The organism is Sphingomonas sp. HF-S4, from assembly GCF_032911445.1.
In the GTDB taxonomy this organism is placed as follows: Bacteria; Pseudomonadota; Alphaproteobacteria; order Sphingomonadales; family Sphingomonadaceae; genus Sphingomonas; species Sphingomonas agrestis.
Genome location: NZ_JAWJEJ010000002.1, coordinates 896,245 through 953,915, shown reverse-complemented (window position 1 = coordinate 953,915; position 57,671 = coordinate 896,245). Strand labels below are relative to the sequence as shown.

Here is a 57,671-nt window from a genome sequence, read left to right as displayed (position 1 = left end):
CCAGAAGGTCGACAGCGCGCTCGCCGACATCGCCGGCGACGTCGGCGAGGTCCACGGCCTGCTCGGCCAGATGGCGGCCGACAACCAGGCGCAGTCGACGGCTATCACCGAAATCTCGGTGGCGATCGGCACGATGGACCAGTCGACCCAGCAGAACGCCGCGATGGTCGAGCAGACTTCGGCTGCCGCGCGCAACCTGAGCGGCGAAGTCGCCGCGCTGAGCGAGCAGGCGTCGAAGTTCAACGTCGGCAATGCCGCCCGCCCGGCCGCGCGGACCAGCGCCCCGGCTGCCAAGGCGGCGGCTCCGGCCAAGTCGAACGGCTATGTCTCGCCGGTCAAGGCACTGCCGGTGACGGCGATGGCGAGCAGCGGCGGCGACGATTGGGCTTCGTTCTAAGCCCTGTCGCCGGAAAGAAAGAGGGGCGTCGCGGCAAATCCGCGGCGCCCCTTTTCTATTCCAAGGACGGCACCCCACCCCGTGGGAGGTTGAGCCCTCCCCCGCTGCCGACGGAGAAATTCACTTCATCTTGATCGTCTCGATCACCCCGTCCGCCCGATACTGGATCGGCTGGATCGCGACGCGGCGGCTGCCGTTGTACGGCCCGTTGCCGGCCTGCCCTTCCCAGCGGTGATAGGCGATGTACCACTTCCCGTCCTTGGGATCCTCGAAGAACGAATGGTGCCCCGGCCCCTTGTAGCGCGTGTCGCCGACGAGCAGCGGCCCGCCATAGCGCCACGGCCCGGTGGGCGAGAGCGCGACGGCATAATGGACCTGGTAGTTCGACATGTTCCACTGCCCCGCCGAATAGGACAGGTAATAGATGCCTTTCCGGTAGTGCATGAACGCACCCTCGGTGAAGTTGGTCGGCGTCTCGACCTTCACTTCCTCCGCGATGCTGACCATGTCGGGCTTGAGCTTCCAGACGCGCAAGGTCGCGCCGGCGCTGCCGCCGGCGTAGAGATACGGCACCTTGGTCTTGGGATCGACGAACACCATCGGGTCGATCGCCTCGAAGCCCTTGCCGCCGGTGACCAGCGGCTTGCCGCTGTCGGTGCAGGGACCGGCCGGTCCCTCGCATGTCGCGACGCCGATGCGGCTGGGGGTCGGGTTCTGCGGCCCGATCGAATAATAGAAGTACCAGCCGCCATTCGCCTGGACCATGTCGGGCGCCCAGAGGAAATGGACCGGCGCGCGATCGTCATCGACCCAGCCGATGTCCTTGAGGCGGAGCAGGGTCTCGCCTTTGGTCCATTTCGCCATGTCGGGCGAGGACCAGACCGACAGCCCGTCGCCGCCGGTCGGGTAGATCCAATACCGGCCCTGAGCGGCTTCGATATCGGGGTCGGCGCCATTCAGCACCGACTTCACTTCGTGCGCGGACGCTGCCGACGGGAAACCCGCCAGCAGCGCCGCAATCAGAACCGCCTTCACTTGCCCGAAGCTGGGACCACGCCCTTGGGCGCCGCTGCCAGCCGCTTGATCAGATCGACCTCCGCCTGGCGATAGGGCTTGCCGTCGAAGTGCAGGATGTCGTGGAACCAGATCGTCGGCTCCTCATAGGTGTAGGGCTTCTTCCAGCTGTCCCACGGGAAGCGCGTCTGCATCTTGCCGTCGACGAAGCCCCAATTGTACATCGCGATGTTGAGCTTCTTCGCGATCGGCAGCGTGTTGTCGAACGTCGAGCCGTTGCCGCGCGCCATATATTCGGTGCACCACACCGGGCGGCCATAGCTCAGCATCTGCTTGGCGCGGACCTCGAACTTCTCGGCCCAGCTATAGTCGTGGAAGCTCAGGATATCGGACTCGCGGATCTGGATCTTCTCGACCGCATCGAGCTTGGTCTGATCGTCCCAATGTTCGCCGATCCACACGCCCGAGGTGAGCGGCTGGACCGGATCGGCGGCGCGCGCCGCGGCGAAGAAGCGCGGCAGTAGCAGCGCGACATATTTGTTCTTGTCCTTGGTCGGCGTGTAGTGGCCGCCGCCGCCATTGTTCGGCTCGTTCCAGATGTCCCAGCCGATGACGCGGTCGTCCTTGGCGAAGGTGGTAACCAGATCCTTCACATAGGCTTCGAGCTTGCCGTATTGCGACGCGTCCTTGAGGCGATCGGCACCCGGCGACTGCACAGAGCCCGAATTGTGAACACCCGGAATCGGCGGATGCTGCGGGCCGGCAACGGGGTTCGGATCCCAGCAGCTGTCGAAGAAGATCCACAGCGTCTTGATCTTGTGCTTGGCCGCGATCGTCATGAACTCGTCCATGCGGCGCTTGAGCCCGGCTGCGTCGGTTTCCCATAGCAGGTGGTGCAGGTTCACCCGCATCACGTTCATCCCCATCGCCGCGGCCCAGCCGAGCTCGAGATCGATGCGCTGGGGATCCCAGGTCTCGGCCTGGAACATCTCGAGCTGGTTGATCGCAGTGGCAGGCGTGTAGTTCGCGCCGACCTGCCAGGGCTGCTTGGCGTGCCAGCTATTGGCCTGCGCCTTGGTCCACTGGTCGCGCGCTCGCGCCGGCGACACGGCGGCAGTCATCGCCAGCGCCGCGCCGGCGAGGAGGAAGGTTCTGCGGATCATGCTTTTACTCCAGTTTTTATGCGTATTCAGCGCTTCTTGGGGGCCGCGGTCCCGCTGCTGCTCAGCTTGTACGTCATCACGTTGTGATAGGTCTGGCCGGGCTCCAGCCGGGCCTCGGGGAAGCCCTTTTGGTTGATCGCATCCGGGAAGATCTGCGGTTCCATGACGATCGCGTCGCCCTGGCGATAGAAGCGCTTGGACTTGCCGGCGAACTTGCCGTCCATGAAATTGCCCGAATAGAATTGCAGCCCGGGCTGGTTCGACCAGATTTCGAAGCTGCGGCCGGACTTGGGATCGCTCACGCGCGCCATCAGCTGCGTGCCGTCGATGACCTTGCGGCCGATCACCCAATTATGATCATAGCCGCGACCGTAGACGATCTGCTGGTCGCGGGTGTCGCGCACGCGATCGCCGATCGCGCGCGGCGTGCGGAAGTCGAACACGGTACCGGCGACCGGGCGGAACTGGCCGGTCGGGATCAGCGTCTCGTTGACCGGCGTGATCGACTGCGCCGGGATCGTCACGATATGATCCATCGCGCTGCCCGAGCCTTCGCCGCCCAGGTTCCAATAGGCATGGTTGGAAATGTTGACGATCGTCGTCTTGTCGGTGGTCGCCCTATAGTCGATCGTCAGATTGTTGGCCTCGTCGAGCGAATAGGTCGCGTCGACGGTAAGCGTGCCCGGATAGCCCTGGTCGCCATCGGGGCTGACATAGCGCAGCGTGACCGAAGCGGTCGGACCGTTCTTCACCGAGACGACGTCCCACAGCACCTTGTCGAAGCCCATCGTGCCGCCATGCAGCGAGTTGGTACCGTCATTGAGGGGGGTCTGGTATTCGCGGCCGTTCAGCGTGAAGCGCCCGCCGTCGATGCGGTTGGCGAAGCGGCCGACCGTGGAGCCGATGAAATTGGGGTATTTGAGGTAGCCTTCCATGTCGTCATGGCCGAGTGCAATGTCGGCCTTCTTGCCGGTGCGATCGGGCATCACCAGCGACTGGATCGACGCGCCATAGGCGATGATGTTCGCCGATACGCCGCGATTGTTGGTCAGCAGGACCGCCTCGACGCTGCGGCCGTCGGGAAGCTTGCCGAAGCTGCCCCGCTTGGCGGTGGCGGCGTCGGCGGCGGGCGCGGCGATCGCCATCGCGGCGATCGCACCCAGAGCTGTCATCGTCTTCATCGTCTCTCTCCCTCCAAGGCGTGTTCCGGTCGATGCCGGATTAATGACTGTCGCGCGGAATGCCCTTGGTCTGCGCGATACGCTGATACTTTACGGCATTTTCGAGCACTGCGCCGGTATCGAATTGGCCGACCAGGCTGCGATGGATTTCCTGCCAGGGCGTCTGGCTCTCGGGCACGTAATCGACCGCGAGCGCCGCGCGGCGCTCGGCAAGCTCGGCCTCGTCGACCAGCAGGTCGACTTTGCGGGTGCCCAGATCGATGCGGACGCGGTCGCCGGTCCTGACCAGCGCCAGCGTGCCGCCGACCGCCGCCTCGGGCGCGGCGTTGAGGATCGAAGGCGACCCCGACGTGCCCGACTGGCGCCCATCGCCCAGGCACGGCAGCGCGTGGATACCGGCCTGGATCAGCGCCGCGGGCGGACGCATGTTGACCACTTCTGCGCCGCCCGGATAGCCGACCGGCCCGGCGCCGCGCATGATCAGGATCGAACGCTCGTCGATGCCGAGCGACGGATCGTCGATGCGATGGTGATAATCCTCAGGGCCATCGAACACGACAACCTTGCCGGTGAACGCCTCGGGGTCCGCAGGATCGGAAAGGTAACGCTCGCGGAACTCGTCCGAGATCACGCTCAACTTCATCACGGCGTTGTCGAACAGATTGCCCGAAAGCACGCTGAGGCCGGCATGCGCCTTCATCGGCGCGTCGAGCGGCCAGATCACCTTGGGATCCTCGACCTCGACGGTGCCGACATTCTCCTCGACGGTCTTGCCGTTGACGGTGAGCGCGCTGCCGTCGATCAGCCCGGCGCGGAACAGCTGGCCCATCACCGCGGGGACGCCGCCGGCGCGGTAATAGTCCTCGCCTAGATATTCGCCCGCGGGCTGGAGGTTGACGATCAGCGGGATCTCGGCGCCGTGGTCTTCCCAGTCGGACAGGTTGAGCTCGACGCCCATGTGGCGCGCGATCGCGTTCAAGTGGATCGGCGCGTTCGTCGAACCGCCGATCGCCGAATTGACCCGGATCGCGTTCATGAAGGCGGTGCGGGTCAGCACGTCGCTGGGCTTGCGGTCGGCATGGACCATCTCGACGATGGCGAGGCCGGTGCGGTAGGCATTCTCCTGGCGGTCACGATACGGCGCGGGGATCGCAGCCGAGCCCGGCAGCGACATGCCGAGCGCCTCGCACAGCGAGTTCATCGTCGTCGCCGTGCCCATCGTGTTGCACCAGCCGGTCGATGGCGCCGAGCTGGCGACCAGCTCCATGAAGCCCTTATAGTCGATCTCGCCGGCAGCGAGCATCTCGCGCGCCTTCCACACGATCGTGCCGGAGCCCGTGCGCTCGCCCTTGAACCAGCCGTTGAGCATCGGGCCGACCGACAGCGCGATCGACGGGATGTTGACCGTCGCGGCGGCCATCAGCGCGGCGGGCGTGGTCTTGTCGCAGCCGATCGTGAACACGACGCCGTCCATCGGATAGCCGTAGACCGATTCGACCAGGCTCAGATATTGCAGGTTGCGGTCGAGCCCCGCGGTTGGGCGCTTGCCGGTCTCCTGGATCGGGTGCGTGCCGAATTCGAGCGCGATGCCGCCCGCGTCGCGGATCCCCTCGCGCACGCGCTTGGCGAGCTCGAGATGGTGGCGGTTGCAGGGGGAAAGGTCGCTGCCGGTCTGCGCGATGCCGATGATCGGCCGGCCCGACTGGATTTCCTCCAGGCTGATGCCGAAGTTCAGATAGCGCTCGACATAGAGCGCCGTCATGTCCGGATTGGCGGGGTTGTCGAACCAGGCGCGCGACCTCAGGGGCGGGCGTCCGCCGTTCGTACCGTTCTCCGCGTCGCTCATTCACCTCTCCGGTGGGGTAATTTGCCTTTACAACGGCACCGCTTTTTGTTGGCCCCAGCACTGCCGTGCAGGCTTGATACCGGCACTGCGCGGCAATAGGAAGAGCATATATATCTTATAAAAGGAAATCGTGAGGATGACGGAAAACGGCACGCAGCGAATCCGGCTGGGGCTGGTGGGGATCGGCAAGATCGCGCGCGACCAGCACCTCCCCGCGCTGGCAGCCGATGGCCGCTTCGATCTGGTCGCGACCGCGAGCCGCAACGCGAGCGTGGACGGCGTCCCCGGCCACCCGGACATCGCCGCGCTGATCGCGGGCGACCACAAGCTTGACGCCGTTTCGCTGTGCACCCCGCCCGAGGGCCGCTACGAACAGGCCGTCGCGGCGATCGACGCCGGGCTCCACGTCATGCTCGAAAAGCCGCCCGCCGCGACGATCAGCGAGATCGCCGCGCTGGCCGATCGCGCCGAGGCCAAGGGCGTCGTCCTGTTCACCACTTGGCATTCGCGCGAGGCTGCGGGCGTCGAGCCGGCCAAGGCGTGGCTCCAGGGCAAGCAGATCCTTGCGGTCCGGATCACCTGGAAGGAAGACATCCGCCGCTGGCATCCCGGGCAGGAATGGATCCTGGCGGCCGGCGGCTTCGGCGTGTTCGATCCCGGCATCAACGCGCTGTCGATCGCGACCAAGATACTCCCCGATCCGATGCTGCTGCAAAAGGCGTGGATGGAGGTCCCGGAGGGTCGCGCCTCCCCCCTTGCCGCCGAGCTCGAGATGCGCAGCGGCACCGCACCGGTGACCGTGTCGCTCGACTTCCTCCAGACCGGTCCGCAGACCTGGGACATCGAGATCGACACCGATGCCGGCACGCTCCGCCTTGGCCTGGGCGGCAGTGTCCTTCAACTCCCCGGTGAGGACGAGCAGAAGGCGCCCGACCAGGAATATGCCCGGCTCTACGCCCGCTTTGCCGAACTGGTCGCGGCAGGAACGAGCGACGTCGACATCCGCCCGCTCCAAATCGTCGCCGACGCCTTCATGATGGCCGAGCGCCGGGTGACCGCGCCGTTCGCATTCTAAAGATAATGCGGGGCCGATCCCATTTGACTGGATCGGCCCCGCACGGGCGCGAACATCCGGGACGATCGAAAACGAACTCCCACCATGTGTCCGAAGTGTGTCTTCTTGGTCACGGTTCCCTAAATTCGATACTCGCCGTCTTATTGATATGATTAATCACTTGGCAGCAACATAAGCGCGACCCCATAGGCGCGAATACAGAGAGGCTCAGCAAAGAGTCCTCGCATTCGCCAAGGGGAGGTTTCGCGATGCGCCTGAAATCGGTAATTCTAGCTTCGACTTCGTTTCTCATTCTCGCGGGGGCTGCTCCCGCTTTTGCCCAGACCGATGCCGATACGGCCAGTCAGGACGCTGCGGTCGCCGCTGCCGATGCGGGCACCCAGCAGGAAGACGCGATCGTCGTCACCGGGTTGCGCCGCAGCCTCGAGACCTCGCAGCGGATCAAGCGCGAATCCGAAGGCATCGTCGACGCGATCGTCGCCGAGGATATCGGCAAGCTGCCAGACACCTTCGCCTCCTCCGCGCTCCAGCGCGTCCCCGGCGTCAACGTCACCCGCGGCGGCGGCGAGTCGGCGGGCGTCACCGTCCGCGGCCTGCCCAACCTCACTACCACCTACAACAACCGTGAGATCTTCACCGCCGAGGGTCGATTCGTCGCGATCCAGGACTTCCCCGCCGGCACCGTCGCCGCGCTCGAAGTCTACAAGTCGGGCCTCGCCAACCAAGTCGAAGGCGGCATCGCCGGCGCGGTCAACGTCCGCGGCCGCAAGCCCTTCGACTTCGACGGCTTCGAATTGTCGGGCTCGCTCAACTATGTCCATTCCGAGCAGGCGCAGCGCGAAGCCCCGAATGGCAATCTGCTGATCAGCGACCGCTGGGACACCGGCATCGGCGAGATGGGCCTGCTGGTGAACGCCTCCTATGTCGGCATCGAGTTCCTCGATTCGACTCGCGAGCAGTCGCTGGTGATCGGCACGACCGATGCCACCAACGCGCCAGGCAATGCCGGGCTGCGCTTCCCCGACGCGCAGGGCAATTTTCTCGGCTACGGCAAGCGCTGGCGCCCCTCGGCCAACGCCGCCTTCCAGTGGAAGCCTACCCCCGAGCTCGAGATCTATCTCGATGGCCTCTACCAGGGCTTCCGTTCGCAGGATTACAACCGCTGGATGTTCATCCCGATCTTCGGTCAGGGCATGACGCTGTCGAACATCCAGAAAATTCCGGGCACCAACCAGATCTCGTCGATGACCGTCAGCGGCGCCGCTCGCCCCGACGGCTATGCCGGATCGTTCAACGGCCACACCGACACCTATCAGGGCGGCGGCGGCCTGATCTGGACCAGGGATCGGCTGCGGCTCTCGGCCGATGTCGCCTATACCGACAGCCAGTACACGACGAGCGTGATGAACGTCGATTATGCGATGGCGAGTTCGCCGGTGCGCAACGTCGTGTTCAATGCCCCGCAAGACGATGGCCCCACCCAGACCTTCGTCAATTTCAACATCAACGATCCCGCCAACTACATCAGCCGCGGCCTCTGGCAGGAGCGGCTGGTCGTCAACGGCAAGGACTGGCAGGCGCGCACCGACCTGTCCTACGATATCGGCGAAGGCTTCCTGAAGCGGATCGATGTCGGCTTGCGCTACACCAATCGCAAAGCGGGTCGCGATCTGGGCAATCTCTACATCAACAACGAAGGCGCGCGCGTGCCGCTGACCTCGCTGCCGGGTCTGGACGTCCGCTCCACCCAGCCGGGCTTCCAGTACAACAACGTCCAGCCCAACGTCTTCTTCGCGACGCCCACCCGCGACAGCATCCGCGACAACATCACGCAGCTGCGCACGTTCTTCGGGGTGCCCGCCGGCATGCCGCCCTATAATCCGGCCGAGAATTTCCGCGCCAACGAGAAGTCCTACGCCGCCTATGCGCAGCTGAAGTACGGCTTCGACCTGGGCGGGACCGTCATCGACGGCGTCGTCGGGCTGCGCGCGGTCAAGACCAAGCTCAACATCGACGGCTTCTCCCGCGTCGAAGCGACCGGCGGCGCCGTCACGTTCCCGGCCGCCAGCGCCGAAAGCGAATATACCGACTATCTGCCGAACGTCAGCGCGCGCATCGCCCTCACCGACAAGCTCCAGGCGCGCCTCGCATTCACCGAGACGCGTACCCGGCCGAACTTCTTCGATCTTCGTCCGAATACGTCGCTGGGCCAGCCGGTGATCCTTGCGCCGGGCGATCCGTGCCTTGTCACGCCGACCACGCCCGAGTGCGTCGAGCGCCTCCGCCGCGGCGGTTCGGCCGGCAATCCGGATCTGCGTCCGCTCACCTCCAACAATTACGATGTGAGCCTCGAATATTATTTCTCGCGCACTGGATCGATCACCGCGGCGGTCTTCCGGCACGACGCCGACGGGTTCCTGGCAACGCTGGACGATCGTAACACCCCCGGCCTCCGCCTCGCGCGGCCGGTCAACCTCGGCCAGACCCGGCTCCAGGGTGCGGAAGTCACCTTCACCAGCTTCCTCGATATCGAGGGGCTGCCCGAATGGACGAAGGGCTTCGGGCTTCAGGCCAACGGCACCTATATCGATGCGAAGGGCGATCTGATCCCGAACCTGGCCGCATCGCTCAACAACGAGCAGCAGCCGTTCCCGGGCGTGTCGAAATGGTCGTACAATCTCGTCGCGCTGTACGAAAAGCCGCAATTCTCGGCGCGTCTTGCCTATAACTACCGCTCTTCGTTCGTGAACTATTACAGCCTCGAACCGCTCGATCCGACCACGCACGCAGTGAAGGAACGGGGCCGCGGTCAGCTCGACTTCTCGACCTCGATTACGCCGATACCGAACATCACGCTGGCGTTCGACATCGCGAACCTGCTGGGCAATCCGCTGCAACGCGATCGCCAGTACAACACCGCCGGCGACAGCTATGCACGGCAGATCCTGTATCTCGAGCGCAGCTACTCGCTCGGCATTCGCTTCCGCTTCTGACGGTAGCAGCCGCACGGCGTGAACGGAGGCCGGGGGACGCAAGTCCGCCGGCCTTCTTCTTTTCCGGCGCGGCTTTGCTATGACCCTTCCCAAATAACGGAGAGGGTCCCCATATGTCGCTACGCACCGCCTTGCTTGTGCTGGCTGCGATGCCCGGCGCGGCGTTTGCCCAGGCCCCCGACGCCAGCCCGCGCGCGGCGATCGACACCGCCACCAAGCTCGCGCGCTGGCAGCTTCAGCGGATGACCGACACCAGCCACATCGCCCGCGCCGGCGGTGAGACCGGCAATCCGCGCGCTTGGGAGCAGGCGGCGTTCTGGGTCGGCATGACCGCGCTCGCCGATCACGGCGCGCCTCCGGACATCGGCAAGGCGATCCTCGACATGGGCGCCGCCAACCAGTGGCGGCCCGGCCGCCTGCCCTTCTTCGCCGACGATCACGCGATCACCCAGAGCTATCTCTGGGCGGCCAGGCACGGGGCCGGCACCGCACCGGTGCAATCGGTGCGCCGCGTGTTCGACAATGTCGTCGCCAACGCGCCGCGCGTGACGCTCGCCTTCGTGGTCCCCGAAAAGGGCGGGTACGGCGCCACCGAATGCCTGGCGCGGTGGTGCTGGTGCGACGCGCTGTTCATGGCGCCGCCGGCGATGCTCGAACTCGCCGATCAGACCGGCGACCGACGGTATAGGGACTACGCGCTGCGCGAGATCTGGGCGACGGTGAACTTCCTCTACGACCCCGCCGAGCGGCTTTTCTATCGCGACAGCCGCTTCTTCGATCGCCGCGACGCCAAGGGGCGGAAGATGTTCTGGAGCCGCGGCAATGGCTGGGTGGTCGCCGGCCTAGCGCTGATGATTCCCAAGCTGCCCAAGGGCCCGGAGCGCAGCAAGCTCGAGGCCCTGTTCGTCGAGATGGCGGGCAAGGTGAAGGCGCTCCAGAAGCCCGACGGCTATTGGGCGCCCTCGCTGCTTGCCCCCGAGGAATCGCCCCCCGAATCGAGCGGCACCGGCTTCTTCACCTATGGCCTCGCCTGGGGGATCAAGGCCGGACTCCTCCCCCGCGCCGAATACGAGCCCGTGGTGCGCAAAGGCTGGGCGGCGCTCAACCGCGCGCTCCAGCCCGACGGCCGGCTCGGCTATGTCCAGCAGGTCAGCGACCGCCCCGAGCAGGTGCTCGCCAGCGACACCCAATATTACGGCACCGGCGCCTTCCTGCTCGCGGCGAGCGCGGTCGCCGATCTCAAGCTCGACTGATGCTGAAGCTGCTGGCGCCGCTCGCGCTCGCCTGCGCGGTGCCGGCCGCGGCGCAGACCGCCGAGCCGATCGATCGTGTCTGGGCCGGGCACGACGCCGCCTTCGCGCTCGTCGTCACCGATGCGCGGATCTATGTCGGCTATTACGATGCCGAGCGCCGGCTCACCATCGCCAGCCGCCCGCGCAAATCGTCGCGCTGGCGCTACGCCCGGCTGCCGACCCGGGTCGGCTGGGACGCACACAACCGCATCGCGATGGCGCTCGACGCGCAGGGCCGGCTCCATGTCGCGGCGAACATGCACAATGATCCGCTGGTCTATTTCCGCACGCGCACGCCAAACGACCTGGGCAGCTTCACGCGCGTGGCGGTGATGGTCGATCGCGCCGCCGAACGCAGCATGACCTATCCCGAATTCCTGAAAGGTGCCGATGGCCGGCTGATCTTCAAGTATCGCGACGGCGGCAGCGGGCGCGGACGCGAGATCTACAATGTGCTGGACGGGTCCGAATGGAAGCGCCTGCTCGACGCGCCGCTCGCCGATGGCGAGGGCAAGCGCAGCGCCTATTTCGTCGGCCCGGTGGTCGGGCCCGACGGCTGGTTCCATTTGACCTGGGTGTGGCGCGACACCCCCGACGCCGCCACCAACCACGACCTTTCCTACGCCCGCAGCCGCGACCTGGTGCACTGGCAGCGCTCGGACGGCACGCCGCTCGCGCTGCCGATCCGGCTCGGCGATGCAGAGATCGTCGATCCGGTGGCGGTGGGCGACGGGATGATCAACAATAACACCGTCCCCGGCTTCGACGCCGCCGGCCGCGTGGTGATCGCCTTCCACAAGTTCGACGGCGCGGGAAACACCCAGGTCTTCCTCGCCCGCCGCGAAGTCACCGGCTGGCGCATCGTGCCGGCGAGCGACTGGAAGCACTTCCGCTGGGAGTTCGGGGGCAATGGCTCGCTCGATTTCCGCCTGCGCCTGGGCACCCCGAAGGTGGAGGGCGATCTGCTAGTCCTGCCCGTGGTCCGCGACGGCAAGCCGATCGACCTGCTGCTCGACGCCGCCACGCTGGCACGCAAAGGCGAGCGCCCCGGCAGGCGGCTTGGCGAGATAGCGGTGCCGCCGGGGATGCAGCGCAACACCGTCGAGGACGCCTCCGGCATCGCCCTCGCCTGGCCGAGCCTCCCGCCCAACCGCGACGTGCCGCGCGATCAAGTGCCCGAGCCGCAGGTACTTCGGCTGATAGTGCCGGACTAACCCCACTACGCTCGTGCTGAACGGGATTGGGTGGGCTTCCAATGTTGGAAATTCCATGCGAGCCTCTGAAACGGCTCTTTGAACTGTCGAAATACGCAGATTCCGACCGCGCAACAATCCTGCTCAGCCGCGCAACTTATAAAAAGATTAAATGCGCAAAGTGCGAAGTTAAGCCGCGCATTTCCTACAAGTCAGCACTCCAGTTTCCGCTCGGTCGGCGTATGCGGCTGGACGCACGGGTGAGTCGGATAGGCTTCGAGATCGAGTTCGGTCGCCTCGCGCACCACCTCCACCCGATCGCCGCTGTCCCTCATTTCGTAGAGCTTGCCCAGCGCCAGCGTGAACGGCCGGTGGAGCACCATCATCAGCCGGCCGTCGAACGCCCGGAATAGCATCCCATGGCCGCTGTCGCGCCGCACCAGCGGGTCGAGCTGCTCCCACGGCCCGTCGAGGCTGCCGGACTTCGAGCGCGCGATCGACTGGACATAGCCGCGCTCGCCATAGCTCGACCACAGCATCACCAGCGTGCCCGTGGAGGTGCGGTGGAACTCCGGCCCGTCGGTGACGAAGACGGTATCGCCATCGGCCTGGCGCTGCCCCCTGGCCCAGGGCGCCTCGTCGGCGCGGAACAGCACCCGCGGCTTGCCTGCGGCCGACAGGTCGTCGTTCAGCGGGATCGCCTCGATCGTGCCCACCGTGGTCTGCAGCCACTCGTGCGCATAGACCAGCCACGGCTTGCCCTTGGCATCGACGTGCAGCGTGCCGTCGAGCGTCATCAGCGCCTTGTCGACGATCGGCTCGCCGCCCCGCACCACCCGATACGGTCCGTCGACCTTGTCGGCGACCGCGAGGATCGTGCCGCGGCGATAGAGCTTGCGGGTGCCTGGGGAGGGTAGCGCCGCAGCCTCGTTATGGAAGGTGGTGAACAGATACCATTTGCCCTTCCACGGGTGCACCTCGGGTGCCCACGCTCCGTTCTTCGCCCAGGTCCCCTCGGGCAGCGCAAAGACGACGCGCGGGCGGGTCCAGTGCTTCAGGTCCTTGCTGGTATAGACCATCGTCCCGAGCCGACGGTCGCCGGTCATCGCGGTCTCGTTGCGGGTGAACAGATAATAGGTCTTCGTGGCCTTGTCGGCGACGATGAAGGGATCGTGGAGCTGCATCTGCGGGAGCAGCAGCGGCGCCGGATCGGCCTTGGGCTGCGCCGCAGCGGGTATAGCGAGCGATACGGCGAGCGCCGCGATCAGTGCCTTCAGCATGTCACCCGCGCTCCGCCGCGATCGCCTCGAGCGACTTGCCTTCGTTGCGCGGCGCCCAGATCAGCCCGATCGCGCCCGAGGCGACCAGGAAGCCGGTGAGAATCCACGCCAGCGTGGTGTAGTTGGTCGCGGCGAGCCACGGCACGAAAAAGCTCCAGATGCCTAGGCCCACGCGTACGATCGCGAAGGTAAGGCCCTGTGCGGTCGATCGGATCGCGGTCGGGAACAGCTCTGCCGACCAGAGCTGGAAGAAGCTCTGCGCGCCGAAGCCGCCGGCCACCCCCATGATCACGACATGGGCGATATACACTTCCAGCGTGAAGCCGAAGATCGCCAGGATCGCCATGCCCACGACGTGCAAGCCAGCGGAGATGCCGAACAGCAGCCGCTGGTTGACCTTGTCCGACAGCGTCATGAAAATCGTCAGGATCGAGATCATCCCGATGAGGAAATAGCTCGCCGGCATGATCGTCTCGACCCAGGCGGGGAGGTTGTGCGCCTTGACGAGATAGGGCGTGAAGAAGCCGTTGAAGCCCGCCCACAGGTTCCAGAAGCCATACATCGCGGCGAGGAACAGGATCGCGCCGAAATAGCGCGGGCTGAACAGCTCGCGCCATTGCGTCACCTGCCCCGACGCCTTGCTCTCCTCCCACCGCTCGGACTCGCGCATCCGCGAGCGCAGGAAGGTCAGCGCGATCGCCAGCACCGCGAGATGCGCGAAGATCCAGCGCACGCCGGTGATGCCCCAGGGCTGGAGGAAATAGGCTGCGACCAGCACCGCGACGGGCCCGAGATACCAGAGCAACTGCGCGACCCCGGAATGGGCACCGCGCTTGTCGTCGGGCGCCTGCTCGGCGATCAGCGACCACGAAGCGGGGATGTCCGCCCCCACCGCGAGCCCGACCAGCACGAAGCCCAGCACGATCATCCACGGCGCCGAGGCGAAGACGAGGAAGCACATGCCGAACGCGTAGAACAGCATGTCGTACTGGTAGATCTTCTTCCGCCCGAACTTGTCGCACAGGATCCCGCCGATCAGCGCGCCGACGCCCGCGGATATGGCATTCGCGCTGAACGCCCCGATCAGCCCGATAAAGCTGTCAGACAGCCCGTAAATCTCGCGCCACAGCGCCAGCGCCACCGATCCGGCGACGATCGACCCCGCGTCGATGTAATTGGCGAGGCCGGCAAGGATCGTGTTGCGCCAGCCATGATTCTGGGTATCGCTCATGGTGTTCCTCAGATGCCCAGCCCGAGCCGGTAGATGCGATCGGCGTTGCGGCCCCACAGGCCACGGCGCTCGTCCTCGCTGAAGTCGCTGGTGATGGTGTCGTACGCGTCGAGATGCTGCGCGAAGCTGCCGAACAATTTGTCGGTTGGAAAGTCGCTCGCGAACATCGCGCGATCGGTGCCGAACATCTCGATCGCCTCGAGGATATAGGGACGCGCCTGATCCAGCGTCCACGGCCGATGCGTGAATCCCATCCCCGACAGCTTGGTCGCAACATTGGGGAGTTCGGCAAGTGCGGCCATGCCGACACGCCACTGGTCCCATTCGCCAGGGACCGCCATGCCGGTATGGTTGATGATGACCTGCGTCTCGGGATGCTTCGCGATCAGCTTGGCGAGCGCGGAAAACTGGCCGGGATAGGCCTGGAGATCGAAGCTCAGCCCGTATTTGCCGAGCAGCGCGAAGCCGCGCGCCCAGGCTTCCTCTTGGGTGACGTCGCGCGGGCCATAGGTGCGGCGGGGATCGGAATGCCAGTTGACGATATGGCGGATGCCGCGGACGGCGTGGTGCGCGGCGTGTTGGTCGAGCAGCGCCTCGACATCGGGATCGTCGAGCGCGGCGAAGGCAACGATCGCATTGGGCAGGCCGCGCGCGTCGTGCAGCCCCTGGAGCCATTCGGTCTCGGCAAGCGCCGCCGAGGCGTCGGCGCCGGCATCGACATGGACGATGCCGCGGACGTCCCAGCCCTGCGCATCCGCCAAGTAATCGTCGAGCAGATAGGTCCGGGCAATCGGCTCGACGCTGCCGTTGGGGCCGTCATCGGCGAAGGGCGGCGTCAGCCAGGGATAGGCGATGCGGGCGAGGTCCCAGAGATGCACATGGACATCGATGAACGGCAGATCGCGCGCCAATTTTGCTGTCCCTCCTATCAAGCCCCTCCCCTTCAGGGGAGGGGTTGGGGGTGGGGCTTGTCAACAAGCGATGGTCTCGGTGAGACGGACATGCCCCACCCCAACCCCTCCCCTAAAGGGGAGGGGCTAAGTTTCGTCAGTACGTCGTACGCCCGCCCGAAGTGTCGAAGGTCGAGGCGGTGGTGAAGCTGCACTCCTCGCTCGCCATGAACAGGATCATCGCGGCGCTTTCCTCGGCTTCGCCCAGCCGGCCCATCGGGATCTTCGAGCGCATATAGTCGACTTGGCTCGGCGGAAGCTGCTCGAGGATCGGGCTTTCGAAAGTCGCCGGGGTAAGCGCGTTTGCGATGATGCCCTTGCCCGCCAGCTCCTTGCCGAGCGACTTGGTCAGGCCGATCACCCCCGCCTTCGACGCCGAATAGGCGCTGGCGTTAGGATTGCCTTCCTTGCCCGCCACCGACGAGACGTTGACGATGCGGCCATAACCGTTCGCCAGCATGTGCGGCACCACCGAACGGCAGCAATAGAACAGCCCGTTCAAGTTGATGTCGATCACGCGCTGCCAGCTGTCGATCGGGAATTCATGCACCGGGACGGTCGCCCCGGTGATCCCGGCCGAATTGACCAGCACGTCGATCCGGCCGAGTGCGGCAGCGCTGTCATCGGCGGCGCGCGCCACTGCCGCCGGATCGGCGACGTCGAGCGCCACGACATGCTTCGCCCCGATTTCCCCGGCGACCTTGGCCAGCGCCTCGGCGTTCAGATCCCAAAGTGCGACCTGGCCGCCCTCGGCGATGAAGCGCTTGGCCACAGCGAGGCCGAGCCCCCCGGTACCGCCGGTGATGACCGCGGTGCGGCCTTCGAAACGACCCGCGTACGCGCTCACTTTGCCGCCCATGCAACGAAGTCCTGGCGCTGCTGGCCGAGCTTCTCGATGCCGAGTTCGACGACGTCGCCGGCCTTGAGATACCAGGGCTCGGGCTTCTGGCCGAGGCCGACGCCGGGAGGCGTGCCGGTAGTGATCACGTCACCGGGCAGCAGCGTCATGATCTGCGAGAGGTACGCTACGATCTGCTGGACGTTGAAGATCATCGTCTTGGTATTGCCGTCCTGGACGCGTCTGCCGTTGACCGACAGCCACATCGACAGGTCCTGGACGTCGCCTACTTCATCCTTGGTAACCATCCACGGGCCGATGGGACCGAAGGTCGGGAAGCCCTTGCCCTTGTCCCAGGTCATGCCGCGCTCGGTCTGCCAGTGGCGCTCGGACACGTCGTTGATCACGCAATAGCCGGCGACATGGTTGAGCGCGTCGGCTTCCGACAGGTTGTTCGCCGCAGTGCCGATGACGATGCCGAGCTCGACTTCCCAATCGGTCTTCTTCGAATCCTTGGGGATCGTCACCGGATCATTCGGCCCCTGGATGCAGCTCACCCACTTCTGGAACACCACCGGCTCCTCGGGGATCGGCAGGTTCGATTCATGCGCGTGATCGACGAAGTTCAGGCCGATCGCAACGAACTGGCGCGTGCCGGTGACGCAGGCGCCATAGCGCGGATTGCCTTCGACCTTGGGGAGCGAAGCCGGATCGATCGCGGCGAGCTTGGCGAGGCTCTCCGCCGAAAGCTCGGCGGGGCCCACATCGGAGATCACGCCGGACAAGTCGCGGATCGCGCCGTCGGCATCGATCAGGCCGGGCTTCTCGCTACCGGCAGGTCCAAATCGGCAGAGTTTCATCTGGGGTCTCTCGCTCTCAATGCGTGTAGGGGCGGTGCATCGGCAGGTCGCGATTGAGCTCGACCCCGAAGCCGGGCTTGTCGAGCGCGCTCACGTGCAGGCGCCCGTTCTGGGGCACCGGCTCGCCAATCAATTGCGGGTGGAACATCGGCACGACCTCGGTCGGCCCGGGATGCATCATCAGGAACTCGGCGAAGGGCGAGTTATGCCGGGTGATGACGAAGTGGTAGCTGTACACGCTCGAGCCGTGCGGGATCATCAGCACGCCCTTGCTGTCGGCATAATTGGCGATCTTGATCAGTTCGGTGACGCCGCCGCACCAGCCCACATCGGGCTGGATGATGTCGCAGCAGTCCATGTCCATCAGCATGCGGAAGCCCCAACGCGTCGCCTCATGCTCGCCGGTGGTGACCAGCAGCCCCTTGGGCGCATTCTTCTTGAGCGCGGCGTAGGCCCAGTAATCGTCGGGGCTCAGCGCCTCCTCGATCCACTTGAGCCCGCACTCCTCGTACGCGCGGTGCGCCAGGCGGGTGGCATAGTCGAGGTCGAGGCTCATCCAGCAATCGAGCATCAGCCAGAAATCGTCGCCGACTTTGGAACGCATGTCGGCCAATTCGGCGATGTTCTTATGCAGCCCTTCCAGACCTTCGGCCGGGCCATGATGCAGCGGCAGCTTGCCGCCGATAAAGCCGAGCTCCTTGGCAACGTCGGGTCGTGCGCCGGTGGCGTAGAATTGCAGCTCGTCGCGCACTGCGCCGCCCAGCATCTGGTACACCGGCTCGCCGCGCAGCTTGCCCAGCAGGTCCCACAACGCCAGGTCGACGCCCGAGATGGCGTTCACGACCAGGCCCTTGCGGCCATAATATTGCGTCGAGAAATACATCTGGTCCCAGATCTTCTCGACCTCGCGCGGGTCACGCCCTTCGAGGAAGCGCGCGAGATGCTTCTCGACGATGAAGGCGGCCGGCTCGCCGCCGGTGGTCACCGCGAAGCCGATCGTGCCGTCCTCGGCCTCGATCTCGACGATTAGCGTGCCGAGCACGTTGATCCCGAAGCTCTGCCGCGACTGGCGATATTCGGGATAGCGCGCCATCGGCGTGGCGATGTGATTGTCGATCCAATGACCTTCGCCCTGGTCGTGATAATCGGCACCGCCGCCGCGGACGGTGAAGGCTCGGACATGCTTGATCTTCGAAAGGCCGGCTGCCGCCACGTCTTCTGGTCCCTTCTATGGCAACTGTGCCACATCTGGGCACGGCGCCTGAGAATGTGAAAAATCACGCGCAACGCATACCATCATGTGATACGCCGCCACGCGATGCCTGACTGAATGGGTGTGGCGGGTGCCGAAATGCCCCGCCGCCTTGCACCCCTCCTGATGCTTTACTTTCTCACTTTATGGGATAGGATGTTACGTGATGAGACGCGACACGTCAAACGCTGAATCGGAACCGGCCGAGAAGAAGGCGGGGCCCAAGGTGCAGGGCAGCCAGACGCTGATCCGCGGGCTCGACATGCTCGACAAGGTGATCGACGGCCCGATCAAGCTCGCCGAACTCTCGGCGCGGATGAGCCTCACCCGCTCGACTACGCACCGCCTCGCCAATGCGTTGATCGATCGCGGCTTTCTCACCTATCTGCCCCGCGACGGCTATCAGCTCGGCCCCAAGCTAATCCAGCTGGGTTTCTTGGCGCAAAGCCAGGCCGACATCGTCCAGATCGCGCGCCCGCGCATGGAAGAACTCGCCGCCGCCTCGGAGGACACGGTGCATCTCGGCCGGATGGACGGCGACCTCGCGCTCTATCTCGACAAGATCCCCGGCCGCCGCCGCGTCGAGATTTCGAGCCGAATCGGCGATCGCCAGCCGCTCACGTCGACCGGCCTGGGCAAGGCGCTGCTTGTCGATGGCAGCGAAGCCGAATGGACCCGACTGTTCGACGCCGACCAGGCACATGGCGCGCCCCGTGCCGATCGCGAAATCTGGTTCGATCGGATGCGTGGCTATGCCGAGGCGGGCCATGCCTATGACCTGGAAGAGAATGAGGACCAGATCCGCTGCGTCGCCGCCCCGGTGCGCGACGTCTCCGGCAAGATCGTCGCGGCGATCAGCGTCTCGAGCGCCGCGCAATATATGGACGACGAGCGGATGGAGACGCTGAGCGCCGAAGTCCGCGAGACCGCGCAGCGGATCAGCACCGATCTGGGCTGGAGCCCCGACGTGCGACCACCGCGGCGCGCGCGCAGATAGACCAGGAGAGACAAGTGAAGTTGTTGGCAGGCAAGACCGTGCTCGTCACGGGCGCATCGACGGGCATCGGACGCGCGGCGGCAGTGGGCGTCGCCCAGGCCGGCGCCGACGTGGTGATCAACTATCACAGCCGCGACGACGACGCCGCGGCGTGCGTCGCCGAGATCGAGGCGGCCGGCCAGCGTGGGCTCGCAGTGAAAGGCGACGTCGCCGCGCCCGAGACCGCGACCGAGTTCGTCACCAAGGCGGTCGAGGCGTTCGGCAAGGTCGACGTGATGGTCTCGAACGCCGGGATCTGTCCATTCCATTCGTTCCTCGACATGCCGGTCGAGACCGTCCAGCGCACGATGCAGGTCAATCTGCTCGGCGGCTATTTCATGTGCCAGGCGGCCGCCAACCAGATGGTAAAGCAGGGGCATGGCGGCGCGCTGATCGCGGTCTCGTCGATCTCGGCGCTCGTCGGCGGCGAATACCAGACGCACTACACGCCGACCAAGGCCGGGCTCCACTCGTTGATGCAGTCGACTGCGATCGCGCTCGGCAAGCACAAGATCCGCTGCAATTCGGTTCTTCCGGGCACGATCCTCACCGAGATCAACAAGGAAGACCTCGCCGACGTCGAGAAGCGCAAATACATGGAGGCCCGCATCCCGCTCGGCCGCCTCGGCCAGGCCGAGGATCTTGCTGGCCCGATCGTCTTCCTCGCCTCGGACATGGCGGCCTATGTTACCGGCGCGGCGCTGCTCGTCGATGGCGGCGCGTTCGTGAACCTGCAATGAGGGCACTGCTCGCCGCCGGCGTCGTGCTGCTCGCCACCGCGTTGCCGGCCAACGCGCAGCAGCGCATCCTGATCGCCAGCGACTCGACCGCGGCCAACTATGGCATCGACAAATATCCCCAGCTCGGCTGGGGGATGATGCTCAAATGCGGACTTCAGCCGGGCGTCGAGGTGGTCAACCGCGCGGTCGGCGGACGCAGCACCCGCACCTTCATTTCCGAAGGCAGATGGGACGCATTGATCGCCGAGTCGAAGCCGGGCGACACTGTACTCATCCAGTTCGCGCATAACGACGCCAGCGTCTCGCGCCCCGAGCGGTATGCTCCCGCCGCGACGCTGTATCGCGACAGCCTCATCCGGATGATCTGGGAAGCCCGTGGCCGAGGGCTGGTGCCCGTCTTGGTCACGCCCCCTGCCCGCCGCTCGTTCGACGGCGCCCGCGCCAAGGCCGATTTCGCCGCCTATTCAGGCGTGATGCGCGAGTTGGTGGTCACGACCAACACCCCGCTGATCGACCTCGAGGCGCGGTCGCTCGATCTGGTCAGCCAGGCCGGCGAGGCGGGATCGAAGAAGTACTTCCTCCACTATACCCCCGCCGACAAGATCGCCGCCTATCCGAACGGCATCGCCGACGATACCCATTTCAGCGAGCTCGGCGCCCGGGCGATGGCCAATCTGGTCGCACAGGAACTCAAGGGGCTCAAGATCCCGGTGGCCGAGCAAGTGCTTGCCGATCGCCCCGACCTGATCCGCACCAAACCGCTAGGCAGCGCCGCCTGCCACTGACACCGGAGGGCAAGAACAATCTTGTCGAATTAAATTGACACCGGTATCATAGGGGCAACGCAATCAGACGCCTTGTGTCTGGGGTGTGACCGAAACTCCACATCGCCCCGCAAACCCGAAATGGGGGGATTGGCGGAACGTTTCAGTTACGTCATAGATATTGGGAAATAAGAACAAGAAATGAGACTCGTCAGCGCACAACGCGCGGCGGGAGGTCGATCAGAGGAGGGGAATAGCATGAAGGCTTTCACGTATCCGCGTGCCCGCAACGCCGGCATCTCGACCGGCGCGCTCGCTTTGGCGCTGGCGTGGACACCGGTGGCAATGGCGCAGGACGCCCCCGCCGATCCTGCCGCGCAGGCGCCCGGTGAAGAAACCGAAATCGTCGTCCAGGGCTTCCGCGCCTCGCTCGCCACCGCGCTCAACCAGAAGCGCGAGGAGACCGCTGCGGTCGATGCGATCGTCGCCGAGGACATCGGCAAGTTCCCCGACTCGAACCTGGCCGAATCGATGCAGCGCGTCCCCGGCGTGGCATTGTCGCGCGGCGACGGCGGCGAAGGCCGCAACATCTCGGTGCGCGGCCTCGGCGCGGGCTTCACCCGCGTCCGCATCAACGGCATGGAAGGTACGTCGCAGACCGGATCGTCGGACATCTATGGTGCCGGCAATTCGGGCCGCAGCTTCGACTTCAATGCCTTCCCCACCGAGATCTTCTCGTCGCTGGCGGTGCGCAAGACGCCCTCGGCCGATGTCGAGGAAGGCTCGCTCGGCGCCACCGTCGATCTCAAGGCGCCGCACCCGCTCGATTACGACAAGGACTTCGTGCTGAGCGCGACCGCCCGGGGTGTCTACAACCAGGTCAGCAAGAAGCTCGATCCGCGCGCCTCGGCGATAATCTCGAAGCAGTTCGCCGACGGCACGTTCGGCGTGCTGCTCTCGGGCGCCTATCAGAAACGTCACCTGCGGGAGGCGGGCTATTCGGCGGTGGACATCCTGTCCTCGACGCTGGGCGGCAACCAGTTGGGCACCGGCGCCGCCGCGCAGCCTTTCTGCACGCCGATCGGCTACACCCCGATAAGCCCGTCGCCTGTGACCTATGCCGGCCGTGGTGCCTCTGCGACCATGTGCAGCACGGGCAACCCGCGCACCGGCACGATCGCAGCGTACAACACGATCATGGCGCTGCGCAGCAACTTCAGCGCCGCCGCGGCCGCCACGCCGGGCAGCGGCGCGTTCTTCCCCCGCATCCCGCGCTATGTGAACTCGGAGCAGGATACCGAACGCCTGGGCGGCACCGCCACGATCCAGTGGAAGCCGACCGAGAATACCGACATCTCGATCGACGGCCTCTATTCGCGCCTCAACGTCGAGCGCCGCGACAATTACATCGCGCTGCTCTCGTTCGCGCGCAACATCAACAATAACGGCCAGCCAATGGTATCGGTGCGCGACATCGAGTTCGATCAGAACGGCTCGCTGGTCTATGGCCTGTTCGACGGCGTCGACATCCGCTCGGAGGGCCTGGTCGATACCTTCGTGTCGACCTTCAAGCAGGCCAATTTCAACTTCCGCCACCGTTTCTCCGACAGCTTCGAAGTCACCGCGCTGGCCGGCATTTCGAACTCGCTATGGGACGGCAAGGAACGCCTGCAGACGTTCATCGACGCGATCGACGCGGACGGCGTGACGATCGATTTCCGGGGTGGCGGCTATAATCCCGTGATCGGCTTCGGCATCGACGTGGCGAACCCCGCCAACTTCGCTTATGCGCCCAGCCCCGATGGCGGCGTGACGTTCCTCGGCGGGTTCAGCACCCAGGGCAAGCCTTCGCGCAACGAGACCAAGAACAAGACCTTCGAGCTCAACACCAGGTGGGACGTCACGCCAGGCTTCACGGTCAAGGTGGGCGGCCAGTTCCGCGAGAGCGACTATAGCGCGCGCGGCGCCACCCAATATACCGGCCAGAACGTCACGCGCGCGCTGCCCGCCGGCACCAGCCTTTCCAGCATCACGCGCCAGATCACCGGCGTCGATGACATCTTCGGCACGGGGGCGCCGGCGAGCTGGGTCGCAGTCGATCCAGTCAAGTGGCGCGCGGCGTTCAACTTCCCTAACGGGTTCGACTTCTGCATCGACGCCTCGTGCGGCGTCGGCACGTCGCGGATCCGCGAGCGGATCAAGAGCGGCTATCTGATGGTCAATTTCGACACCTCCGAGACGTTGCCCTTCACGCTGCGTGGCGATGCAGGCGTGCGCTATGTCAAGACAGACATGCGCGCGGTCGGCTTCCTGAGCCGTTCGCTGGCCACCAGCCCGACCGGCGTCACCGCCACGGCCAACGTCGTCGATCGCGACTATGAGGACTTCCTGCCATCGGTGAACGTGGTCGGTGAGATCACTCCCGACCTGCTGGTCCGCGCCTCGATGGCACGCGTCATCTCGCGACCCGAGCTGGGCGTGATGATACCGGGGTCGCCGACGATCACCGCAACGACCCGCAATGCGAGCACGAACAACCCGTTCCTGAACCCCATCCGCGCCAACACGCTCGATCTGGCGCTGGAATGGTATTTCAAGCCCGGGTCGCTGCTCTCGGTGGCGTATTTCTACAAGGACATCGAAACCTATATCCAGAACGCCACGGCAAATATCCCGTTCAACCAGTTGGGGCTTCCCGATGCGTTGCTCGCCGGCACCAACACCATTCCGACCGATATTTTCACGGTCCGGCGTCCGCTGAATACCCCCGGCGGCCCGCTGAAGGGATTCGAGGTCAATGCCCAGATCCAGTTCGATTTCCTGCCGGGGTTCCTTTCACACTTCGGTGCGCTGGGCAGCTACACCCGGGTTACCTCCAAGATCGACTACATCACCGGCACCAATACGATCTTCACCTCGGATCTGATCGACCTTTCGAAAAACTCGGCAAGCGGCACGCTCTATTACGAGGATGATCGCTTCAGCATCCGTGGAACAGCCACCTATCGCGACCGCTACACCCGTGCGATCATCGCGGCGAACGGCAGTGATATCCGTGCAAACCAGCCGAACACGTTCGTGGACGCCTCGGCATCGTACAAGCTAACCGACAATTTCAAGCTGATCCTCGAGGCGCAGAACCTCACCGATGCGCGCAACACGCTGTATATCGACAGCGTCCGCCAGGACACGCTGTTCCAGACCCGCATCGGCCGCACCTTCACCTTCGGCATCAACGCGCAGTTCTGAAGCATCCGGATAAAGGGGAAACGGGTTGCGGTCGCGAGACCGCGGCCCGTTTTCCGTTTGCGCCGAGCGGTAATGCTCCCGAAATGTAAATCACCGTGCCAATTGCTGGGACGATATTGACTTCGCCGCCTACCCGGCGCAGCGTCGGGCAAAAGCAATCGGGGAGAGATTCATGCTCGCGGCACTCATCATCGCGTCGGCGATCCCGGCGCAGGCGGTCCCTATCGTGACGGGGCGCCAGGTCGAGCGGCTCGATCGCGCGCTGGTCGCGGTGCCCGCGGTCGGCGGCGGCAACCATGTCTCGTGGCGGCTGCTCGGCACCGACCGCAAGGGTGCACGCTTCACCCTCTACCGCGACGGCAAGCCGATCGCGAAGATCGCCGGCAACCAGGCGACCAGCTTCCTCGACAAGAGCGGCACCGCGACTTCGCGTTACGCTCTGTCCGCGCGCGGCGCCGGCGTCGCTGCCTGGGCCAACGGCTACCTCCCCATCCCGCTCGACAAGCCCGCCGGTGGCCGCACCCCGGATGGCGAGGAATACAGCTATACAGCCAACGATGCCTCGGTCGGCGACCTCGACGGCGACGGGCGCTATGAACTCATCGTCAAATGGTATCCGACGATCGCCAAGGATAATGCGTTCTCTGGCTATACCGGCGAGACCTTGCTCGACGCCTACACGCTCGAAGGCAAGAAGCTGTGGCGGATCAACCTGGGGCCTAACATCCGCTCGGGTGCGCACTACACCCAGTTCATGGTTTACGACCTCGACGGCGACGGCCACGCCGAGATCGCGATGAAGACCGCCGACGGCACGATCGACGGCACGAACCGCGTGCTCGGCGATCCGAACGCCCGCTGGACCAGCAGCGAGGGCGAAGTCGATATCGACGACCGTACCGGCGCGAAGATACTGCCCGACGGCAAGAAGGTGTCCGAGCTCAAGGGCCGAATCCTAAAGGGCCCCGAATACCTGACCGTGTTCGACGGCCGGACCGGCCGCGCGCTCGCCTCCGCCCCCTATGCCCCGTCGCGCGACCCGAGCGGCGACAACCCGACCTACGAACAGATGAAGGCGACCTGGGGCGACGGATACGGCAATCGCTCCGAGCGCTATCTCGCCGGCGTCGCCTATCTCGACGGCCGCAAGCCGAGCCTGGTGTTCGGTCGCGGCTATTATGCGCGCTCGACCGTCGCGGCATGGGATTATCGGAACGGCAAGCTGACCCGGCGCTGGCTGTTCGACAGCGCCACCCCAGGCAACGAGACGTTCGGCGGCCAGGGCAACCACCAGCTCTCGGTCGCCGATGTCGATGGCGATGGCCGCGACGAAGTATTCTACGGATCGATGGTGATCGACGACAACGGCAAGGGGCTGTGGTCCTCCGGGCTCGGCCATGGCGATGCGATGCACCTCTCCGACCTCGATCCGACCCGGCCGGGGCTCGAAAAGTTCGGCGTGCACGAGAATATGCGGATGAGCGGCAATCGCGGCGCGGCGATGCTCGACGCCAAAACCGGCGCGATCCTGTGGTCGACACCCGCCGACAAGGACACCGGTCGCGGCATCGCAATCGACATCGATCCGCGCCACCCCGGCGCCGAGGCCTGGGCGAGCAACTCGCCCGACCTCTATGATGCCAAGGGCAATGTCATTCCCGGCGGGCACCCGCGCGCGGCGAACTTCGCGATCTGGTGGGACGGCGATCGCCTGCGCGAACTGCTCGACGGCAAGAAGATCGGCAAGTGGAATTGGACCACCGGCACCGAGACGGTGCTGCTCGATCCCGCCGGCGTGGTCTCGAACAACGGGACCAAGGCAAACCCGTCGCTCTCGGCGGACATTCTCGGCGACTGGCGCGAGGAACTGGTGGTGCCGAATGCCGACAGCACCGAGTTGCGCATCTACGCCACGCCCTTCCCTACCGAGGAGCGTATCGTGACCCTGATGCACGATCCGGTCTATCGCCTCGGCGTGGCGTGGCAGAATACGGCGTACAACCAGCCGCCGCACACATCGTATTTCCTGGGAGCGAAGTGAAACGATGCTGCTCGCGGCGATGCTGATGGCGACGACCGGCCCCATATTGCGCTTCGATCTCGAGCCGCCCAAGCGCGCCACCGGCCGAGTCGTGGTAGCTGCGGACAAGCCGTACGAGGCGGGTGGCTACGGCTATGAGCCCGATCGCCGGGGCAAGGAATTCCTGTTCTCGGCGGCGGTGCCCGAGGGCAATTACAAGGTCACCATCCGCGTGAGCGGCCGCGTCACGGTCAAGGCCGAGCAGCGCCGCCTGATGCTGCGCGACATCGCGACCAAGCCCGGCCAATACGTCACCGCGAGCTTCGTCGTGAATGTGCACGGCCCCGCGCTGGCCCCGCCCGAGAAGAATGCCCCCGGCGGCAATGCGGTCCGACTGTTCGACCGCGAGATCGCCACGCAGAATTGGGACGACAAGCTCACGCTCGAATTCCTCGGGGATCCGCGCGTCGCCTCGATCGACATCGAACCAGTCGACGTCCCGACCGCCTACCTCACCGGCGATTCGACCGTCACCGACAACCGCGCCGAGCCCGGCGCAAGCTGGGGCCAGATGTTCACCGCGATGTTCGATGGCGGCATCGCGGTGGCGAACCACGCCGAATCGGGCGAGACGCTCAAGTCCTTCCTCACCGGGCTGCGCTTCGACAAGGTGCTGCAGGGAATGAAGCAGGGCGACTTCCTGTTCATCCAGTTCGGCCATAACGACCAGAAGAAGCAGTGGCCGCAGACCTATGTCGATGCGGACCTGACCTATCCCGCCTATCTGCGCGCCTATATCGCCGAGGCGAAGCGGCGCGGCGCCACCCCGGTGCTGGTCACTTCGCCCGAGCGGCGCAATTTCGAGAATGGCCGCATCCGCCCCAGTCTGCTCGATTATGCCGAGGCGATGCGGAAGGTGGCGCGCGAGGACAATATCGCGCTGGTCGACCTCCAGCCGCAGACGATCGCGCTCTACGAGGCGCTCGGCCCGGACAAGGCGCCGAGCCTGTTCGGCGCCGACGGCAAGGACGCCACGCACCACAACAATGCCGGTGCCTGGCTGCTCGCCCGTGCGGTGGCGAGCGGGGTTGCCACGCAGGTGCCTGCGCTCGCGGCGCACCTCAAGCCGGGAATGCGCAGCTTCGATGCCGCGCGTCCGAACCTTGCCGAAACGGCGATCGCGCCGAGCCTCCAGCGCAGCAATGCGCGGCCGGCGGGGAATTGATGCGCGCTCCTTCCGTCATCCTGGCGAACGCCGGATCGCGTGGCCCAGGCCGTGCACTCGACCGCCTGAAATACCGGCGTTCGCCGGGATGACGGTTTAGCATGCGTACCGGTCACGTCTTCGACGTCCGCGACCACGGCGCGCGCGGCGACGGCGTCGCACTCGACAGCCCCGCGATCAACGCTGCGATCCTCGCCGCCGAGAAGGCCGGCGGCGGTCTCGTCCTCCTGCCGCCGGGCAGCTATCTCAGCTTCTCGCTCCGCCTGAAGAGCCGCGTCACGCTGGTGATCGAAGACGGCGCCACCCTCATCGCTGCCGAAAGGGGACCACTCGGCGCCTATGACCTTCCCGAGGAGCGTGGACCGCAGCTCTACCAGGATTTCGGCCACAGCCACTGGCACAACAGCCTGATCTGGGCCGAGCATGCCGAGGACGTCGCGGTCATCGGCAAGGGCCGGATCGACGGGCGCGGGCTCACCCGCAACGGCCCCGGCACGCCTTGGAGCAAGCAAGCCGGCGAACGGCCGCTGTCGATGGCGGCGATGCCGGCGGCGGATATCGGCAAGCTCGAGCGGTCGACCGAAGCGATGCGGGGCATGGGCAACAAGGCGATCGCGCTGGCACATTGCAAGCGAGTGAAGCTCGACGGCTTCACGATCTTCAAGGGCGGCCATTTCGCACTGCTTGCCAGCGAAGTCGACGGGCTCGATATCAGCGATCTCGCCATAGACACCAATCGCGACGGGCTCGACCTCGATTGCGTTCGCAACGCCCGCGTCGAGCGCTGCCGGGTCAACACCCCCAATGACGACGCAATCGTGCTCAAGACGTCGCTCGGCCTCGGCAAACGGTCCAACTGCGAAGACATCGCGATCCGCGACTGCACCGTCAGCGGCTTCGACCTCGGTACGATGCTCGACGGCACCCACCAGCGTACCCAGGAACTCTCGCCCGACCGCGACCGCGTCACCGGGCGAATCAAGATCGGCACCGAGAGCAATGGCGACTTCCGCCGCATCCGCATCGCCAATTGCCGCTTCGAGCGCAGCCGCGGGCTCGCGCTCGAGACCGTCGACGGCGGCACGATCGAGGACGTGCTTGCCGAGAATATCGCGATGGAAGAGGTGACCACCGCGCCGCTGTTTCTCCGGCTCGGCGCGCGGCTGCGCGGCCCCGAGGGTACCCGGCCAGGGGCGATGCGGAACGTCGAAGTGCGCGGGCTCACCGCGACGGGCATCGACCCGCGCTTCGCCGCGATCCTTGCCGGCTTGCCCGACCACCCAATCGAGTGCGTCCAGCTCCGCGACATCGACTTGGCATTCCGCGGCGGCCTCGACGAAATCCCCCCGCACCCGCCCGAACTGGCCGATGCCTATCCCGAGCCGAGTATGTTCGGCCCCACCCCCGCCTGGGGCTTGTGGGCCCGCCATGTGACCGGTCTCGAAGTGAAGACGCTGCGGCTGGCGCGCGAAGCGGGCGATCGTCGCCCGCCCGTGCTGCTCGACAATGCCCATGCCCGCGCTGAGGACGTGCAATATTGGCCGCGCGAGGTTTGACGCCGGGACCCACTTAGACTATCCAAATGTTGCATTACGATCCCACATAATGGGCTTCAGGAGAGGGCATGACCACCACCCACGCATTCCGGATGCAGCTGAAGCCCGGCGTCATCGACGAATACAAGGCGCGCCATGACGCGATCTGGCCCGAGCTCGCCACGCTGCTCCATGACAGCGGCATCCGCGACTATTCGATCTTCCTCGACGAGGAGACGCTGTCGCTGTTCGCGGTGCTCAAGCTGACCGACGACAACAATCGCGAGGCGCTTCCGGGACATCCGGTCATGCAGAAATGGTGGGACCATATGGCGCCGCTGATGGAAGTCGAACCTGGCAACAAGCCGAAGGAATGGCCCCTCAAGCCGGTGTTCCACCTCGCATGATTCGCACGGCCCTCCTCGCCGCTTCGGCGCTGCTCGCCCTCCCCGCCACCGCGCAGGAAGCCCGCCAGACCGCCAACTTCAACGCGCCGGTCAAGAGCTTCGGCCGGGTCTCCTACGACGCGCGGTCGCTGATGATCGACGGCAAGCGGCTGGTGGTGTGGTCGAGCGAGATGCACGCCTTCCGCCTGCCTTCGCCCGATCTGTGGCGGGACGTGCTCCAGAAGATGAAGGCGAGCGGGTTCAACACCGTCGCGCTCTATTTCGACTGGGGCTTTCACAGCCCGAAAAAGGGCGTCTACGATTTCAGCGGCATCCGCGACATCGATCGCCTGCTGACGATGGCCGAGGAAGAAGGGCTGTGGGTGATGACCCGCGCCGGCCCTTATGTGAATGCCGAGCTCACCCGCGGCGGCTTCCCCGGCTGGCTGGTCAACCAGCGCGGCCGCGCGCGCACCGACGATCCCGAGTATCTCGCCGCCTCCGACGAATGGCTGACCCGGATCAACGCAATCATCGCGCGCCATCAGATCAACGGCGACGGCAAGGGCAATCGCGGCACCGTGATCCTGCACCAGATCGAGAACGAACTGGCGCTGACCACGCCTGCCCAGCGCCGCTACATGGATCACCTGTACGCCAAGGCGCGGGCGGACGGCATCACCGTGCCGATCTTCCACAACGACCAGGGCCGCAACGGCTATTGGGTGCCCGAGGACAGCAAGGTCGAGAAGACCGTGCCCGGCCCCAACGACATGTACGCGTTCGACGGCTATCCCGGCGGCACCTGCACCGTCACGGGGCAGCCTACCCGCGGCAGCGCGGCGCCCGACTGGGGTTATTATGGCCCGGGCGGCGCCAAGGGCGGCGCCTCCGCCTCGCCCAACACGCCGGGCTTCCTGGCGGAGTTCGGCGGCGGCTGGTTCGACTATTGGGGCTCGAACGGGGGATACGAGTGCAACGCGATCCAGCGCGGCAAGCGCTTCCAGCGCGTGTTCTACGGCACCAATCTCGCCAACGGTATCCAGATCCAGAGCTTCTACATGGGCTTTGGCGGGACGAGTTGGGGCTGGCTCCCCGCGCCCGTGGTGTTCACGAGCTATGACTACGGCTCGGCGCTGTCCGAGGCGCGGGAGGTCCGCCCAAAGGCCGAGGAGCTCAAGCAGCTCGGCGGGCTGATCGCTGCGGTGCCCGATCTCGCGGGGATGATCCCGGCAGGCAAGCCCGAAATCTCGTCGGACCGTATCCAAGTCTATCACAACAAGTCGCCCGAGACCGATGCGCGCTTCCTGCTCGTCACGCACAAGCCCTCGAACGGCCAGACCAGCGATCGCTTCACCGTCACGGCCGATTTGCCCGACGGGCGCTACACGCTACCGCTCCAGCTCGACGGGTTCGATGCCAAATGGCTGGTCGCGGGCGTGAACCTCGGCGGGCAACGCCTCGTCTACTCGACGTCCGAGCTGCAGACGATCCTCAAGCAGGACAATCGCGATGTCGCGCTGATCTACGGCCGCACCGGCGAGGCCGGCGAGACGGTGCTGCGCTACGCCAGCGAGCCCAAGGTCACCGTCCTCGAAGGCGGCGCGACATCGGCCTTCGACACGAAGGGCGACCTCAAGCTGCGCTACGCGCATCGCGGCCTTACCCGCGTGCGGATTAGCGGCGGCGGCCGGCCCGATCTGCTGCTGCTGATCGGCGACGAAGCCGAAGGCGCCAAATTCTGGCGTACCGACGACGTGCTGGTCCGCGGCCCGGCCTTGATCCGCAGTGCCAAGGTGACGAATGGCGTGCTGGCCCTCACCGGCGACACGCGCGAGGCCAGCCCGCTCGAGATCTGGGCACCCTCGAGCGTTCGCAGCGCGACATGGAACGGCACCAAGGTGGCGACCACGCGCACCCATTCGGGCAGTGTCACCGCTACCGCCCCGCTCGCCGCGCCAGTGGACTTCGCTCTCCCCGCGCTCACCGACTGGCGCGTCGCCGGGGGTTCGCCCGAAGCAGCGCCCGACTATAACGACCGCGACTGGGCGAAGATCGACAACCGCGCGTATGCCAGCATCACTGCGCGCGCCGACGGCCAGCCCAACATGCTGATGGACGCATACGGCTTCCACGAAGGCGACGTCTGGTATCGCGGGCGCTTCACCGGGACACCCGATGCCGAGCGGCTCAAGCTCCATTACGGCGCCGGCGGCGCAGGGCTGGTCCAGGTGTTCCTCGACGGCAAGCTGATCGGGCAGGATGAGATTCCCGCCGGACTGCCCCGCCCGATCACCACCGGCGCGCCCGGCTTCACACTGCCCGACGCCGCGCGCGCGCCTGGCGAGCATGTCCTGTCGGTGATGGTCCGCAATAACGGCCATAACTGGGATCTCGACGCCGACGATTTCCACAAGGAAGCGCGCGGGCTCGTCTCAGCTTCGATCGAACCGGTCGCCGGCGCGAGCTTCGCAGTGCCGATCGCATGGAAGATCAACGGGCGCAGCGAAGACCTGTTCGATCCGGTGCGTGGCGTGCCCAATAATGGCGGGCTCGATGGCGAGCGCCGCGGCTGGTACCTGCCCGGCTTCAACGATCGCGGCTGGAAGACCGCCACCGTCCCCGCGGCGCGGGCGGCGCAAGGCACCAGCTGGTATCGCACCAGCGTCGATCTCGCCGTGCCCAAGGGCCAGGACGCGACGATCGGACTCGCCTTCGGCGACACCACCAAGCCGCGCTCGCCGGTGGCCTATCGGGTGCTGATCTTCGTCAATGGCTGGAACATGGGCCAGTTCATCGCGCATGTCGGCCCGCAGCGCGTCTTCCCGATCCCCGAGGGCATCCTCAACCATCGCGGCCGCAACAGCATCGCGCTCGCAGTGACGTCGGACGGTGCCCCCGGGAATGCGCTGGAAGAGGTGAAGCTGGTCACGCTTCGCAACGTGAAGGGCGGATTGCCGGTGCGGATGGTCGCAGCGCCGACGACGCCGGAGCAGCTCAAGTGAGGCTCACGCGCCGCCAGACGATCGGCGCGGGCGCGCTGGGCGTGGCCGGCCTCGCCGCGCCCGCACGGGCAAAGTCGGGCGGGCGGCCTTGGTCCTATCTGATCGGCGCCGACATTTCTTGGGTTCCCGAGGACGAGTTCATCGGGGCGACCTATTATCTGGATGGCGTGAAGAAGGATCCGCTCGCGATCTTCCGCGAAGCCGGGTTCAACGCGCTCAAGCTGCGGCTGTTCGTCGATCCGGCCAAGGGCTATTCGAAGGGCAAGCCCGGCGGCCCGTGGTGCAGCCTGGAGCAGATCACCGACTTCTCGCTGCGGATCAAACGCGCCGGTTTCCACCTTTCGACGACGCTGCATTATTCGGACACCTGGGCCGATCCGCAGCACCAGAACAAGCCCGCCGCCTGGGCCGACCTGCCCTTCGCAACGCTGGTCGACACGGTCGAACGATACACCGCCGATACCTGGGCCGCGCTCAAGAAAGCCGGCGCGGCGCCCGATCTAGCGATCCTCGGCAACGAGACCACGTTCGGGATGCTCTGGCCCGAGGGCCGCGTGCCGCTGACCATCCCGACCGGCAATCCGCAGACCGACGAAGTCCATATGAAGGTCACCGGCGCGGGCGGGTACGATAGGTTCGCGGCGCTGCTCAAGGCGGGCGTGTCGGCGACCCGCGAGACACTGCCGGGCGTGCCGCTGGCGATCCACAACCATCTCGGCCGGCACTGGCCGATCGTCCGCCACTGGACCGACAGCCTGATCGAGCGCGGCGTGGAGTTCGATGCACTCGGCTTCTCCTGCTACCAGCAGCAGGCCGAGGCCGATTGGCAGCGCACCTTCGCCGAGTTCAGCAAGCGCTATCCCGACAAGGGCTTCTTCGCGATCGAATATTCCTCGCGGAAGCGCTACCTCAACGACCTCGTCCACGCGCACCCCAATGGCTGGGGCAGCTATATCTGGGAGCCGACCCGGCACCAGGAAGCGATCTTCCTCAAAGACGGCGTCAGCGCCGGCGAGGGACCCAAGCCCAATCTGCTTTCGCAGGGCATCAACGGCGCCGAGGCACCCGGTGCCGCCCCCGCCCCGCTTGTGCCGCACAAGCCGCGCGACAATGGCGGGCGCTACGACGCCGATCCGACTTTCATTCGCCTCTACCAAAGCATGGCGAAGGACTATGGAGTCACTCAGTGACTCGCACCTCTACCCCCACCAGGAGACTCTAATTGGCCGCCCTCACCCACGACGTCCCGCGCAGCGAGATCACGTCGAAAATCGACCTGCTCATGGACAATCTCGTCAACATCAAGGACGAGACCGGCGAGTTCCTGCTCCATTTGGAAGACGGCCGGATCATCGACACCAAGGGCTGGGCCGGCTGGGAATGGACCCACGGCGTCGGCTTGTTCGGCATGTGGCGCTATTATGAGCAGACCGGCGACGACAAGGCGCTGGCGATCATCAAGCAGTGGTTCGAGGACCGCTTCGAAGAGGGCACGCCGACCAAGAACATCAACACGGTCGCGCCGTTCATCACGCTCGCCTATCTCTACGAGCAGGAACCGGACCCGCGCTACATCCCCTATCTGGACACCTGGTGCGAATGGCTGATAGCCAAAGACGGACTGCCGAAGACCGAGGAAGGCGGCTTCCAGCACATCGTCTATAACGACGAGAATCCCGGCGAGATGTGGGACGACACGCTGATGATGTCGGTGCTGCCGCTCGCCAAGATCGGTCTGCTGCTCAATCGGCCGCAGTACGTGGAGGAGGCCAAGCGCCAGTTCCTCGTCCACATCAAATACCTGTTCGACAAGAAGACCGGCCTGTGGTTCCACGGCTGGGACTTCAACGGGCGGCACAATTTCGCCGAGGCTTTGTGGGCGCGCGGCAATTGCTGGGTGACGATCGCGATCCCCGAGATCATCGAGATCCTCGACCTTCCCGAGGGCGACGCGTTCCGCACCTTCCTGATCGACACGCTCGCCGCACAGGTGAAGACGCTCGCCGAGACGCAGGATCCCGAGACCGGGCTGTGGCACACGCTGATCGTCGATCCGACGTCGTACCTCGAAGCCTCCGCCACCGCAGGCTTCGCCTACGGCATTCTCAAGGGCGTGCGGAAGGGCTATCTGCCGCGCCACTATGAGGCGGTCGGGATCAAGGCAGTGAAGGGCGTGCTCGCCAATATCGATGCGGCCGGGGAGCTCCAGCAGGTCAGCTTCGGCACTGCGATGGGCGACACGCTGCAATTCTACAAGGACATCCGCCTGACCTCGATGCCCTATGGCCAGAGCCTTGCGATCTGCGCATTGGGCGAGTTTCTGCGGACCTATATCTGATGCTCGGGCGGCGCGACCTCCTTGCGGGCGGGGTCGCGCTGCCGTTGCTTGCGGCATATCCGGCACGGGCCGGGAGCGTGCGCCAACAGAGTGTCCGTGTCACTGCGCCGTTCGACATGCCGGCGATCGCGATCCCCGATTTCGGCGCGGTGCGCGGCTTCCCGATCACCGAACAGGGGGCAAAGCCCGACGACCAGCGCGCCAACCAGGCCGCGATCGCCGATGCAATTGCTGCAGCCTCTGCCGCCGGCGGCGGACGCGTGGTGATCCCGGCGGGGATCTGGGCGACCGGGCCGATCCATTTGCGGAGCAATGTCGAGCTGCACCTCGAAAAGGGCGCGACGCTCGCCTTCTCGCCCGACCCCGCCGACTATCTGCCCGCGGTGCCGACGAGCTGGGAAGGCATCGAGTGCCTCAATTATTCGCCGCTGATCTACGCCTATGATTGCGAGAATATCGCGATCACCGGCCAGGGCACCTTGCTCGCCCGGCTCGACACCTGGGCGATCTGGTATGCGCGGCCCAAGCCGCACATGGACGCGCTGGTCGCGCTCTACCAGATGGCGCGGAAGGGCGTGCCGGTCGGCCGCCGCGACATGACCGACGGGGAAGCCAATCTCCGCCCGCATTTCCTCCAGTTCAATCGCTGCCGCCACGTGCTGGTCGAGGGAATCCGCATCGAAAACAGCCCGTTTTGGACGATCCATCCCTATCTCTGCCGCGACGTCGTGATCCGCGGCGTGCAGATCGAGGCGCACGGCCACAACAATGACGGGGTTGATCCCGAGATGAGCCAGAACGTGCTGATCGAGCATTGCGTGTTCGACCAGGGCGACGACGCGATCTCGGTCAAGTCGGGCCGCGACCATGACGGTTGGCGGCTGAACACCCCGGCGCGCAACGTGGTGATGCGCAACTGCCGCGTGAAGAACGGCCACCAGCTGATGGCGATCGGCAGCGAGCTATCGGGCGGCGTCGAGAATGTGTTCGTCGACGATTGCCATTTCGACGCGACGGGCTCCGGCGCGAAGAGCACGATCCAGAACATCCTGTTCGTCAAGACCAACGAGCGTCGCGGCGGCTTCGTGCGCAACATCCACCTGTCGAACGTCAGCGCGACCGAAGTCGCCGGTGGGGTGCTCAGCGTCGATACCGACGTGCTGTACCAGTGGCGCACGCTCACCCCGACCTACGACCGTCGGCTGACGCCGATCGCGGGGCTGCACGTCAGCGATGTGCGGGTCGCCGAGGCGAAGTTCGTATGCGAGATCAAGGGCCAGGCCGAACTGCCCGTGCGCGACGTGACGCTGCGGCGAGTGAACGTGACGAAGGTGAGCGGTACGCCCGTGCAGGGCGAGCATGTCATGGGGTTGCGGGTGGAGACGTGAAGCCTGCCGGCTAGTGCGGTGCCGCCCTGTCTACCTTCGCGAGATCCCGATCCATCGCGGCGCCATCGAAGGGAACGACGATGACTTTGCTGCCATGGCCGTTGCTGCCGATCTGTGATTCCTTCGATGTGTCCACCACTGCGAAGGTCAGCGCGCGGACATGGCCGTTCTCGATCAGCACGCCTGGCCGTTCGAGCTTGTTCCAGTGGTTCACGACGCCATTGGTATAGCGGATGAAATCGGCGCCGGGCTCATAGGCCATGCCCTGAACGCGCCAACCGGTCACGCCGTCGCGCGAAATCAGGTGATAGGCACGACGCTCGCGCCAATGGTTGACGAGCACGTGATACCAGCCGCCGCTGAACCAGATCACCGGATCCTCATACGCGCGCATGTCCCTTTGTGGCAGCCCCGGCAGCCCGCGATAGATGCTGTCACCCATCACCTTGTAAGGGCCGAGGATATTGCTGGTACTGACGAGAATCTGGCCCGAGCGCTGAATGATGACGAACCCGCCGCCCGGTCGAGCGGTCAGGCTGACGTTGGATGCCTTCCAGGGCTTGGCCGGCGCAGTATTGGGCAGGTCGCCAGGGGTCTTTACCGACGTGAACGTGCTCTGATCGACCATGATGCTGCCGAGCTTGCGCCACGGTCCGTCGATCGAAGGCGAGACAAACACGTCGCCGTTGCGGGTCTCGCTGGTTACCACCGCGTAGCGGCCGTCAGGCAGGCGCAGCGCAGTGATGTTATGCCCCTTGCCCGCTTCGTCGCCCGGCCAGGTAAGGCCCATGTCGCGATAGGGACCGAACGGCGATTCACTGATCGCCCAGACCGCCTCTGACAGGCCCCAAGCCTTGTGGCCGAGCGCCTGATCCCAGCGGCTCGCGAACATCCGGTATTTGCGGTCCGGTCCCTTGAGGATCTGCCCGTCCCAATAGTTCCATCGGGTCATCGTGACGTCTTCGAGCCCGTTGCGGATATCGCGCGGCCCGACTTCGGCCGCGCCCCACGCGGTCCGCGACAACGCCTTGGCTGGTGCCGGCCTGAAATAGGCGATGAAGGGCTTCGGCCCGACCACCGGCACGGCCTCTGCCTCGTCCGACTGCGAGAGCGCGCCTAGCGGCGGCGTCGCGACCGCCGCCAAGGCCGCCACGACGGCCCCAACGAGCAAGCGCAGCGTCACCGCGTCACCATTGTCGCGGTCCCTGCCTTGAGCCCCGGCGCGGTCGCGCGGATTCGCACGGTGCCCGGAGCGGTGCCGCGCAACATCGCCAGCGCATGCCCGCCGAACACCGGCCGCTCGGCTGCTCCGAACGGCGTATGCTCGGTCGGTGAGCCATTGTCATAGGCGACGAGCTTTCCCGGCCCCTCGGCCGCGATGCGGACGCGGTTTGCCGCGCTCGGCACCACCACGCCCTTGGCGTCGACAACTTCGACCCGGACGAACCCGATGCTGTCGAAGTCGCTGCCCATCGTCGGGGCCTCGGCGGTCAGGCGGATCGCGGCGGGGGCGCCGGCGGTGCGCAACTCGTCGGTCGCGACCGTCTTGCCCGCGGCGTCGCGCGCCACGGCGCGGAGCGTGCCGGGCGCGAAGCCCACGTCCCAGCGGCGGGCGCTGTCGTCGGCGGGACGCAGCTTGCTACCCAGCGAGCGGCCGTTGAGGAAGAGCTCGACGCTCGCGGCGTTGCTGTAGACCTCTACCGCTTCCGGATGCGGTGCGCGGTTCTCGGGCGACCAGTCGATCAGCGCGCCGGGACCGCGCGGTTGCGGCATCGCCACGCCGACCATCGTCGGCAACTCGCTGGTATCGATCACTTCGGTGACGCGCCGCGCGATCTTGACCACCGGCGTTTCGGCCCACCAGCCCGCGCGCTCCCAGCCGATCGGCTTTACGAAATCGCTGCGGTCGGTGAGGCCCGAGGGATTGCCGATCACCGGCCAGCCCGCGCGATCGGCCTCGCCGAGATAGTCGACCCCGGTCCACAGGAACATCCCGGCATAGGCCGGATTGTCGCGCACCACGAGCCAGCTTCCGCGGTTCTTGCTGTTCTCGGTCCCGATGATCTTCCGGCTCGGTTTGTCCGCATGCGCCTTGGCGAGCTCGTTCTCACGGTAATTCTGGCCGACCACGTCGAGCATGTCGGCTAGGCCGTTCTCGTAATCCTTGGTGGTATTGGGGCGGAACAGCGCCATCGTCACCGGGCGCGTCGGATCCTCGGCATGGAAGATCTTCATCAGCCGCTCGACGATCGACTTGGCGACCAGCGGATAGGGCGTGTCGTGGATCTCGTTGCCGATCGACCAGATCACCACGCTGGGATGGTTGCGGTCGCGCCGGACGAAATCGCGCGCGTCTAGGGACGACCAGTCGGTGAAGAACAGGTGGTAATCGTTGGGGTTCTTGGCGACCGTCCACATGTCGAACGCCTCGTTCATCACGATCAGCCCAAGCCGATCGCACAGATCGAGGAATTCGGGCGAGAACGGGTGATGCGCAGTGCGGACCGCGTTGACGCCGAGCGCCATCAGCCCGCGCAGCCGCCGCTCGTACATCGCCAGCGGCACCGCCATGCCAAACGCGCCGCCATCGGCGTGGATCGCAACGCCCTTCAATTTGAAGTTCCGGCCGTTGAGCCAGAAGCCGGTAGCGGCTTCGAAGCGCGCGTCGCGGATGCCGAAGCGCTCGGTCTGCTTGTCGAGCATCGCGCCGTCCGCGCCGGTGAGCGTGACTTCGGCGGTATAGAGCGCCGGATCCCGCGTGTCCCACAGCCGCGGATTGGCGACGCGGAGCTTTGCCTCGAGCGCGTCGGTCCCCTTGGCGTCGAGCCCGCCGCGGTTGCTCTCGCCCTGCGCGACGATCTGCCCGCCGGGATCGCGGATCGCGACCGACAGTGTGGCGTTGACCGCCTTGTCACCAGCGTTGCGGATGCTGGCGTTGACGGTCACGTCCGCACCTTCGCGGGTCACCTTGGCGGGGCGCACCGCGATGCCCGACTGATCGAAGTGTATGTCACCGCTGATCGCGAGGCGCGCGTGGCGATAGATGCCGCCGCCGGCATACCAACGCGAGGCTGGCTGGGCCGCCGTGTCGGCGCGCACCGCAAGGACATTTTCGCCGTCCGCCTTGAGGAACGGCGTGAGTTCATAGCGCACGCTCGAATAGCCATTGGGGCGGTGGCCGACATGGTGGCCGTTGATCCACACCCCGCCGCGATCCACCACCCCGTCGAACTCGACGAACACCCGGCGGCCCCGCGCGCCGGCCGGCAGCGCGAAATGCTTGCGATACCAGGCCACGCCGGTGGGCAGCCAGCCGCCCGATCCGGTCGCGCGGGCCTTTTCGTCGAACGGACCAGCGATCGACCAGTCGTGCGGCACGTCCACGCGCTTCCAGTCGCTGTCGTCGAATCCGACTGCCATCGCATCGACCTTGTCGCCCACCAGCAGCCGCCAGTCCTTGTCTATCGACATCCGCTCGGTAGGCTGAGCGAGGGTGGGAACGGCGTAGCAGGTAAGCGCCAGCGCGATTGCGGCCCGGATCACTTCGCCGGCGCCTTGACCACTTCGACGGCGTAGATGTGGTTCGCGCCTTCGAAATTGGCGCGGAACACGATCCACTTCCCGTCCGGCGTGAAGGTCATGTTGGGCTCGAGCCGGTAATCGTGCTTGCGCATGTCGACCAGCTTCTCCGAGTCGAGCGTGCCCGGCGAGATCAGGTTCTCGGCACCCGGCGCGTGGATGCCGGCAACGTCGGGGATAGCCTTGGGCGTGAACAGATAGAGGTATTTGCCGTCCGGGGCGTGCGCGACCATCTCGCTGTCGCCGCCGTCGCCCGAGAAGAGCTTGTGATCGGGCGACTGGTTGAAGTGCACCGACCATTCGTTGCGCTCGACATTGTACCAGCGGCGCTTGCCGGTCTCGAGGTCGTAGCCCGCCAGCCAGAACACTTCGCCGCGCGGCGTCTGGAGATCGTACCAGATCGTCTTGCCGTCGGGCGAGAAGAACTCGTGGCCCGCGATCTCCATGTTCATCGTGCGGGTGTGGACGAGCCTCTTGCCCGTCCCGTCGGCGCGGATCGTCCAGATCCGGTCGACCTTGTGCCACGGCCCTTCGTGGCAATACATGATCTGCTGCGGGTCGGTCGGCGAGAACTGGATGTGGTTCAGCCAGTCGGTCGACGCAGTCACCACCTTGCGCGCCCCCGTCTTCACGTCGATCGTGAAAATCTCCATCGGCACCTTGGCCTCGAGCCGGTCGTTGAGGCGGACTTCCTTGGCGTCGGCGTAGGTCATGGGGCGGCCGTCAGGCCAGTTGGCGGCATATTGCGCCTGGCCGAACTTGTTGTTGTCGCCGGGCTTGGCGCCGGGCTGGAGCGGCTTGTCGGTCTCCGCCCATTGGCCGAGCAGCAGGGTCTCGTCGGCGTTGATCGAGCCGATGAAGCCTTCCTTGATCTCGGCGATCTTCCGCGTCTTGCCGGTGTCGATATCGGCGGCGTGGATGCTCCAGGGTTTCCCCTCGCCGGCGCGCGTCTGGTAGTAGGCGGTGCGGGTCTTGCGGCCGGTGAACAGCAGGATCAGCCCCTTGCCCTTGACCAGCGGGGTGACTTCCCAGCTCTTGAGGTCGATCACCGAGATCCCGCCGGGGACGGAGATCACCATCTTGTCGCCCTGGGGCGTGTAGCTGTTCTGGTGGAAATAAAGGCTGGCGCTGTCGGCTTCGCGGCTGATCCGGATCACCTTGTGCCCGGTCAGCGAGTCGACCCATTGCGCCGCAGGGTCGGCTGCCGCGGCGCTCGCCACCAACAGCGACGCCGCCACAAACCCCTGGCAAATTGCGCGTCCCAGCCGCATCCTCTTCTCTCCCGCCGACTTGATGTCGTTCCACATATTATGATAGCAGCTCAGAATATGGAGTAAAGAACGGGTGTCGGCACGGTGCCGCATTCCCGTCGGCCTACCCCAGAGAGGAAATCCCGCATGGCCAGCAGCGCCTCCGCGCCCACCCGTCAGCCGCGCTGGTACAATTATTGGGGCTGGGGCTCCGGCGACATGCTGGGCGCAGGTGCGCAGGCGGTCATCACCGGCTGGCTGCTCTATTTCTTCACGACCTTCTGCAACCTGTCCGCCGCCGAGGCCGGGTTGATCCTCGGCCTGCCGCGGCTGCTCGAGGCGATCACCTGTCCGCTGATCGGCTATGTGTCCGACAATCTGCGGCATACCTGGATCGGGCGGCGCATCGGGCGGCGCAAGATCTTCCTGATCGCCACGATCCCGCTGCTGCCCAGCTTCGCACTGATCTTCATCGCCGGGCACAGCTTCACCTATTATCTGCTGACCTTCATCTTCTTCGAGTTCGTCTACACGATGTTCCTCATCCCGTGGGAGACGCTCGCCGCGGAGATGACCAACGACTATCGCAAGAAGGCGAAGTTCGCCGGCGCACGGATGATCGTCGCGCAGAGCTCCGCGATTCTCGCTTCGTATCTGCCGACGCTGATCATCGGCGCGCTGGGCGGCAAGGATTCCCCGAGCACCTTCCTGATCATGGCCGCGATCTTCGGCGCGATCTTCAGCCTGGTCGTGACGCTGGTGGTGATCTTCACCTGGGAACGCCCCTATTCCGAAGCCGAGAAGCAGGTGCAGTCTGCGCCGCTCGACGTGAAGACCGCGCTGATGATCCCGGTCGTGATGTTCCGTGATCTGTTCTCGACGCTGCGCATCCGTGCGTTCCGCCAGCATCTGTCGATCTATCTTGGCGGCTACATCTCGCAGGACATCTTCAACACCGCCTTCCCGATCTTCGTCGTCACGGTAATGATGGGCGCGACGCTGATCATCTCGCAGCTGCTCACGATCATGTACGTCGCGCAGCTCATTTCGGTGATGATCGCGATCAACATCGTCATCCGAACCGGCCCGGTGATCGCCTATCGCATCGCGATCAGCTTCTTCGGCGCCGGGCTGCTGCTGTTCCTCGCTTTCTACTATCTGCGGCCCGCGCGCTTCGTCGCGGACCTGGGTGCGCTCGGCGGCAACATGCTTTCGGCGCTCAACCCGGCCTCGGCGACGTTCAGCCCGGTGCTGATCTTCTGGCTGTTCGTGCCGATCCTGCTCGCCGGGCTGGGCCGCGGCACGCTCAACTTCGTGCCCTGGTCTATCTACAACTACCTGCCCGACGTCGACGAAGCCGTCACCGGCCAGCGCCGCGAGGGCATCTTCGCCGGGGTGATGACGCTGGTTCGGAAACTCGCGCAATCGGCGGCGATCATCTGCACGGGCTTCATCATCGATTTGGGCGGCTATATCTCGCCCAAGGCAGGGCCCGGCGAGGCGATGCAGCAGACCCCGGAGGCGATCGCCACGATCACCTGGCTGCTGATCCTCGGGCCAATTCTGGTCATGCTCGCCGGGCTGGTCGCCTCGTGGCGCTTCCGTCTCAACGCGCAGACGCACGGCGTGCTGATGGCCGAGATCGATCATCTCCGCGCCGGGGGCACCGAGCCTACTTCGCCGGAGGCCAAGGGGATCGTCGAGGATCTGTCGGGCTGGAAGTATCACCAGCTATGGGGAAGGAACAGTATCGCTGGAGTGCGCCACTGATGGTGTTCGCCGCGCTCGCACTGCTCGCCGCCGATCCGGTCGCATCGGTCCCGCTGTTTCGCGATCCCGTCCATGACGGCGCCGCCGACGCCTCCACGGTGCGCGACGCGAAGACCGGCGAATGGGTGATGTTCTACACCAATCGCCGCGCCGACCTGAAGCTCGCCGATCCCAAGGACGTCAGCTGGGTCCACGGCACGGCGATCGGCGTGGCGCGATCGAAGGACGGCGCGAAGTGGCGCTATGCGGGCACTGCGGCGATTCCGACGAGTTGCACCGGCGCAACCTTGTGGGCGCCCGAGGTTCAGCGCTTCGGCGACACTTGGCATATGTGGATCACGGTCGTGCCCGGCGTGTTCAAGGACTGGAACGCGCCGCGCTTCCTCGTCCACTTGACCAGCCGCGACCTCAAAAGCTGGCAGTGCGGCGAGCGCGTCGAACTCGGCTCGGACCGGGTGATCGACGCGAGCGTCCTCGCACTGCCGCAGGGCGGCTATCGCATGTGGTTCAACGACGAGCGCGCCAACAAGGCGATCAAATACGCGGATAGCCCCGATCTCAAGACCTGGACCGTACGCGGCCCGGTCACCAGCACGCCGGGCGAAGGCCCCAAGGCGTTCCGCTGGCGCGGGCGCTGGTGGCTAGTTAGTGACGCGTGGAAGGGCCTGCTCATTCAGCATTCGTCCGACGGCGAAAACTGGACCGCGCAGCCGGGCTATCTCGGTGGCGAGCCGGGCACCCGCCCGACCGACCGCGCCAAGGTCCAGCACCCCGACGTGATCGTCGCGGGCGACCGCGCGTACCTGATCTACTTCGTCCATCAGTCGGGCGAACCGGAGGCTGCGCGCGATTTCGATTGGCACCGCCGCAGCGTGCTGCAGGTTGCCGAACTCGAGGAAAGTGATGGGTTGCTTTCGATCGATCGCACCAAGCCCGTGACGATGCGCTTGCGCGAGACGGTTGACCGATAGCCGCAGACTGTGGCAGTCGCCCCGGCGGCGCGCGGGTATAGCACAATGGTAGTGCAGCAGCCTTCCAAGCTGAATACACGGGTTCGATTCCCGTTACCCGCTCCAAGCCCTCTTGCGGTGAGGGCACGGCCCACCGCACCGATTGCCGAACCCGTGAGTCTTTGTGGCGCTCCGCCTGCCGGGCTATGCGCGTGGTTCGATTTCCTGGCGTATCGCGATACGATGAACTCCGGCACCACCCCGCTCGCGCTGTATGTGCATTGGCCGTTCTGCGTGTCGAAATGCCCCTATTGCGACTTCAACAGCCATGTCCGCGAGAGCGTCGACCAAGCGGCGTGGCGCGATGCGATGCTCATCGACCTGGCCCATGAGGCGGCGCAATTGCCCGGGCGGCGGCTCGGCTCGATCTTCTTCGGCGGCGGCACGCCCTCGCTGATGCCGCCCGAAACTGTCGCCGCCGTGATCGAGGCGGCGGAGCGGCATTGGGGGTTCGAGCCGGGTATCGAGGTCACGCTCGAAGCCAATCCCTCGTCGGTCGAGGCGGCGCGCTTCGCCGATCTCGCCGCGGCGGGGGTCAACCGGGTTTCGCTCGGGCTGCAGGCGCTGGACGATGCGGCGCTGCGCTTCCTGGGACGGGCGCATGGCGTCGATGAGGGACTGGCGGCGCTGGATACGGCGCAGTCGGTCTTCCGCCGCGTGAGCTTCGACCTGATCTACGCGCGCCCCGATCAGGATCTCGCCGGCTGGGAAGTCGAACTACGCCGCGCGATCGGCTTCGGCACCGAGCATCTGTCGCTCTACCAGCTCACCATCGAGCCGGGAACGCGCTTCGCGACCTTGTTCGAGAAAGGCGAGTTGGCCGCCTATGATTCCGACGCCGGCGCAGATCTGTTCGAGGCGACGCGCGACATCACCGCCGCCGCCGGGCTGCCCGCCTATGAAATCTCGAACCACGCCCGGCCCGGCGCCGAGAGCCGGCACAACCTGACTTATTGGCGCTATGGCGACTATGCCGGGATCGGCCCCGGCGCACATGGCCGGCGCGGCGGGCTCGCGACGATGCGGCATAAGAAGCCTGAGAACTGGCTGGGTGCGGTGGCGCGTAACGGCCATGGCCTCCAGGTCGAGGACGTGCTGACGCCCCAGGAACGCGCAGTCGAGGCGCTGGTGATGGGGCTGCGATTGCCCGAGGGCGTCGATGTCGCGCGGGTCGCCAAACTGGCCGACGGCGAGGCGCCTCTCGACCAGCTCGCATTGGCGCGGATGCGCGACCAGGGTCTGGTGACGGTCGTGGGCGATCGGCTGGCGGTCACCAATGCCGGAATGCCGGTGCTGGAGGCGATCCTGCGCGAGCTGGTGATTGCATAACCTCCGCCATCCCGGCTTTCGCCGGGATGGCGGAGGGCTCAGTTCCCCTTGAAGTTCGGGGGGGCGGGCGAGACCGTGGCGGTGGTGCCGCCACGGATTTCCTGCACTTCGAGCGCGCGCTCGGCGACGCCGTCACGGCCGAAGCGGAACGCCCCGTCGAGCCCGGCGAACCCCTCGCGCTCGGTTAGCCGCGCCGCGGGGAACTCGTCGCCCGGGCGCCAGTCGCGTGCGATGCGGACGGTGAGCAGCACTGCGTCGTAGCCGAGCGTCGACAGCCGGTACGGCGCCGCGCTGAAGCGTGCGCGGTACTTGCTGGCGTACTGGCGATAGTAATTGTCTGGCACGCTGGCGAACCACGCGCCGTTCAAAGCCGCCTTGCTGCCGATCGCCGAATCGGTGTTCCACAATTCGGTGCCGAGCAGCCGTGCGGCCTTCCCGCTCGCCGAGCGGCGGATCAGCGGCACCGCGGTCACTGCGCCATCCGCGCTGCCCGCGATCAGGATCGCCTGAAACGGCGAGCGACCGATCTTGGCGACCGCGCTGGTCATCGAGCCCGGACGGCCGTCATAGGTCTCCATCGCCAGCACGCGCCCGCCGGCATCCTCCACCGCGCGCAGCATCGCGGTGGAGGCGCGCTCGCCATAGAGGCCGCTCGGGATCAGCCCGGCAAAGTCCTTGATCCCCGAGCGCGTGGCGTAGTTGACCACCCGCTCGATCGACTGGGCGGGGACGTAGCCGAGGATATAGGTGCCGTTGCCCGCGACGCTGGCGTCGTTCGAGAAGCTCAGCACCGGCACGCGCGCGCGCCGGGCGATCGGTGCGACCTCGCGCGCTTCCTCGGCGAGCAGCGGGCCGAGGATCAGCCGGTTGCCGTCCGAAATCGCCTGCTGCGCGGCAGCGGCGGCACCGCCGGGCGCGGCGGTATCATAGGTGGTGATCCGCATGGCATCGCTGCGCGTATCGAGCACCGCGAGCTGCGTCGCGTTCTGGAGCGAGCGGCCGACGCCCGCATTGGCGCCGCTCAGCGGCACGAGCAAGGCGATGCGGTGGCGCTCGACATCCTGAGGCAGGCCCGGCTGGATCGGGCGCGGCGCGACCGGGGTCGGCCGCGTGGTCGGCGCGGGGCGCTCGGCCTCGGGCACGATCCGCGGCCCGCTCGCGCAGGCGGCGAGAAACAATGTCGCGCCCACCGCTGCGGCGCGCAGCATGTTCCACAGGCCCGGTTGCGCACTTACTCTGGCGTCTGCCATGACACTCCCCGATGGATGATCTCGTTCTTGCCCCCGGCCTCTACATCGTCGCGACGCCGATCGGCAATCTCGGCGACCTCAGCCCACGCGCTGCGCAAATACTGATGAAAGCCGATGTGGTTGCAGTCGAAGACTCGCGTGTGACAGCGGGACTGTTCCGTCACCTCGGCACCAAGGGCCGGATGCTCCCCTATCACGACCACAATGCCGACGCCGTCCGCCCCGGCCTGATCGCGCGGATGGCAAGCGAGGCGGTGGCTTTGGTATCGGACGCAGGCACGCCGCTGATCTCCGACCCCGGCTTCAAGCTGGTGCGCGACGCGCGGGCGGCGGGGCATGTCGTGACGACGATCCCGGGTCCCTGCGCCGCGATTGCCGCGCTGACGCTGGCAGGGCTTCCGACCGACCGCTTCTTCTTCCTTGGCTTCCTGCCTTCGAAGCAACAGGCGCGCGCCGAAGCGATCGCCGAGGTCGCCGCGATCCGCGCGACCCTGGTACTCTACGAATCGGGGCCGCGGCTCGCCGCCTGCCTGACCGCGCTGGCCGCAGGACTGGGGAATCGCGAGGCCGCCATCGCGCGCGAGATCACCAAGCGGTTCGAGGAATGCGTGACGGGAACGCTGACCGAGCTGGCGGGTCGCTATGCCGATGCGCCCCCCAAGGGCGAGATCGTGGTGGTGGTGGCGCCGCCGGGCGAGGCGCCGCCCGCGACCGAGGAAGACGGCGATGCGGCCCTCGCCGAAGCGCTGACGCGGCTACCCCCGGCAAAGGCCGCGGGCGAAGTCGCGAAGAAATTGGGGCTGGACCGCAAGGCCCTGTATGCGCGGGCGATGCAGCTCAAGACTTAGGCGACGTGCTGCAACCGGGCAGGATTGGCGTCGAGCATGAAGCTCTCGTCGGAACCGGTGAGTTCCGAAAGCCGCTTCACATAGCTCTCCGCAAGCAACCGCCGCCGCGCACGCGCATCCGCAGTTATCGCGTTTCGTGCCGCGACGATTTCCTGGATGGCGCGACGCCGGTAATAGCTTTCGTTCGATTCCATAATCTTCGGCACCCCCCGGTGACGATTAGCGACCCGGCCTCTTCTGAGTCGGAATGATGCAGGCTAACCAAAGTTATCCACAGGCGCCAACCCCTTGCAGGCGGAGTCGCAGATGAAACGGCCTTCGCGAGCGACAAACGCCCGTAAAGCGGCGGAAAATCGCGGAAGAGACGGCGAACGCCGCGCCGCCTGGTGGCTCTGGCTGCGCGGCTGGCGAATCCTCGACCGCCGAGTCCGCACCCCCGCGGGCGAAGTCGACCTTGTCGTGCGCAAGGGGCGGCTGGTCGCGTTCGTCGAGGTCAAGACCCGCGCCAGCGATGCCGAACTAGACTTCGCGATCGACGAGCGCCGCCTCTCGCGCGTCGCCGCCGCGGCCGAGTATCTGATGCCGCGCTATGCCGGACCGGGCGACGACATCCGAGTCGACGTGATCCTCATTGCCCCCCGCGCGCTCCCCCGCCATATCGAGAACGCCTGGATGGGGTGACTTAGTCCAATAAGTCACCTACAAGGGTCCGCGAAGGAGGCCGAATGTCGCTTGTTGTTGCCGTGCAGATGGACCCGCTCGATGCGATCAACATCGCTGGCGACTCGACCTTCGCGCTGATGCTTTCCGCGCAGGCGCGCGGGCACCGGCTGTTCCACTACGCCGCCGAAGACCTCAACTATTCGGAAGGCCGCGTCTGGGCCAAGGCGCATCCGGTGCGCGTCCAGCGCGTCGCGGGCGATCATTTCCGTTTCGATGATCCCGTCAGCCTCGATCTCGGGGCAGAAGTCGATGTCGTGCTGATGCGCCAGGATCCGCCATTCGACCTGGGCTACATCACCGCTACCCACCTGCTCGAGCGGATCGCCGAGCGCACCCTGGTGGTCAACGACCCCGCCAGCGTACGCAACGCGCCCGAAAAGATCTTCGTGCTCGATTATGCGCAGTTCATGCCGCCGACCTTGGTCACCCGCAGCCTGGACGAGGCACGCGCCTTCCTGGCGAAGCACGGCGAAATCGTCGTCAAGCCGCTCCACGGCAATGGCGGCAAGGCGATCTTCAAGGTTGGCAGCGACGGCGCCAACCTCTCCTCGCTGATCGAAGTGTTCAACACCGCCTATCGCGAGCCGCATATGGTGCAGGCATTCCTCCCCTCGGTCGCGCAGGGCGACAAGCGCATCGTGCTGGTCGACGGCGAGGTCGCCGGCGCGGTCAACCGCGTGCCCGGCGAAGGCGAGATCCGTTCGAACCTCGCGGTCGGCGGCACCGCGGCCAAGACCGAGCTCACCGCCCGCGAGCAGGAAATCTGCGACGTGCTCGGCCCCGAGCTCAAGAAGCGCGGACTGCTGTTCGTCGGGATCGACGTGATCGGCGGCGAATGGCTGACCGAGATCAACGTCACCTCCCCCACCGGCATCGTCGCGATCGACAGGTTCAACGGGTCGGATACCGGCGCGCTGATCTGGCAGGCGATCGAGCGCCGCGTCGCCGAGCGCGCGGCCTGACCGATGATCGACTGGCTGGGTTGGGGCTATTTCGGCATTTTCCTGCTGATGGTGCTGGAGAATGTGATTCCGCCGGTCCCGTCCGAAGTGATCATGAGCGTCGCCGGGATCGCCGCTGGCCAAGGCAAGATGGACTTCACCCTGCTCGTGCTGACCGGGACGCTCGGCTGCGCCGTCGGCAACCTGTTCTGGTGGGAAATCGGCCGGCGCTACGGCTATGAGCGGCTGCGGCCGGCGATCGATCGCTGGGGCCGCTGGCTGACGATGGACTGGGAGGATGTCGAGAACTTCCGCCGCTTCTTCGATCGCTGGGGCGGGCTGACGGTGCTCGTATTTCGCTTCATGCCGATCGGGCGGACGGTTATCTCGATTCCCGCCGGGCTGATGCACATGCCCTTCTGGCGCTTCCTGGCCTTCACCACGATCGGCAGCGCGATCTGGAACACGATCCTGGTCGGCGTGGGGTTCTGGCTCGGCGCGAGCTTCGAGAAGATCGATCACTGGATCGCGCCGGTGGTGACGGCGACGCTGGTCGCGTTGCTGCTACTCTATGTGTGGCGCGTCGCGACCTGGAAGCCGCGGGCGAAGCGCTAGGGCCCAAACTAGGCTGCCGCGCGGAGCCGATCGAGTTCGACGGCGATCGTTGCCGCCATCGCTTCGAGCTGCGGCAAGGCGGCCGCCAGCGATTTCTCGCGCTCGGCCGGATCTAGTGCGCAGAGCGTGCCGAAAAAGCTGCCGTCGGCCAGGATGATCGGCACCGAGATATAGCTTTCGAAGCCGTACATCGCCGGGGTGTGGTGCGTGCGCCACTCGGGATTGGCACCAACATGATCGATGAATACCGCGCGGCCGCTCAACCGTATCTCGTCGCAGATCGTCGTCTGGAGAACGAGTTCGTCGCCCGGCTTCATCCCGAATTCGATGCGGTCGAGCACCTGGCAGGCGATCCAGCGCTCGCTGGTGACGCGCGCGACTGCGGCGAAGCCCATGCCGGTGAGCGCGCAGACCTGTTGCAGCGTCGCTTCGATGCTCGGCACGTGCTGCACCGCGGAGATATCGGTATCGTAGCTGTAGGTCATTGCGCCCCCGCCACGATCCTATTGCTTTCGCTTTGAAAAGTCACGCGCGCGGATGGGCGCTGCGATAGACGTCGAGCAGATGCGCGGCGTCGACCGCGGTATAGACCTGGGTCGAGCTGAGACTGGCATGGCCGAGCAGTTCCTGCAGCGCGCGCAGGTCGGCGCCGCGGCCGAGCAGGTGCGTCGCGAAGCTATGGCGCAGCGCGTGCGGGGTGGTCCGTTCCGACAAGCCGAGCACTGTACGCGCCGCGCGCACGGCCTTGCGGATCGCGCCCGGGGGCAGCGGCCCGCCCTTGGCCCCGCGGAAGAGCGGCGCGTCGCGCGCTATGCCATAGGGGCAGAGCTGGGCGTACGCCTCTATCGCCTCGCGCACCTGCGGCAGCAGCGGCACGGTGCGCGTCTTGGCGCGCTTGCCGGTGACGCGCATCGTAGGCCCGAGCGGCAGGACGGCGCCGGTGAGCCCGACCGCCTCGCCGATCCGCAGCCCGGCACCGTAAAGGAGGAGGAGCACCGCCCAGTCACGCGCGCCGATCCACGGCTCGCGCGCCTCCTCGGCCACCGTCTCGGCGAGCGCAACGGCCTCGTGCGGCGCGATCGGGCGGGGGATTCCCTTCTTGACCCGCGGGCCGCGCAGGCGAGGAAGTTCGGCGGCGTCGCCCGCGGCGAATTTGAGGAAGCCGCGCACTGCGGAGAGTTCGCGTGCAGCGGAGGCGTTGGACAGGCCGTCCCCCCGACGATGCGCCAGGAAGGCGCGCAGGTCGGCGGTCGCGATCTTCGCCAGTGCGTCGCGAGTGACTTCGCCGCCCCAATGCGACTGGAGGAATGCGATCAAACGGACCGCGGTCGCCTCATAGGCGCGCACCGTGTGTACCGAACGCCGCCGGTCGCGGGCGAGGTGCTGGCCGTATAGGAGCGGGAGCGCGGGTTCGGTCACAGCACGAACCCTACCCGATCCTCCCCGGCACGGGGAGGGGGACCATGCGAAGCATGGTGGAGGGGGGTCGCCTCATAGGACATCCCTCGCGGCACGCCCCCACCACCCCGCCCTGCGGGCGCGGTCCCCCTCCCCGTTCCGGGGAGGATGAGGTTACCCGATCTTCTGACCGGTCTTCGCCCAGTCGGCGAGGAAGCCTTCGATGCCCTTGTCGGTCAGCGGGTGCTTGACCAGCTGGCGGATCACCGCAGGCGGCGCGGTCATCACGTCGGCGCCGATGCGCGCGGCCTCGAGCACATGAATCGGGTGGCGGACGCTGGCGACGAGGATCTCGGTGCCGAAGTCGTAATTGTCGTAGATCAGGCGGATGTCGCTGATCAGCTGCATCCCGTCGAAGCCGTTGTCGTCGTGGCGGCCGACGAAGGGCGAGATGAAGGTCGCGCCCGCCTTGGCGGCGAGCAGCGCCTGGTTCGCCGAGAAGCACAGGGTCACGTTGACCATCGTTCCGTCGTCGGTGAGCGCCTTGCAGGTCTTGAGCCCGTCGATCGTCAGCGGCACCTTGACCGCGATGTTGTCAGCGATCTTCCGGACGATCTCCGCCTCACGCATCATGCCTTCGTAATCGAGGGCGACGACTTCGGCCGACACCGGCTTGCCCGGCACGATCTGGCAGATCTCGGCAACGACTTCGAGAAAGTCGCGGCCCGCCTTGTGGATCAGCGACGGATTGGTGGTGACGCCGTCGAGCAGCCCGGTATCGGCGAGGTCGCGGATGTCGGCGGTGTCGGCAGTGTCGGCGAAGAATTTCATCTGTGGTCCTTCAGGCGAATCAGTAGCGCACGAGCATCAGCCGTGCGCGCGCCGCCTTAAGCCGAGTCACGTCGACGCGATAGGTGCCGGGGCGCAACTTGTAGCGGACGATCTTGCGGATCGTGGAGCATTCGGGGCCGTGGCCGTGCGCGACCGATTCGAGTGGCTTGCCGCGTGCTGGCGCAACATCGATCCAGCCGGCCTGATCGAGCGCGATGCCATAAGTGCCGGCGCGGCGGATCGTAACGCTGGTCCGAAGCGCCTTGTCTCGTCCCGCATTGAGCGTCACGGTGTGGCCGGTATCGAGCCCGCTCCCGGAAACCTTCCAGCCGCGCAGCGCCACCGGAAGCCGGGCATCCAGCGTGCGGCATTGTTGTTGTGCGACGGCAGCGTGCAGCGCGAACGCAGTCAAAAGCATGGCAACCCCCTTTTGTCGCGACCCGGCCGCGAGACTAGCATCGGCGCTTAACGGCGCAATGCCACCTAATGTTACTGGTTGATGACAGAGGCACCTGCTTGGGCTAGGCGCACGGATCTTCCCCCACGAGGAACTTCGGCTTGCGCGCCCTTCTTGCTCCTGCGTTGTTGCTATTCCTCGTGCCGGAAGCCGATGCGCAGACGGTCGAGGACACCCAGCTCTGGCTGCAGACCAATGCCAATGTCCCGATCGCCGAGGACTGGCGCGTGACCGTCGAAGGCATCGCGCGATTCAGCGAGCGCCAGAAGGGACTGTTCCACACCGAGATCGGCGGGCTCGTCAGCCATAAGCTCTCCAAGCATGTCGAGATCGGGTTCGGCTATCGCCATGTCGGCAGCCACGGCGGCAATACCGCCGACGACGAGGACCGCCTGCGCCAGCACGTCATCCTGACCTATGGGCGATTCACTTCGCGATTCCGCATCGACGAACGTTTTCATCCCGATGGCCCCGAAGTGGGCATCCGCATCCGCCCGCTGCTGCGCTACAACCATCCGATCGGCAAAGGCTTCGCGCTGTTCGCAAGCCATGAGAGCTTCTTCATGGCGAACAGCACCGATTGGGGCCAGCGTGCCGGATACGATCGGATGCGCAACTGGGTGGGCGTGACGCTGCCGATCGCCAAGGGCATTTCGAGCGATGTGGGCTATCTCAACCAGTACCGCTTCGCCCGCAACGGCGGCAGCGCGCAGATGGACCATGCGCTGTCGATGCAGCTTTCGCTGAACCTCTAGGCTTTTCAGCCGAGTCCGAAGCAACGATATGGGCGGCATGTCGCGCGCCCGCATCCTCGTCCTCCATCCGGCACTTGGGCCCCTCGACTATCGCATTCCGCACGGCATGACGGTCGAGCCCGGGTCGATCGTCGTCGTGCCGATCGGGCCGCGCCAATATGCCGGCGTGGTGTGGGAGCCCGAGCGGCTGCCGCCCGACAAGGAAGAGATCGGCGACAATCGCCTGCGCAATATCCTCGCGGTCGCCGATACCCCGCCGATCCCCGAGCCCGTCCGCCGCCTCGTCGAATGGACTGCCGACTATTATCTGAGCCCGCTCTCGGCGGTGCTGGCGATGGCGGTGCGCACCTCGGCGGCGTTCGAGGCGGCGCCGACGATCACCGAGTATCGCGCGACCGGATTGGTACCCGATCGCCTCACGCCGCAACGCGAACAGGCGCTCGAGCGGATCGGCGAGCGCCAGGGGCTGGTCCGCGAACTCGCGACGATCGCCGACGTTTCCGAAGGCGTGATCCGCGGGCTGTGCAAGGTCGGCGCGATCGAGGCGGTGATCGTCGACACCGACAGCCCCTATCCCCTGCCCGACCCCAATTTCGCGCCCCCCGAACTCAGCGGCGAGCAGGCCGATGCCGCGAGCATCCTGCGGCAATCGGTGACAGCGGAGGCATTCCAGCCGTTCCTGCTCGACGGCGTCACCGGATCGGGCAAGACCGAAGTCTATTTCGAAGCGGTCGCCGCCGCCCTCGCTTCGGGCAAGCAGACGCTCGTCCTTCTCCCCGAGATCGCGCTCACCGAGCCCTTCCTCACCCGCTTCGCCAAGCGCTTCGGCTGCGAGCCGGTGGCGTGGCATTCGGGGCTGCGCACCTCGCAGCGGCGCCGGGCGTGGCGGGCGATATCGCGCGGCGAGGCCAAGGTGGTGGTCGGCGCGCGATCGGCTTTGTTCCTGCCCTATCCCCGGCTCGGGCTGATCATCGTCGACGAGGCGCACGAGACCAGCTTCAAGCAGGAGGAAGGCGTCCACTATCATGCCCGCGACGTCGCGGTGATGCGCGGGCGCTTCGAGGGATGCCCCGTGATCCTCGCCTCGGCCACGCCGGCGATCGAGACCCGGCACCAGGTCGAGCTGGGACGCTATGAGGAATTGAAGCTGCCCGGCCGCTACGGCCTCGCCGAGCTGCCCGATATCGAGGCGATCGACCTGATCAAGGAGCCGCCCGACCGCGGCCGCTGGCTGAGCCCGCGGCTGATCCTGGCGATCGACGCGGCGCTGGAGCGCGGCGAGCAATCGCTGCTTTTCCTCAATCGCCGCGGCTATGCCCCGCTCACGCTGTGCCGGCATTGCGGCCACCGCTTCCAATGCCCGAACTGCACCGCCTGGATGGTCGAGCACCGGCTGATCCGGCGGCTGTCATGCCATCATTGCGGCCACACCGTGCCGACGCCCGAAATCTGCCCCGAATGCGAGGAGCCCGACAGCCTCGTCGCCTGCGGTCCGGGCGTCGAGCGGATCGCCGACGAAGTCGCGATATTGTGGCCCAACGCCAAGACCGCGATCGTCACGTCGGACACGCTCTGGTCCCCCGCCAAGGCCGCCGAGTTCGTTGCACGGATGGAGCATGGCGACATCGACATCGTCGTCGGCACCCAGCTGGTGACCAAGGGCTATCACTTCCCCAATCTGACCGTGGTCGGCGTGGTCGATGCCGATCTCGGGCTCGACGGCGGCGATTTGCGTGCGTCGGAACGCACCTTCCAGCAGATCATGCAGGTGTCCGGGCGCGCCGGGCGCGGCGAGAAGCCGGGTAAGGTGTTCATCCAGACGCACTCGCCCGAAGCCGGGGTGATGCAGGCGCTGATCTCCGGCGACAGCGCCGCCTTCTACGCCGCCGAGACCGAGGCGCGGCGCGACGCCGGCGCGCCGCCTTATGGCCGCTATGCCGCGATCATCGTGTCGAGCGAGGACAAGGCAGCGGCGGAAGAAACCGCGCGGATGCTGGGCCGCACCGCGCCGCATCGCGAGGAGATGCACGTGTACGGCCCCGCCCCCGCGCCGCTGGCGATGCTGCGCGGCCGCCACCGCTTCCGCCTGCTCGTCCATGCCCGCCGCGCCTTCGACGTCCAGGACATGATCCGCGACTGGCTCGGCGCGCTCGAATGGAGCGGCAAGGTGCGCGTCGCAGTCGATGTGGATCCGTATAGTTTCGTCTAGCCGCGTCGTTTCCAGCGAATTAGCTTCGCGGCGACGTGGGGGATCGCCGATGATTCGCAGACTGTTGTTGCCGCTTCTTCTGCTCGTCCCGGGCACGGCCAATGCGGATTGGTATGAAGCGAGCAGCCGGCACTTCGTCGTCTATTCGGACCAGAAGCCCGAGCGGCTCGAGCAGTTTGCCACCGAGCTTGAGCAGTTCGATCACGCAGTGCGGCTCTATGGCGGATGGAAGGACGAGCCGATCGCCGCGCCCAACCGCGTCACCGTCTATGTCGTCGATGATCGCGATGCCGTGATCAAGCTGATAGGCGACAAGTTCGTCGGCGGTTTCTACAAGCCGCGCGCCGGCGGTTCGATGGCGGTAGTGCCGCGCCGCCTGGGCTCCGGCGCGGCGACCGATCTCGATGCCCAAGGCATATTGTTTCACGAATATGCCCATCACCTGATGTGGAGCATCGCGCCACATTCGGTGCATCCCTCCTGGTTCATCGAGGGCTTCGCGGAAGTCTTCGCGACTGCCGACTTCGACAAGGACGGCGCGGTGCGGATCGGTATGCCGCCGCTCTATCGGGCGCGTACCATCATGTCCGGCAACAATCTGCCGATCGACAAGATGCTGGTGGCCGACACGCTCAAGCTCGATCGCGAGCAGCGCAGCGCGCTCTATGGCCGCGGATGGCTGCTCACGCATTACACGATGATTGCGAACAAGCGGCGCGACCAGCTGACTGCCTACCTGCGGGCCATGAACCAAGGCAAGAAATCGCTCGAAGCCGCGCAGGCGTTCGGCGACCTAGCCAAGTTCGACGCCGAGCTCGAACGCTACAAGCGCGGCAAGCTGATCGGCTATCGCGTCGCGGCGGCCGAAGCCGGGCAGATCAAGATCACGCTGCGCAAATTGACGCCGGGAGAGGCGGCGACGATGGACGTCCGCATCCGATCCAAGAATGGCGTCAATGCCAAGACCGCGCCGGGCGTCTATGAGGAAGCGCGCAAGGCGGCGGCGCCCTTCCCTAACGACCCCGGCGCCCAGATCGTGCTCGCCGAAGCCGCGTACGATGCGCGCGACCTGCCCGCCGCCGGAGCTGCCGCCGATCGCGCCCTCGCAGCCGACCCCAAGGCTGTCGACGCCTGGCTCTACAAGGCGATGGTGCGGATGGCGGCGGCCCGCCAGGCACGCGACAGGAGCAAGGAAACGCAGACCGAGATCCGCAAGATCATCGCGCAGGGCAATCGGCTAGAGCCCGACGACCCCAAGCTGCTGATCCTCTATTTCCGCAGCTTCGTCGACTTTGGGAGTGCGCCGAGCGAGAATGCCAAGCAAGGGCTCGCGCGAGCATTCGACCTTGCCCCCCAGGATGTCGGGCTGCGCTTCAACGCGGCGCAGATGTATTTGCGCGACGGCAACAAGGAGAAGGCCCGCGCCATGCTCGCGCCGCTCGCCTATAGCCCGCACGGCCAAGGCTTTGCCCGCCGCGCCGCCGCGCTGATCGCGACGATCGATGAGGGGGATGTGAAGGGCGCGATCGACACGCTCGACACGGCCCCGCCCGCCGACGACGCCTCCGAAGCGCCCGAGACACCGGCGGCACCGCCAACGGCACGCCCGACGGCCCGTTGAGTGCCGCCTTGCCGAAGCGGGAGAGCATTGTACTCTGACGCGAATTATATGGGGGCATAATCATGATCTTTCGCAAGCTGTTGCTAGCCGCGGCGCTGCTGTTGCCGACCGGCGCCGCGGCAGAATGGAAGAAGGCCGAGTCCAACCACTTCATCGTCTATGGCGAGATCGGCGAGGAGCGGCTTCGGGCGATGGCATTGCGCCTAGAGAAGCTGCATCTGACCCAGGCGACGATGACCGGACTGGTCAACGAACCCAAGACGATCAAGGTGAAGGTCTATGTCGTCGACAGCTTCGACGATGTTCAGCGAACCATGCCCTTCCCGCGTCAGGGTGTCGCCGGATATTACAGCGCGACGCCACGCGGCCCGTATACCGTGATCAGCACGGAAAGTAACGCGAACCAGGGTTTCTCCTCGCGCCTCGTGCTGTTTCACGAGCTCACCCACCATTTCATGTTCCAGTATTTCAACGCGACCTACCCGCTTTGGTACGTCGAGGGGTTCGCCGACTTCATCGGCACGACGAATATCAAGGACGACAGCAACACGGTGAGAATGGGTGACGCGTCCGCGTCGCGATACCTGACCTTTGCGACAACGAGCTGGTATCCCATTCGTAAGCTGCTCGAAGCACGCAGCTATGACGATCTGGGCGAGCGCGTCGACATCATCTACGCCGAGGGCTGGCTGCTCACGCACTATCTACACTTCGGCGGCAAGCGCGACGGCCAGCTTGAGAAATATCTGACCGCCATCAACCGGGGCGTGCCTTTCGCCCAGGCAGCCAGCGAGGCGTTCGGCGATCTGGGCAAGCTCGACGCCGAGCTCCAGG

General features: G+C 66.0%; 47 protein-coding genes and 1 tRNA gene (2 of these 48 only partly in view). 29 read left to right on the top strand and 19 right to left on the bottom strand.

All coding sequences use genetic code 11. The annotated features are described in order from the left end of the window. Positions 1–397 carry the 3' end of a methyl-accepting chemotaxis protein gene (locus RZN05_RS20495; protein WP_317228528.1) on the top strand. 1,460 nt of this gene lie to the left of the window's left edge, so only the last 397 of its 1,857 coding nucleotides appear in the window; its start codon lies beyond the left edge, outside the window; its stop codon occupies positions 395–397. A 120-nt stretch (positions 398–517) separates the two neighbouring features. Here RZN05_RS20495 and RZN05_RS20490 read toward each other — a convergent pair whose 3' ends face one another. From RZN05_RS20490 to RZN05_RS20475, 4 genes are read right to left on the bottom strand one after another with little or no spacing between them, the layout of a single operon-like run. Further along, on the bottom strand, positions 518–1,369 hold the full coding sequence (locus tag RZN05_RS20490) for a family 43 glycosylhydrolase (RefSeq protein WP_317228527.1): 852 nt from the start codon (positions 1,367–1,369) through the stop codon (positions 518–520). Between the two features lie 59 nt (positions 1,370–1,428). Then, positions 1,429–2,574 (bottom strand): cellulase family glycosylhydrolase, encoded by a 1,146-nt coding sequence (locus tag RZN05_RS20485; protein ID WP_317228526.1) that lies wholly within the window; start codon positions 2,572–2,574, stop codon positions 1,429–1,431. A 26-nt stretch (positions 2,575–2,600) separates the two neighbouring features. After that, entirely contained in the window at positions 2,601–3,755 is a 1,155-nt protein-coding gene (locus tag RZN05_RS20480; RefSeq protein ID WP_394804842.1) for an aldose epimerase family protein, read from the bottom strand. A gap of 40 nt (positions 3,756–3,795) precedes the next feature. After that, a complete protein-coding gene (locus RZN05_RS20475) occupies positions 3,796–5,601 on the bottom strand; it encodes an IlvD/Edd family dehydratase (protein WP_317228525.1) in 1,806 nt (601 codons plus the stop codon). A 136-nt stretch (positions 5,602–5,737) separates the two neighbouring features. Between RZN05_RS20475 and RZN05_RS20470 the strand changes: the two genes are divergently transcribed. From RZN05_RS20470 to RZN05_RS20455, 4 genes are all read left to right on the top strand, one after another. Then, positions 5,738–6,676: a Gfo/Idh/MocA family protein gene (locus tag RZN05_RS20470; RefSeq protein ID WP_317228581.1), complete on the top strand. Its 939-nt coding sequence runs from the start codon at positions 5,738–5,740 to the stop codon at positions 6,674–6,676. A gap of 248 nt (positions 6,677–6,924) precedes the next feature. Further along, positions 6,925–9,669: a TonB-dependent receptor gene (locus RZN05_RS20465; protein WP_317228524.1), complete on the top strand. Its 2,745-nt coding sequence runs from the start codon at positions 6,925–6,927 to the stop codon at positions 9,667–9,669. 113 nt (positions 9,670–9,782) lie between these two features. After that, the gene (locus RZN05_RS20460; protein ID WP_317228523.1) at positions 9,783–10,922 is read left to right on the top strand and encodes a glycoside hydrolase family 88/105 protein; all 1,140 of its coding nucleotides are present in this window, start codon (positions 9,783–9,785) and stop codon (positions 10,920–10,922) included. Beyond that, entirely contained in the window at positions 10,922–12,175 is a 1,254-nt protein-coding gene (locus RZN05_RS20455) for a BNR repeat-containing protein (RefSeq protein WP_317228522.1), read from the top strand. The genes RZN05_RS20460 and RZN05_RS20455 overlap by 1 nt, the downstream gene beginning before the upstream one ends. Before the next feature lie 191 nt (positions 12,176–12,366). On the opposite strand, the gene RZN05_RS20450 is transcribed toward RZN05_RS20455, so the two are convergent. From RZN05_RS20450 to rhmD, 6 genes are all read right to left on the bottom strand, one after another. Continuing rightward, complete coding sequence (locus RZN05_RS20450) at positions 12,367–13,434, bottom strand: glycoside hydrolase family 43 protein (protein WP_317228521.1); 1,068 nt, start codon at positions 13,432–13,434, stop codon at positions 12,367–12,369. Between the two features lies 1 nt (position 13,435). Beyond that, on the bottom strand, positions 13,436–14,665 hold the full coding sequence (locus tag RZN05_RS20445; RefSeq protein ID WP_317228520.1) for an MFS transporter: 1,230 nt from the start codon (positions 14,663–14,665) through the stop codon (positions 13,436–13,438). Between the two features lie 8 nt (positions 14,666–14,673). Next, the gene (locus tag RZN05_RS20440; RefSeq protein WP_317228519.1) at positions 14,674–15,576 is read right to left on the bottom strand and encodes an amidohydrolase family protein; all 903 of its coding nucleotides are present in this window, start codon (positions 15,574–15,576) and stop codon (positions 14,674–14,676) included. 136 nt (positions 15,577–15,712) lie between these two features. Then, positions 15,713–16,474, bottom strand: coding sequence for an SDR family NAD(P)-dependent oxidoreductase (locus tag RZN05_RS20435; protein ID WP_394804841.1), 762 nt, complete (start codon positions 16,472–16,474; stop codon positions 15,713–15,715). Next, complete coding sequence (locus RZN05_RS20430) at positions 16,459–17,313, bottom strand: fumarylacetoacetate hydrolase family protein (RefSeq protein WP_317228517.1); 855 nt, start codon at positions 17,311–17,313, stop codon at positions 16,459–16,461. Before RZN05_RS20430 ends, RZN05_RS20435 begins: the two co-directional genes overlap by 16 nt. 16 nt (positions 17,314–17,329) lie before the next feature. Then, positions 17,330–18,526, bottom strand: coding sequence for an L-rhamnonate dehydratase (gene rhmD / locus RZN05_RS20425; protein WP_317228516.1), 1,197 nt, complete (start codon positions 18,524–18,526; stop codon positions 17,330–17,332). Between the two features lie 205 nt (positions 18,527–18,731). Here rhmD and RZN05_RS20420 point away from each other — a divergent pair, with 205 nt between their 5' ends. From RZN05_RS20420 to RZN05_RS20365, 12 genes are all read left to right on the top strand, one after another. Next, positions 18,732–19,562, top strand: a complete 831-nt coding sequence (locus tag RZN05_RS20420; protein WP_317228515.1) for an IclR family transcriptional regulator — start codon at positions 18,732–18,734, stop codon at positions 19,560–19,562. A 14-nt stretch (positions 19,563–19,576) separates the two neighbouring features. Then, the gene (locus RZN05_RS20415; RefSeq protein ID WP_317228514.1) at positions 19,577–20,341 is read left to right on the top strand and encodes an SDR family NAD(P)-dependent oxidoreductase; all 765 of its coding nucleotides are present in this window, start codon (positions 19,577–19,579) and stop codon (positions 20,339–20,341) included. Further along, positions 20,338–21,126: a rhamnogalacturonan acetylesterase gene (locus RZN05_RS20410; RefSeq protein WP_317228513.1), complete on the top strand. Its 789-nt coding sequence runs from the start codon at positions 20,338–20,340 to the stop codon at positions 21,124–21,126. The genes RZN05_RS20415 and RZN05_RS20410 overlap by 4 nt, the downstream gene beginning before the upstream one ends. Positions 21,127–21,363: 237 nt before the next feature. Continuing rightward, positions 21,364–24,354 (top strand): TonB-dependent receptor, encoded by a 2,991-nt coding sequence (locus RZN05_RS20405; RefSeq protein WP_317228512.1) that lies wholly within the window; start codon positions 21,364–21,366, stop codon positions 24,352–24,354. Positions 24,355–24,526: 172 nt separating this feature from the next. Continuing rightward, positions 24,527–26,395 carry a rhamnogalacturonan lyase gene (locus RZN05_RS20400; RefSeq protein ID WP_317228511.1) on the top strand — a complete coding sequence of 623 codons (1,869 nt, stop codon included), beginning with the start codon at positions 24,527–24,529 and terminating at the stop codon, positions 26,393–26,395. A 4-nt stretch (positions 26,396–26,399) separates the two neighbouring features. Continuing rightward, positions 26,400–27,599 (top strand): rhamnogalacturonan acetylesterase, encoded by a 1,200-nt coding sequence (locus tag RZN05_RS20395; protein ID WP_317228510.1) that lies wholly within the window; start codon positions 26,400–26,402, stop codon positions 27,597–27,599. 101 nt (positions 27,600–27,700) lie between these two features. After that, a complete protein-coding gene (locus RZN05_RS20390) occupies positions 27,701–29,155 on the top strand; it encodes a rhamnogalacturonidase (protein WP_317228509.1) in 1,455 nt (484 codons plus the stop codon). A gap of 68 nt (positions 29,156–29,223) precedes the next feature. Then, positions 29,224–29,541, top strand: coding sequence for an L-rhamnose mutarotase (locus RZN05_RS20385; protein WP_317228508.1), 318 nt, complete (start codon positions 29,224–29,226; stop codon positions 29,539–29,541). Next, positions 29,538–32,525 (top strand): glycoside hydrolase family 35 protein, encoded by a 2,988-nt coding sequence (locus tag RZN05_RS20380; protein ID WP_317228507.1) that lies wholly within the window; start codon positions 29,538–29,540, stop codon positions 32,523–32,525. The genes RZN05_RS20385 and RZN05_RS20380 overlap by 4 nt, the downstream gene beginning before the upstream one ends. After that, positions 32,522–33,715, top strand: a complete 1,194-nt coding sequence (locus RZN05_RS20375) for a glycosyl hydrolase 53 family protein (protein WP_317228506.1) — start codon at positions 32,522–32,524, stop codon at positions 33,713–33,715. Before RZN05_RS20380 ends, RZN05_RS20375 begins: the two co-directional genes overlap by 4 nt. A 32-nt stretch (positions 33,716–33,747) precedes the next feature. Next, positions 33,748–34,863 (top strand): beta-galactosidase BglB, encoded by a 1,116-nt coding sequence (gene bglB / locus RZN05_RS20370; protein ID WP_317228505.1) that lies wholly within the window; start codon positions 33,748–33,750, stop codon positions 34,861–34,863. A gap of 77 nt (positions 34,864–34,940) precedes the next feature. Beyond that, positions 34,941–36,251 (top strand): glycoside hydrolase family 28 protein, encoded by a 1,311-nt coding sequence (locus tag RZN05_RS20365; protein ID WP_317228504.1) that lies wholly within the window; start codon positions 34,941–34,943, stop codon positions 36,249–36,251. A gap of 10 nt (positions 36,252–36,261) precedes the next feature. On the opposite strand, the gene RZN05_RS20360 is transcribed toward RZN05_RS20365, so the two are convergent. From RZN05_RS20360 to RZN05_RS20350, 3 genes are read right to left on the bottom strand one after another with little or no spacing between them, the layout of a single operon-like run. Continuing rightward, a complete protein-coding gene (locus tag RZN05_RS20360; protein ID WP_317228503.1) occupies positions 36,262–37,404 on the bottom strand; it encodes a glycoside hydrolase family protein in 1,143 nt (380 codons plus the stop codon). 26 nt (positions 37,405–37,430) lie between these two features. Then, positions 37,431–39,794 (bottom strand): glycoside hydrolase family 2 protein, encoded by a 2,364-nt coding sequence (locus RZN05_RS20355; RefSeq protein WP_317228502.1) that lies wholly within the window; start codon positions 39,792–39,794, stop codon positions 37,431–37,433. Beyond that, entirely contained in the window at positions 39,791–41,101 is a 1,311-nt protein-coding gene (locus RZN05_RS20350) for an oligogalacturonate lyase family protein (protein ID WP_394804840.1), read from the bottom strand. The genes RZN05_RS20355 and RZN05_RS20350 overlap by 4 nt, the downstream gene beginning before the upstream one ends. Before the next feature lie 126 nt (positions 41,102–41,227). Between RZN05_RS20350 and RZN05_RS20345 the strand changes: the two genes are divergently transcribed. The 4 genes from RZN05_RS20345 to hemW all read left to right on the top strand — a co-directional run bounded on the left by RZN05_RS20345 (position 41,228) and on the right by hemW (position 45,189). Further along, positions 41,228–42,850 (top strand): MFS transporter, encoded by a 1,623-nt coding sequence (locus tag RZN05_RS20345; RefSeq protein ID WP_317228500.1) that lies wholly within the window; start codon positions 41,228–41,230, stop codon positions 42,848–42,850. Then, positions 42,814–43,821 carry a glycoside hydrolase family protein gene (locus RZN05_RS20340; protein ID WP_317228499.1) on the top strand — a complete coding sequence of 336 codons (1,008 nt, stop codon included), beginning with the start codon at positions 42,814–42,816 and terminating at the stop codon, positions 43,819–43,821. Before RZN05_RS20345 ends, RZN05_RS20340 begins: the two co-directional genes overlap by 37 nt. A gap of 31 nt (positions 43,822–43,852) precedes the next feature. Then, positions 43,853–43,926, top strand: a tRNA-Gly gene (locus tag RZN05_RS20335). A gap of 117 nt (positions 43,927–44,043) precedes the next feature. Beyond that, complete coding sequence (gene hemW / locus RZN05_RS20330; RefSeq protein WP_317228580.1) at positions 44,044–45,189, top strand: radical SAM family heme chaperone HemW; 1,146 nt, start codon at positions 44,044–44,046, stop codon at positions 45,187–45,189. A gap of 38 nt (positions 45,190–45,227) precedes the next feature. On the opposite strand, the gene RZN05_RS20325 is transcribed toward hemW, so the two are convergent. Then, positions 45,228–46,439 carry a penicillin-binding protein activator gene (locus RZN05_RS20325; RefSeq protein ID WP_317228498.1) on the bottom strand — a complete coding sequence of 404 codons (1,212 nt, stop codon included), beginning with the start codon at positions 46,437–46,439 and terminating at the stop codon, positions 45,228–45,230. Positions 46,440–46,450: 11 nt separating this feature from the next. Here RZN05_RS20325 and rsmI point away from each other — a divergent pair, with 11 nt between their 5' ends. Further along, positions 46,451–47,287: a 16S rRNA (cytidine(1402)-2'-O)-methyltransferase gene (rsmI, locus tag RZN05_RS20320; RefSeq protein WP_317228497.1), complete on the top strand. Its 837-nt coding sequence runs from the start codon at positions 46,451–46,453 to the stop codon at positions 47,285–47,287. Here rsmI and RZN05_RS20315 read toward each other — a convergent pair. Continuing rightward, a complete protein-coding gene (locus RZN05_RS20315) occupies positions 47,284–47,481 on the bottom strand; it encodes a hypothetical protein (RefSeq protein WP_317228496.1) in 198 nt (65 codons plus the stop codon). The two genes, rsmI and RZN05_RS20315, sit on opposite strands and share 4 nt — an antisense overlap. A 112-nt stretch (positions 47,482–47,593) precedes the next feature. On the opposite strand from RZN05_RS20315, the gene RZN05_RS20310 reads away from it, so the two are divergent. Genes RZN05_RS20310 through RZN05_RS20300 form a run of 3 tightly spaced genes read left to right on the top strand, consistent with a single transcriptional unit; the run spans position 47,594 to position 49,566 of the window. Continuing rightward, the gene (locus RZN05_RS20310) at positions 47,594–47,968 is read left to right on the top strand and encodes a YraN family protein (RefSeq protein WP_317228495.1); all 375 of its coding nucleotides are present in this window, start codon (positions 47,594–47,596) and stop codon (positions 47,966–47,968) included. 44 nt (positions 47,969–48,012) lie between these two features. Beyond that, on the top strand, positions 48,013–48,972 hold the full coding sequence (gene gshB / locus RZN05_RS20305; RefSeq protein WP_317228494.1) for a glutathione synthase: 960 nt from the start codon (positions 48,013–48,015) through the stop codon (positions 48,970–48,972). 3 nt (positions 48,973–48,975) lie between these two features. Beyond that, the gene (locus RZN05_RS20300; RefSeq protein ID WP_317228493.1) at positions 48,976–49,566 is read left to right on the top strand and encodes a DedA family protein; all 591 of its coding nucleotides are present in this window, start codon (positions 48,976–48,978) and stop codon (positions 49,564–49,566) included. Between the two features lie 8 nt (positions 49,567–49,574). Here the strand turns inward: RZN05_RS20300 and RZN05_RS20295 are convergent, their stop codons facing one another. The 4 genes from RZN05_RS20295 to RZN05_RS20280 all read right to left on the bottom strand — a co-directional run bounded on the left by RZN05_RS20295 (position 49,575) and on the right by RZN05_RS20280 (position 52,213). Next, a complete protein-coding gene (locus RZN05_RS20295) occupies positions 49,575–50,051 on the bottom strand; it encodes a GAF domain-containing protein (RefSeq protein WP_317228492.1) in 477 nt (158 codons plus the stop codon). A 40-nt stretch (positions 50,052–50,091) separates the two neighbouring features. Continuing rightward, positions 50,092–50,985, bottom strand: a complete 894-nt coding sequence (locus RZN05_RS20290) for a tyrosine recombinase XerC (RefSeq protein ID WP_317228491.1) — start codon at positions 50,983–50,985, stop codon at positions 50,092–50,094. Positions 50,986–51,138: 153 nt separating this feature from the next. Further along, positions 51,139–51,795 (bottom strand): fructose-6-phosphate aldolase, encoded by a 657-nt coding sequence (fsa, locus tag RZN05_RS20285; protein WP_317228490.1) that lies wholly within the window; start codon positions 51,793–51,795, stop codon positions 51,139–51,141. 19 nt (positions 51,796–51,814) lie between these two features. After that, positions 51,815–52,213: a hypothetical protein gene (locus RZN05_RS20280; RefSeq protein ID WP_317228489.1), complete on the bottom strand. Its 399-nt coding sequence runs from the start codon at positions 52,211–52,213 to the stop codon at positions 51,815–51,817. Between the two features lie 164 nt (positions 52,214–52,377). Between RZN05_RS20280 and RZN05_RS20275 the strand changes: the two genes are divergently transcribed. From RZN05_RS20275 to RZN05_RS20260, 4 genes are all read left to right on the top strand, one after another. Then, a complete protein-coding gene (locus RZN05_RS20275) occupies positions 52,378–53,007 on the top strand; it encodes a DUF2490 domain-containing protein (protein ID WP_317228488.1) in 630 nt (209 codons plus the stop codon). 37 nt (positions 53,008–53,044) lie between these two features. Then, positions 53,045–55,216, top strand: coding sequence for a primosomal protein N' (locus RZN05_RS20270; RefSeq protein ID WP_317228487.1), 2,172 nt, complete (start codon positions 53,045–53,047; stop codon positions 55,214–55,216). Between the two features lie 49 nt (positions 55,217–55,265). After that, positions 55,266–56,837 (top strand): DUF1570 domain-containing protein, encoded by a 1,572-nt coding sequence (locus RZN05_RS20265; RefSeq protein WP_317228486.1) that lies wholly within the window; start codon positions 55,266–55,268, stop codon positions 56,835–56,837. A 62-nt stretch (positions 56,838–56,899) separates the two neighbouring features. Beyond that, a protein-coding gene (locus tag RZN05_RS20260; RefSeq protein WP_317228485.1) for a hypothetical protein crosses the window boundary here: on the top strand, positions 56,900–57,671 show its beginning. 791 nt of this gene lie beyond the right edge of the window; only the first 772 of its 1,563 coding nucleotides appear in the window; the start codon lies at positions 56,900–56,902; the stop codon falls past the right edge of the window.

Coding starts and splice junctions, on each gene's coding strand:
- rsmI (WP_317228497.1), top strand. CDS start 46,451: ATGGATGATCTCGTTCTTGCCCCCGGCCTCTACATCGTCGCGACGCCG.
- RZN05_RS20380 (WP_317228507.1), top strand. CDS start 29,538: ATGATTCGCACGGCCCTCCTCGCCGCTTCGGCGCTGCTCGCCCTCCCC.
- RZN05_RS20385 (WP_317228508.1), top strand. CDS start 29,224: ATGACCACCACCCACGCATTCCGGATGCAGCTGAAGCCCGGCGTCATC.
- RZN05_RS20270 (WP_317228487.1), top strand. CDS start 53,045: ATGTCGCGCGCCCGCATCCTCGTCCTCCATCCGGCACTTGGGCCCCTC.
- RZN05_RS20435 (WP_394804841.1), bottom strand. CDS start 16,474: ATGGGCGGCAAAGTGAGCGCGTACGCGGGTCGTTTCGAAGGCCGCACC.
- RZN05_RS20300 (WP_317228493.1), top strand. CDS start 48,976: ATGATCGACTGGCTGGGTTGGGGCTATTTCGGCATTTTCCTGCTGATG.
- RZN05_RS20405 (WP_317228512.1), top strand. CDS start 21,364: ATGAAGGCTTTCACGTATCCGCGTGCCCGCAACGCCGGCATCTCGACC.
- RZN05_RS20450 (WP_317228521.1), bottom strand. CDS start 13,434: ATGCTGAAGGCACTGATCGCGGCGCTCGCCGTATCGCTCGCTATACCC.
- RZN05_RS20400 (WP_317228511.1), top strand. CDS start 24,527: ATGCTCGCGGCACTCATCATCGCGTCGGCGATCCCGGCGCAGGCGGTC.
- RZN05_RS20350 (WP_394804840.1), bottom strand. CDS start 41,101: ATGCGGCTGGGACGCGCAATTTGCCAGGGGTTTGTGGCGGCGTCGCTG.
- RZN05_RS20310 (WP_317228495.1), top strand. CDS start 47,594: ATGAAACGGCCTTCGCGAGCGACAAACGCCCGTAAAGCGGCGGAAAAT.
- RZN05_RS20345 (WP_317228500.1), top strand. CDS start 41,228: ATGGCCAGCAGCGCCTCCGCGCCCACCCGTCAGCCGCGCTGGTACAAT.
- RZN05_RS20315 (WP_317228496.1), bottom strand. CDS start 47,481: ATGGAATCGAACGAAAGCTATTACCGGCGTCGCGCCATCCAGGAAATC.
- RZN05_RS20465 (WP_317228524.1), top strand. CDS start 6,925: ATGCGCCTGAAATCGGTAATTCTAGCTTCGACTTCGTTTCTCATTCTC.
- RZN05_RS20480 (WP_394804842.1), bottom strand. CDS start 3,755: ATGAAGACGATGACAGCTCTGGGTGCGATCGCCGCGATGGCGATCGCC.
- RZN05_RS20410 (WP_317228513.1), top strand. CDS start 20,338: ATGAGGGCACTGCTCGCCGCCGGCGTCGTGCTGCTCGCCACCGCGTTG.
- RZN05_RS20455 (WP_317228522.1), top strand. CDS start 10,922: ATGCTGAAGCTGCTGGCGCCGCTCGCGCTCGCCTGCGCGGTGCCGGCC.
- RZN05_RS20390 (WP_317228509.1), top strand. CDS start 27,701: ATGCGTACCGGTCACGTCTTCGACGTCCGCGACCACGGCGCGCGCGGC.
- RZN05_RS20325 (WP_317228498.1), bottom strand. CDS start 46,439: ATGGCAGACGCCAGAGTAAGTGCGCAACCGGGCCTGTGGAACATGCTG.
- RZN05_RS20475 (WP_317228525.1), bottom strand. CDS start 5,601: ATGAGCGACGCGGAGAACGGTACGAACGGCGGACGCCCGCCCCTGAGG.
- RZN05_RS20295 (WP_317228492.1), bottom strand. CDS start 50,051: ATGACCTACAGCTACGATACCGATATCTCCGCGGTGCAGCACGTGCCG.
- RZN05_RS20470 (WP_317228581.1), top strand. CDS start 5,738: ATGACGGAAAACGGCACGCAGCGAATCCGGCTGGGGCTGGTGGGGATC.
- RZN05_RS20265 (WP_317228486.1), top strand. CDS start 55,266: ATGATTCGCAGACTGTTGTTGCCGCTTCTTCTGCTCGTCCCGGGCACG.
- fsa (WP_317228490.1), bottom strand. CDS start 51,795: ATGAAATTCTTCGCCGACACTGCCGACACCGCCGACATCCGCGACCTC.
- RZN05_RS20280 (WP_317228489.1), bottom strand. CDS start 52,213: ATGCTTTTGACTGCGTTCGCGCTGCACGCTGCCGTCGCACAACAACAA.
- RZN05_RS20485 (WP_317228526.1), bottom strand. CDS start 2,574: ATGATCCGCAGAACCTTCCTCCTCGCCGGCGCGGCGCTGGCGATGACT.
- RZN05_RS20445 (WP_317228520.1), bottom strand. CDS start 14,665: ATGAGCGATACCCAGAATCATGGCTGGCGCAACACGATCCTTGCCGGC.
- hemW (WP_317228580.1), top strand. CDS start 44,044: ATGAACTCCGGCACCACCCCGCTCGCGCTGTATGTGCATTGGCCGTTC.
- RZN05_RS20395 (WP_317228510.1), top strand. CDS start 26,400: ATGCTGCTCGCGGCGATGCTGATGGCGACGACCGGCCCCATATTGCGC.
- RZN05_RS20460 (WP_317228523.1), top strand. CDS start 9,783: ATGTCGCTACGCACCGCCTTGCTTGTGCTGGCTGCGATGCCCGGCGCG.
- RZN05_RS20420 (WP_317228515.1), top strand. CDS start 18,732: ATGAGACGCGACACGTCAAACGCTGAATCGGAACCGGCCGAGAAGAAG.
- RZN05_RS20430 (WP_317228517.1), bottom strand. CDS start 17,313: ATGAAACTCTGCCGATTTGGACCTGCCGGTAGCGAGAAGCCCGGCCTG.
- RZN05_RS20340 (WP_317228499.1), top strand. CDS start 42,814: ATGGGGAAGGAACAGTATCGCTGGAGTGCGCCACTGATGGTGTTCGCC.
- gshB (WP_317228494.1), top strand. CDS start 48,013: ATGTCGCTTGTTGTTGCCGTGCAGATGGACCCGCTCGATGCGATCAAC.